General features: G+C 64.3%; 50 protein-coding genes (1 of these 50 running past the window's edge). 31 read left to right on the top strand and 19 right to left on the bottom strand.

All coding sequences use genetic code 11. The features are described 5' to 3' along the window. On the bottom strand, positions 1-21 hold the start of the coding sequence (locus XH80_RS09215) for an MBL fold metallo-hydrolase (protein ID WP_271598322.1). Its footprint begins 663 nt before the window's first position; only the first 21 of its 684 coding nucleotides appear in the window; it begins with the start codon at positions 19-21; the stop codon falls past the left edge of the window. Positions 22-183: 162 nt separating this feature from the next. On the opposite strand from XH80_RS09215, the gene XH80_RS09210 reads away from it, so the two are divergent. Next, a complete protein-coding gene (locus tag XH80_RS09210; RefSeq protein WP_271598321.1) occupies positions 184-1,785 on the top strand; it encodes an alpha-amylase family glycosyl hydrolase in 1,602 nt (533 codons plus the stop codon). Between the two features lie 189 nt (positions 1,786-1,974). Here XH80_RS09210 and XH80_RS09205 read toward each other — a convergent pair whose 3' ends face one another. Continuing rightward, complete coding sequence (locus tag XH80_RS09205; RefSeq protein WP_271598320.1) at positions 1,975-3,675, bottom strand: alpha-amylase family protein; 1,701 nt, start codon at positions 3,673-3,675, stop codon at positions 1,975-1,977. A gap of 161 nt (positions 3,676-3,836) precedes the next feature. Between XH80_RS09205 and XH80_RS09200 the strand changes: the two genes are divergently transcribed. Beyond that, entirely contained in the window at positions 3,837-4,328 is a 492-nt protein-coding gene (locus XH80_RS09200) for an MmcB family DNA repair protein (protein ID WP_271598319.1), read from the top strand. A gap of 289 nt (positions 4,329-4,617) precedes the next feature. On the opposite strand, the gene XH80_RS09195 is transcribed toward XH80_RS09200, so the two are convergent. Together XH80_RS09195 and XH80_RS09190 are read right to left on the bottom strand one after the other, a co-directional pair. Then, on the bottom strand, positions 4,618-5,172 hold the full coding sequence (locus XH80_RS09195; RefSeq protein ID WP_271598318.1) for an ActR/PrrA/RegA family redox response regulator transcription factor: 555 nt from the start codon (positions 5,170-5,172) through the stop codon (positions 4,618-4,620). Positions 5,173-5,275: 103 nt separating this feature from the next. Continuing rightward, positions 5,276-6,586 (bottom strand): ActS/PrrB/RegB family redox-sensitive histidine kinase, encoded by a 1,311-nt coding sequence (locus tag XH80_RS09190; RefSeq protein WP_271598317.1) that lies wholly within the window; start codon positions 6,584-6,586, stop codon positions 5,276-5,278. Positions 6,587-6,940: 354 nt separating this feature from the next. Between XH80_RS09190 and XH80_RS09185 the strand changes: the two genes are divergently transcribed. The 4 genes from XH80_RS09185 to XH80_RS09170 all read left to right on the top strand — a co-directional run bounded on the left by XH80_RS09185 (position 6,941) and on the right by XH80_RS09170 (position 11,336). Then, positions 6,941-7,744 carry an ABC transporter ATP-binding protein gene (locus tag XH80_RS09185; protein WP_271598316.1) on the top strand — a complete coding sequence of 268 codons (804 nt, stop codon included), beginning with the start codon at positions 6,941-6,943 and terminating at the stop codon, positions 7,742-7,744. A gap of 151 nt (positions 7,745-7,895) precedes the next feature. After that, a complete protein-coding gene (locus tag XH80_RS09180) occupies positions 7,896-8,714 on the top strand; it encodes an ABC transporter permease (protein WP_271598315.1) in 819 nt (272 codons plus the stop codon). Between the two features lie 120 nt (positions 8,715-8,834). Continuing rightward, positions 8,835-10,163: a polyhydroxyalkanoate depolymerase gene (locus XH80_RS09175; RefSeq protein ID WP_271598314.1), complete on the top strand. Its 1,329-nt coding sequence runs from the start codon at positions 8,835-8,837 to the stop codon at positions 10,161-10,163. Positions 10,164-10,496: 333 nt separating this feature from the next. Further along, positions 10,497-11,336 carry a M48 family metallopeptidase gene (locus tag XH80_RS09170; protein ID WP_271598313.1) on the top strand — a complete coding sequence of 280 codons (840 nt, stop codon included), beginning with the start codon at positions 10,497-10,499 and terminating at the stop codon, positions 11,334-11,336. Positions 11,337-11,607: 271 nt separating this feature from the next. On the opposite strand, the gene XH80_RS09165 is transcribed toward XH80_RS09170, so the two are convergent. The 3 genes from XH80_RS09165 to XH80_RS09155 form a co-directional block, all read right to left on the bottom strand. Further along, the gene (locus XH80_RS09165) at positions 11,608-12,291 is read right to left on the bottom strand and encodes a hypothetical protein (RefSeq protein WP_271598312.1); all 684 of its coding nucleotides are present in this window, start codon (positions 12,289-12,291) and stop codon (positions 11,608-11,610) included. 326 nt (positions 12,292-12,617) lie between these two features. Further along, complete coding sequence (locus XH80_RS09160) at positions 12,618-13,280, bottom strand: hypothetical protein (protein ID WP_271598311.1); 663 nt, start codon at positions 13,278-13,280, stop codon at positions 12,618-12,620. A gap of 356 nt (positions 13,281-13,636) precedes the next feature. Then, positions 13,637-15,844 (bottom strand): transglycosylase domain-containing protein, encoded by a 2,208-nt coding sequence (locus XH80_RS09155; RefSeq protein ID WP_271598310.1) that lies wholly within the window; start codon positions 15,842-15,844, stop codon positions 13,637-13,639. 166 nt (positions 15,845-16,010) lie between these two features. On the opposite strand from XH80_RS09155, the gene XH80_RS09150 reads away from it, so the two are divergent. After that, the gene (locus tag XH80_RS09150) at positions 16,011-16,436 is read left to right on the top strand and encodes a DUF1330 domain-containing protein (RefSeq protein ID WP_271598309.1); all 426 of its coding nucleotides are present in this window, start codon (positions 16,011-16,013) and stop codon (positions 16,434-16,436) included. A gap of 56 nt (positions 16,437-16,492) precedes the next feature. On the opposite strand, the gene XH80_RS09145 is transcribed toward XH80_RS09150, so the two are convergent. Beyond that, a complete protein-coding gene (locus XH80_RS09145; RefSeq protein ID WP_271598308.1) occupies positions 16,493-17,719 on the bottom strand; it encodes an ABC transporter substrate-binding protein in 1,227 nt (408 codons plus the stop codon). A gap of 169 nt (positions 17,720-17,888) precedes the next feature. Continuing rightward, entirely contained in the window at positions 17,889-18,245 is a 357-nt protein-coding gene (locus XH80_RS09140) for a DUF1304 domain-containing protein (protein ID WP_205668243.1), read from the bottom strand. 97 nt (positions 18,246-18,342) lie between these two features. Here XH80_RS09140 and XH80_RS09135 point away from each other — a divergent pair, with 97 nt between their 5' ends. After that, entirely contained in the window at positions 18,343-18,873 is a 531-nt protein-coding gene (locus XH80_RS09135; protein ID WP_271598307.1) for a methylated-DNA--[protein]-cysteine S-methyltransferase, read from the top strand. 92 nt (positions 18,874-18,965) lie between these two features. On the opposite strand, the gene XH80_RS09130 is transcribed toward XH80_RS09135, so the two are convergent. After that, positions 18,966-21,755: a [protein-PII] uridylyltransferase gene (locus XH80_RS09130; RefSeq protein WP_271598306.1), complete on the bottom strand. Its 2,790-nt coding sequence runs from the start codon at positions 21,753-21,755 to the stop codon at positions 18,966-18,968. 189 nt (positions 21,756-21,944) lie between these two features. On the opposite strand from XH80_RS09130, the gene XH80_RS09125 reads away from it, so the two are divergent. From XH80_RS09125 to XH80_RS09100, 6 genes are all read left to right on the top strand, one after another. Then, complete coding sequence (locus XH80_RS09125) at positions 21,945-22,916, top strand: aliphatic sulfonate ABC transporter substrate-binding protein (protein ID WP_271598305.1); 972 nt, start codon at positions 21,945-21,947, stop codon at positions 22,914-22,916. 176 nt (positions 22,917-23,092) lie between these two features. After that, positions 23,093-23,938, top strand: a complete 846-nt coding sequence (locus XH80_RS09120) for an ABC transporter permease (protein WP_271598304.1) — start codon at positions 23,093-23,095, stop codon at positions 23,936-23,938. 4 nt (positions 23,939-23,942) lie between these two features. After that, complete coding sequence (locus tag XH80_RS09115) at positions 23,943-24,692, top strand: ABC transporter ATP-binding protein (RefSeq protein WP_271598303.1); 750 nt, start codon at positions 23,943-23,945, stop codon at positions 24,690-24,692. 54 nt (positions 24,693-24,746) lie between these two features. Continuing rightward, positions 24,747-25,256, top strand: a complete 510-nt coding sequence (locus XH80_RS09110) for an OsmC family protein (protein WP_057750017.1) — start codon at positions 24,747-24,749, stop codon at positions 25,254-25,256. A gap of 207 nt (positions 25,257-25,463) precedes the next feature. Then, positions 25,464-26,264, top strand: a complete 801-nt coding sequence (locus tag XH80_RS09105; protein WP_271598302.1) for a hypothetical protein — start codon at positions 25,464-25,466, stop codon at positions 26,262-26,264. Between the two features lie 252 nt (positions 26,265-26,516). Beyond that, positions 26,517-28,193, top strand: coding sequence for a methyl-accepting chemotaxis protein (locus XH80_RS09100; RefSeq protein WP_271598301.1), 1,677 nt, complete (start codon positions 26,517-26,519; stop codon positions 28,191-28,193). A 102-nt stretch (positions 28,194-28,295) separates the two neighbouring features. On the opposite strand, the gene mutS is transcribed toward XH80_RS09100, so the two are convergent. Next, on the bottom strand, positions 28,296-31,034 hold the full coding sequence (gene mutS, locus XH80_RS09095; protein ID WP_271598300.1) for a DNA mismatch repair protein MutS: 2,739 nt from the start codon (positions 31,032-31,034) through the stop codon (positions 28,296-28,298). A 328-nt stretch (positions 31,035-31,362) separates the two neighbouring features. Between mutS and pcaF the strand changes: the two genes are divergently transcribed. The 6 genes from pcaF to XH80_RS09065 all read left to right on the top strand — a co-directional run bounded on the left by pcaF (position 31,363) and on the right by XH80_RS09065 (position 38,075). Beyond that, entirely contained in the window at positions 31,363-32,571 is a 1,209-nt protein-coding gene (gene pcaF, locus XH80_RS09090; protein WP_271598299.1) for a 3-oxoadipyl-CoA thiolase, read from the top strand. A gap of 117 nt (positions 32,572-32,688) precedes the next feature. After that, complete coding sequence (locus XH80_RS09085) at positions 32,689-33,582, top strand: dioxygenase family protein (RefSeq protein ID WP_271598298.1); 894 nt, start codon at positions 32,689-32,691, stop codon at positions 33,580-33,582. A 127-nt stretch (positions 33,583-33,709) separates the two neighbouring features. Continuing rightward, positions 33,710-34,411, top strand: coding sequence for a protocatechuate 3,4-dioxygenase subunit beta (gene pcaH / locus XH80_RS09080; protein ID WP_271598297.1), 702 nt, complete (start codon positions 33,710-33,712; stop codon positions 34,409-34,411). Between the two features lies 1 nt (position 34,412). Next, entirely contained in the window at positions 34,413-35,015 is a 603-nt protein-coding gene (pcaG, locus tag XH80_RS09075; protein ID WP_271598296.1) for a protocatechuate 3,4-dioxygenase subunit alpha, read from the top strand. 230 nt (positions 35,016-35,245) lie between these two features. Continuing rightward, positions 35,246-36,937, top strand: a complete 1,692-nt coding sequence (locus tag XH80_RS09070) for a methyl-accepting chemotaxis protein (protein WP_271598295.1) — start codon at positions 35,246-35,248, stop codon at positions 36,935-36,937. 49 nt (positions 36,938-36,986) lie between these two features. Next, positions 36,987-38,075: a phosphotransferase gene (locus tag XH80_RS09065; protein WP_271598294.1), complete on the top strand. Its 1,089-nt coding sequence runs from the start codon at positions 36,987-36,989 to the stop codon at positions 38,073-38,075. A 197-nt stretch (positions 38,076-38,272) separates the two neighbouring features. Here XH80_RS09065 and XH80_RS09060 read toward each other — a convergent pair whose 3' ends face one another. From XH80_RS09060 to XH80_RS09050, 3 genes are read right to left on the bottom strand one after another with little or no spacing between them, the layout of a single operon-like run. Further along, complete coding sequence (locus XH80_RS09060) at positions 38,273-39,829, bottom strand: MDR family MFS transporter (protein ID WP_271598293.1); 1,557 nt, start codon at positions 39,827-39,829, stop codon at positions 38,273-38,275. Between the two features lie 4 nt (positions 39,830-39,833). Next, positions 39,834-41,009, bottom strand: coding sequence for an HlyD family secretion protein (locus XH80_RS09055; RefSeq protein ID WP_271598292.1), 1,176 nt, complete (start codon positions 41,007-41,009; stop codon positions 39,834-39,836). After that, positions 41,002-41,487, bottom strand: a complete 486-nt coding sequence (locus tag XH80_RS09050) for a MarR family winged helix-turn-helix transcriptional regulator (protein WP_271598291.1) — start codon at positions 41,485-41,487, stop codon at positions 41,002-41,004. Before XH80_RS09050 ends, XH80_RS09055 begins: the two co-directional genes overlap by 8 nt. Before the next feature lie 158 nt (positions 41,488-41,645). Between XH80_RS09050 and XH80_RS09045 the strand changes: the two genes are divergently transcribed. From XH80_RS09045 to XH80_RS09025, 5 genes are all read left to right on the top strand, one after another. Further along, the gene (locus XH80_RS09045) at positions 41,646-42,140 is read left to right on the top strand and encodes a Fur family transcriptional regulator (protein WP_271598290.1); all 495 of its coding nucleotides are present in this window, start codon (positions 41,646-41,648) and stop codon (positions 42,138-42,140) included. A 119-nt stretch (positions 42,141-42,259) separates the two neighbouring features. Continuing rightward, complete coding sequence (locus XH80_RS09040; protein ID WP_271598289.1) at positions 42,260-43,213, top strand: DMT family transporter; 954 nt, start codon at positions 42,260-42,262, stop codon at positions 43,211-43,213. 12 nt (positions 43,214-43,225) lie between these two features. Next, entirely contained in the window at positions 43,226-44,509 is a 1,284-nt protein-coding gene (gene ispG / locus XH80_RS09035; RefSeq protein ID WP_271598288.1) for a flavodoxin-dependent (E)-4-hydroxy-3-methylbut-2-enyl-diphosphate synthase, read from the top strand. A gap of 147 nt (positions 44,510-44,656) precedes the next feature. Further along, complete coding sequence (locus XH80_RS09030) at positions 44,657-45,553, top strand: TauD/TfdA dioxygenase family protein (RefSeq protein WP_271598287.1); 897 nt, start codon at positions 44,657-44,659, stop codon at positions 45,551-45,553. Then, positions 45,550-46,365 (top strand): N-acetylmuramoyl-L-alanine amidase family protein, encoded by an 816-nt coding sequence (locus XH80_RS09025; protein WP_442868563.1) that lies wholly within the window; start codon positions 45,550-45,552, stop codon positions 46,363-46,365. The genes XH80_RS09030 and XH80_RS09025 overlap by 4 nt, the downstream gene beginning before the upstream one ends. A gap of 12 nt (positions 46,366-46,377) precedes the next feature. On the opposite strand, the gene XH80_RS09020 is transcribed toward XH80_RS09025, so the two are convergent. Further along, positions 46,378-47,988: a Na+/H+ antiporter gene (locus XH80_RS09020; RefSeq protein WP_271598286.1), complete on the bottom strand. Its 1,611-nt coding sequence runs from the start codon at positions 47,986-47,988 to the stop codon at positions 46,378-46,380. Between the two features lie 337 nt (positions 47,989-48,325). Then, positions 48,326-48,700: a nuclear transport factor 2 family protein gene (locus XH80_RS09015; RefSeq protein ID WP_057749970.1), complete on the bottom strand. Its 375-nt coding sequence runs from the start codon at positions 48,698-48,700 to the stop codon at positions 48,326-48,328. Between the two features lie 96 nt (positions 48,701-48,796). Between XH80_RS09015 and XH80_RS09010 the strand changes: the two genes are divergently transcribed. After that, positions 48,797-49,225, top strand: coding sequence for a GFA family protein (locus tag XH80_RS09010; protein WP_271598356.1), 429 nt, complete (start codon positions 48,797-48,799; stop codon positions 49,223-49,225). A gap of 274 nt (positions 49,226-49,499) precedes the next feature. Next, positions 49,500-51,347, top strand: a complete 1,848-nt coding sequence (locus XH80_RS09005) for a caspase family protein (protein WP_271598285.1) — start codon at positions 49,500-49,502, stop codon at positions 51,345-51,347. A gap of 51 nt (positions 51,348-51,398) precedes the next feature. Here the strand turns inward: XH80_RS09005 and XH80_RS09000 are convergent, their stop codons facing one another. Further along, positions 51,399-52,079 carry a DUF1345 domain-containing protein gene (locus XH80_RS09000; RefSeq protein WP_271598284.1) on the bottom strand — a complete coding sequence of 227 codons (681 nt, stop codon included), beginning with the start codon at positions 52,077-52,079 and terminating at the stop codon, positions 51,399-51,401. Between the two features lie 180 nt (positions 52,080-52,259). Next, positions 52,260-53,183 carry a polyprenyl synthetase family protein gene (locus XH80_RS08995; protein WP_271598283.1) on the bottom strand — a complete coding sequence of 308 codons (924 nt, stop codon included), beginning with the start codon at positions 53,181-53,183 and terminating at the stop codon, positions 52,260-52,262. 161 nt (positions 53,184-53,344) lie between these two features. Here XH80_RS08995 and mtgA point away from each other — a divergent pair, with 161 nt between their 5' ends. The 3 genes from mtgA (at position 53,345) to XH80_RS08980 (ending at position 55,149) form a co-directional block, all read left to right on the top strand. After that, a complete protein-coding gene (gene mtgA, locus XH80_RS08990) occupies positions 53,345-54,019 on the top strand; it encodes a monofunctional biosynthetic peptidoglycan transglycosylase (protein WP_271598282.1) in 675 nt (224 codons plus the stop codon). Between the two features lie 169 nt (positions 54,020-54,188). Next, positions 54,189-54,371: a 50S ribosomal protein L32 gene (gene rpmF / locus XH80_RS08985; RefSeq protein ID WP_007598106.1), complete on the top strand. Its 183-nt coding sequence runs from the start codon at positions 54,189-54,191 to the stop codon at positions 54,369-54,371. Between the two features lie 139 nt (positions 54,372-54,510). Next, entirely contained in the window at positions 54,511-55,149 is a 639-nt protein-coding gene (locus XH80_RS08980; protein ID WP_271598281.1) for a hypothetical protein, read from the top strand. Between the two features lie 259 nt (positions 55,150-55,408). Here the strand turns inward: XH80_RS08980 and XH80_RS08975 are convergent, their stop codons facing one another. Further along, the gene (locus tag XH80_RS08975) at positions 55,409-55,669 is read right to left on the bottom strand and encodes a hypothetical protein (protein ID WP_271598355.1); all 261 of its coding nucleotides are present in this window, start codon (positions 55,667-55,669) and stop codon (positions 55,409-55,411) included. 219 nt (positions 55,670-55,888) lie between these two features. On the opposite strand from XH80_RS08975, the gene XH80_RS08970 reads away from it, so the two are divergent. Continuing rightward, on the top strand, positions 55,889-57,583 hold the full coding sequence (locus XH80_RS08970; RefSeq protein ID WP_271598280.1) for a putative bifunctional diguanylate cyclase/phosphodiesterase: 1,695 nt from the start codon (positions 55,889-55,891) through the stop codon (positions 57,581-57,583). Positions 57,584-57,671 lie beyond the last annotated feature (88 nt).

Here is a 57,671-nt window from a genome sequence, read left to right as displayed (position 1 = left end):
GGTATCATTTTGCTCGGTCATGGCCGCCACAATGCCGATTTTTGCCATGCCGCCAAGCAAAAGATTCGTGCGAGGGACCGGGGAACAGGTCACACGGCCGTCCCAATTGGCCCGCCAATCTGAACCGGGGCGTTGCTTCCGCGTTCTCCCGCGCAAGGGGCAGTCTTTGGATGGTATTCTCACATGGTACAGGGCGGCGAGATTTGGTGGCGCGACGGCATCTTCTATCAGATCTATCCGCGCTCGTTTCAGGACTCTAACGGTGATGGCGTCGGCGATCTCGCCGGCATCCTGCGGCGCCTGCCCTATGTCAAATCGCTCGGCGTCGATGCGATCTGGCTGTCGCCGATCTTCCCCTCGCCGATGGCAGATTTCGGCTACGACATTTCCGATTATACCGGCATCGATCCCTTGTTCGGCACCATGGCGGATTTCGATGCGCTGCTCGCCGCCGCGCACGAGGCCGGATTGAAGCTGATCCTCGATCTCGTCCCGAACCACACCTCCGACCAGCATCCCTGGTTCATCGAGAGCCGCTCTTCGCGCGACAATCCCAAGCGCGACTGGTACATCTGGCGCGATCCGGCACCGGATGGCGGCGTCCCGAACAACTGGCTGTCCGAATTCGGCGGCAGCGCGTGGCGTCTCGACGAGGCCACCGGCCAATATTACTACCACGCCTTCCTCGCCCAGCAGCCGGACCTCAACTGGCGCAACCCTGACGTCCGCGCGGCAATCTACGACGTGATGCGGTTCTGGCTCGAGAAGGGCGTCGACGGCTTTCGCGTCGACGTGATCTGGCACCTGATCAAGGATGCCGAGTTTCGCGACAACCCGCCAAACCCGCACTATGTCGAGGGCCGGCCGCCGAACGAAAAAATCCTGACGCAATATTCTACCGACCAGCCGGAAGTGCATGACGTGATCGCGCAGATGCGGCGCGTCACCGATGCCTATTCGGCGCGCGTCTTGATCGGCGAAATCTATCTGCCGCTGCACCGCCTGATGGCCTATTACGGCAACGACCTCACCGGCGCGCAGATGCCGTTCAATTTCGCGCTGCTCTCGACCTTCTGGAGCGCGCGCTCGATCGAGAAGATCATCGAGGATTACGAGAAGGCGCTGCCCACAGGCGCCTGGCCGAACTGGGTGCTCGGCAATCACGATCGCCCGCGTGTCGCCAGCCGCGTCGGGCCGGAGCAGGCCCGCATCGCCGCCATGCTGCTGCTGACCCTGCGCGGCACGCCGACGCTGTATTACGGCGACGAGATCGGCATGCACCAGCTCGCGATCGCGCCGGAGGATGTGCGCGATCCCTTCGAGAAGAACGTGCCCGGCATCGGCGTCGGGCGCGACGGCTGCCGTACGCCGATGCAGTGGGATTCATCAAACTTCTCCGGCTTCTCGGACGTGAGGCCATGGCTGCCGCTGCCGGAGGATCACGTCCATGAGAACGTCGTCAATCTCGACGCAGATTCGCGCTCGATCCTGAGCCTGTACAAGCGCCTGATCGCATTGCGGAAGAATTCACCGGCCCTCGTCGCCGGCGACTACCACCCGATCGCCGCGCAAGGCGATCTCCTGGTCTATCGCCGCGAGGCCCAGGGCAGGGCCCTCATCATGGTGCTCAATCTCGGGCCTGAACCGATTGCGGTAACGACGAGCGCGATCAAGTTCGGCAGCGAGATATTGATCTCGACATTCCTGGATCGCGAGGGTGAGCGGCTCGAAGGTGTGCTGGATTTGCGCGGAAATGAGGGGGTCATCGTCGCGCCGCCGTCCTGAGTGCCTGGAGAAAACGCCAGCGTCATTCCCCACTGTCGTCCCGGCGAAGGCCGGGACCCATACGCCGCAGCAATAGTTTTGCGAAGACTCGGAGTTGCCGACCTCGCGTCGCAACTGTTTCCTGTGGTTATGGGTCCCGGCCTTCGCCGGGACGACAGCGGAGGCTGACGCGACGGTGGCGTCCCCACATCACGCCGGATGCTTCTTCCCCTTCGCGTTCCTCTCATCCACCTCACTCCGCTTCAGCAGATAATCCAGCCCGCCGACCCGGTACCAGCGATAGCCATAGGGCTCCAGCACGACGCGGTGCTGGCCGCGCTTGTCGGCGTGGCTGTGGTCCTCCGCGAGAAGGTTGATCAGGTGCGCGCCGGCATCGTCAGGCAGCCCGGCCGAAAACGCGATCTCGCGCGGCTTCTCGTCGAGATTGTGCACGAACAGCGCGGAATTGTTGCGCCAGTCGTAGCGGATGATGAACACGGCGGGATCGCGTGTCGGGATGATCGCGAAGTCGCCCCAGCCGATCTCGGGCACCTCCTTGCGCATGCGGACGATGCGTTCGGTCCAGTTCAGCATCGAATTCGGATCGCGCCGCTGCTTGGCGACGTTGACATGCGGATAGCCGTACGGACCCGTGTCGATCACAGGGGTCGCCGGCCTGTCGCTCTTGGTGAAGCCGCCCTGCGGCTCGGTCGACCATTGCATCGGTGTGCGCGCGCATTGGCGTTCGGGCAGTGAGAGATCGTCGCCCATCGCGATCTCGTCGCCGTAACGGATCACGGGCGTTCCTGGCAGCGTGCACATCAGGCTGTAGGCGAGTTCGAGCCGCCTGCGGTCGCCGCCGAGCATCGGTGCAAGCCGCCGTCTGATCCCACGGTCGTAGAGCTGCATGTCCTTGTCGGGGCCGAAGGCCTTGAACACCGCCTCGCGCTGCGCCTTGGTCAGCCGTCCGAGGTCCAGCTCGTCATGATTGCGCAGGAACAGGCCCCATTGCGCCGAGGCCGGTCGCGGCTTTGTGGCCTTCAGCGCCTTCGCCAGCGGACGCGAGTCGCCCGACGCCAGCGCGTAGAACAGGTGCTGGTTGACATGGAAGTTGAACATCATGTGCATGCGGTCGGCGGCCTTGCCGAAATAATCCATGTCGGTATCAGGCAGCACGTTGGCCTCGGCGAGGATGATGGCGTCGCCCTCGCGCCATTGCAGGAATTCGCGGAAGGTGCGCAGCATGTCGTATTGCTCGACCGGCTTGCTCACCTTCGCGCCCTTGGTCGCGATCACGAAGGGCACGGCGTCCATGCGAAAGCCGGAGACGCCGAGCTGGATCCAGAAGCCCATGATCTTGAGGATCTCCGCCTGCACGTGCGGATTCGACGTGTTGAGGTCCGGCTGGAAATCGTAGAAGCGATGGAAATAATACGCGCCGGCCTCCTTGTCGCGCGTCCAGGTCGATTTCTGCACGCCGGGAAACACCATGCCCTTGTTGGCGCCTGCCGGCTTCTTGTCCGACCAGACATACCAGTCGCGATAGGGTGAATTCCTGTCGCGCCGCGCCTCCTTGAACCAGTGATGCTGGTCCGAGGTGTGGTTGACGACGAGGTCGATGATGATGCGGATGCCGCGCTGCTTGCAGCCATGGGCGAACTCGACGAAATCGCCGAGCGTGCCGTAGCGGGGATCGACGCTGTAATAATCGGCGATGTCGTAGCCGTCGTCGCGGCCCGGCGAAGTCTGGAACGGCATCAGCCAGATCGTGGTGATGCCGAGGCCGTGCAGATAATCGAGCCGGCGTAACAGTCCCTTGAAATCGCCGATGCCGTCGCCGTCAGCATCCATATAGGTGCCGACGGAGAGGCAATAGATGATGGCGTTCTTGTACCAGAGATCGTCGATCATGCGCGCGCAGCCTCGGTGGTCCCGCCGAGGGGTGCGGCGGCTGCGTGATAAGCGATTTGAGCAAGCGTGGTTCCCGCACCCCAGGTGCCGTTCCGGCCCAGCGCGCAATTGCGCGCCAGGCCGGGACGACACTGAGGACGGAATCGGCTACTCTCCCTGCCATGGACCACCCCGCCCGCAACATCGCCCTCGTTCCGCCGCCCGACCGCCGGCAGTCCGAAACCGCGCTCGCGATCGCGCGCGGCACGGCGCGGCTGCTGCGCTCGCTCGGCTTTTCCTGCATCAGCGAATTGCCGTTGCCGTCGGGCCGGCGCGCCGATCTCGTGGCGCTGAACGAGCGCGGCGAGATCTGGATTGTCGAGATCAAGTCGTCGGTCGAGGATCTGCGCGCCGATCAGAAATGGCACGAATACCGCGCCCATTGCGACCGGCTGTTCTTCGCCTTCATGCAGGACCTGCCCTGCGAGATCTTTCCTGAAGATACCGGCCTGATCATCGCCGATGCCTATGGCGCGCACATGCATTGCGAAGCGCCCGAGCACAGAATCGCCGCCGCAACGCGCAAGCAGATGACGGTGCGCTTCGGCATGGCGGCAGCGTTGCGCATCAACCGCCTGGTCGATCCGCAAGGGCATGCGGATTTCTGGGAGTAGGCACAGCACCGTCGCCCGCCGTGGAAAGCGGGGCTTGCAGCGGCAAGACGGGTTACGGTGTGGCGTTGGTCTCTGCGAGGAGCCCTTGCGACGAAGCGATCCAGACTGTCTCCGCAGAGGATTCTGGATTGCTTCGCTACGCTCGCAATGACGATGTGGCGCGATCGAGCGAGAAAATACGGTGCCGTAGGGTGGGCAAAGCGATAGCGTGCCCACCAAACCTAACGATGAAACTCAGAGACAATTCGTGGGCACGGCGCTACGCGCCTTTGCCCACCCTACGGCACCGTTACCGCGGCGCGCGCTTGGCCAAAATGCGCTGCAACGTCCGCCGGTGCATGTTGAGCCGCCGCGCCGTTTCCGAGACGTTGCGGTTGCACATCTCGTAGATGCGCTGGATGTGTTCCCAGCGCACGCGGTCGGCCGACATCGGGTTCGCGGGCGGCTCGGACTTTTCAGCGCTGGTCGAGAGCAGCGCGGCGACGACGTCGTCGGCGTCCGCAGGCTTCGACAGATAATCGATCGCGCCCATCTTCACCGCGGTGACGGCGGTGGCGATGTTGCCGTAGCCGGTCAGCACGATGGCACGGGCTTCGGGACGCTTCTTCTTCAGCGCGGAGACGACGTCGAGACCGTTGCCGTCGCCGAGCCTGAGATCGACCACGGCGAAGGCCGGGGCGGACTTGCCGATTTGCGCAAGACCATCCGAGACTGTGTCACAAGACGTCACCGCAAAGCCGCGTGTCTCCATGGCGCGCGACAGGCGCTCCAGGAACGGCTTGTCGTCCTCCACGATGAGAAGCGAGCGGTCGGTCTGATCGTTCAGTTCGGCGATGGCGTTCAAGGTTTTGTCCTCTCTCCTGCACATCTACATATGGCGTCGCAATCAGGCGGTGTGAAGGCCGCCAATGGTCGATCGGGCCTCATGTGCGACGCAAGGTCGCGGCCTATCCTATTGTTTCCTCTAGGCTCTCGATAGCCTCAAAACGCTGGCGCGGCCACGCAATCTGGACCACCGCGCCGTGTTCCGGAAAGGTCCTGTTGGTAAACGAGACCTTGGCGCCGGTGCGTTCAAGCAACGTGCGGGCGATGAACACGCCAAGTCCGAGGCCGCCGCCGGAATCCTGGGCGCGCCGCCGCGACAGATAGGGTTCGCCGATGCGGTTCATGAGATCGGGCGGAATGCCCGGGCCGTCGTCGGAGATCACGATCTCGATCGTGTCGTTGTTCCACCACGCGTTCACTTCCACCGTCGAGTTGGCGAAGTCGACGGCGTTCTCGATGATGTTGCCGACGCCATAAAGCACCGCTGGATTGCGTGATCCGACCGGCTCGGCTGTTGCGGTTACGGCAATCCGCACCTTGATGGCGACGCCGAAATCGCGATGTGGCGCCACCACCTCCTCGATCAGCTCGGACAGCTTCATGCGGTCGAACGGCGCGCCGGTGGAGGAGAGCTGGGTGATCTTGCCCAGGATGTCGCGGCAACGCTGCGTCTGTTCGCGCAGGGTTTTCAGGTCGGCGGCGAATGCCGGGTCTTTCACCGTCTTCTCCAGCTCGCGCGAGATCAGGAAGATGGTCGCGAGCGGCGTGCCGAGCTCGTGCGCGGCGGCCGCGGCCAATCCGTCGAGCTGGGTTAGATGCTGCTCGCGCGTCAGCACCAGCTCGGTCGCGGCGAGCGCGTCCGCCAGCTTGCGCGCCTCCTCGGTCACCTGAAACGAGTAGAGGCTGGTGACGCCGATCGCGAGCACGATCGAAAGCCAGACGCCGACAAGATAGATCGGCGGCAGCACCACGGGATCTTCGGAGTCCCATGGCAGCGGGAAATGAAAGAAGAACAGGATCGAGGCGCAGGCGACGGCCAGGATGCCGAGGCCAAAGGTCAGCCGTGCCGGCAAGGCGGTGGCCGAAATCAGGACGGGCGCGAGGAACAGAAACGAGAACGGGTTCTGCAATCCGCCGGTGAAGAACAACAGCCCGGCCAGTTCCACGATGTTGAGGGCCAGCAGTCCGGCCGCCTGGATCGGCTCCAGCCGCCGCATCGGATTGACGGCGGTCTGGAGCGCCAGATTGAGCGTGGCCGACAGGCCGATGATGCCGACGCAGGGAACGATCGGGACATCGAACTCGAGCCCCTGCGCCACGATAAAGATTGCAGCTAACTGGCCCAGCACCGCAAGCCAGCGCAGCCGCAGGATGGTGTCCAGGCGGATGTGTCGTTGCGACGGGCGGAAGTCGGAAGCGGCGGTCTCGGTCATTGCAAGTCAATCTAGCGGTGCACGGGTCCGATCACAAACACGCTCCCCCACACATTCGGTCGCAGGCCGTCGCATCTGGCGTGCACGATGAGGCGGCGCTGCGCTCCCTCGCCCGCTTGCGGGAGAGGATTGGGGAGAGGGTGTCTCCGCAAAGGGACAATCCCCAAGAGGAAAGAACCCTCACCCGCCGCGCTCTGCGAGCGCGTCGGCCTCTCCCGCACGCGGGAGAGGCGAAGCAAGCCCGCAGACAATCTCCGTACAATCCATATGCGATCACCCTGCGGTTCATAGGGCGGAAGTCCCCGACATCAAGCCTTGCACTCCCCCGCGCAATGGCGGAAGAACGCCTGCAGCATGACCGAGAATGACAACGCTTCAAGCTGGCCGACTGTCGCGGAGGGCATTTCGTCCGCGGCCATTGAGGTCGATCGTCTCGTCAAGGTCTACAAGCAGACCCGCGCGGTCGATGGCATCTCCTTTTCGCTTCCCCGCGGCAGCATCACCGGGCTGCTCGGCGGCAACGGCGCCGGCAAGACCACCACCATCGCGATGATCATGGGGCTGGTGCTGCCGACCTCCGGCCGTGTCCGTGTGCTCGGCCATCGGATGCCGGAGGAGAGCGCCGAGGTGCTGGGGCGGATGAATTTCGAAAGCCCCTATGTCGACATGCCGATGCGGCTGACGGTGCGGCAGAACCTCACCATCTTCGGCAAGCTCTATGCCGTCAGGCACCTTGCCGACCGCATCGCAAAACTGGCCGACGACCTCGATCTCACCGATTTCATCGACCGCGCCAATGGCAAGCTCTCGGCCGGGCAGAAGACCCGTGTTGCGCTGGCGAAGGCGCTGATCAACCAGCCCGAGCTGCTCTTGCTGGACGAGCCGACCGCCTCGCTCGACCCTGATACGGCCGATTGGGTGCGCAGCCATCTGGAGCGCTACCGCAAGGACAACAACGCCACCATCTTGTTGGCGTCGCACAACATGCTCGAGGTCGAGCGTCTCTGCGACCGCGTCATCATCATGAAGCGGGGTCGCATCGAGGATGACGACACCCCCGACGCCATCATGGCCCGTTACAACCGCACCACGCTGGAAGAGGTGTTCCTGGACGTCGCGCGCGGGCGGGCGAATGGCGCGAAGGAGGAGGCGAGATGAGGGAGCTCCCGTGTCTCAGCCGTCATTCCGGGGCGCGCGAAGCGCGAACCCGGAATCCATTTCCCCGCATGTGCTGCGGGTCGATGGATTCCGGGCTCGATGCTGCGCATCGCCCCGGAATGACGGGTCCTTTCAAGACTGATGAACGTCCATGACCGAGCTCATCCTCCACCACGGCATCTCCCTCCAGCGCATCGGCGCGATGATCCTGCGCTATTGGTATCTGCTGCTGTCGTCCTGGCCGCGACTGCTCGAGCTGTTGTACTGGCCGGCGCTGCAGATCATCACCTGGGGCTTTCTTCAGCTCTACATCGCCCAGAATGCCAATTTCTTTGCGCGCGCCGGCGGCACGCTGATCGGCGCCGTCATCCTCTGGGACATCCTGTTCCGCGGCCAGCTCGGCTTCTCCATCTCCTTCCTGGAGGAGATGTGGGCCCGCAACCTCGGCAACCTCATGATGAGCCCGTTGCGGCCGATCGAGTTCCTGCTCTCGCTGATGGCGATGAGCCTGATCCGGCTCGCGATCGGCGTCATCCCGATGACGCTGCTCGCGATCGCGTTCTTTCATTTCAACGTCTACAGCCTCGGCCTGCCGCTGATCGCCTTCTTCTGCAATCTGATCTTCACCAGCTGGTCGGTTGGCATCTTCGTCTCCGGTCTGGTGCTGCGGAACGGCCTTGGCGCCGAGAGCATCGTCTGGACCTTGATGTTTGGAATCATGCCGCTCGCCTGCATCTATTATCCCGTCAGCGTGCTGCCGGGTTGGCTGCAAACCATCGCCTGGTCGCTGCCACCGACTTACGTCTTCGAGGGGATGCGCGCGCTGCTGATCGAGAACAGCTTCCGGACCGATTTGATGCTGGACGCGTTAGCCATCAATGCGGTGCTTCTGGTGGCTTCATTTGGGGCATTCCTTGCCCTTTTGCGCAGCGCCCGAAAGCATGGCTCGCTGCTCTCGGGCGGCGAATAACGTCACTTTCTCGTGGATTCAGGCTGATTTGGCTGTTCAGGCCACGTAGATGTACGGAACCATGGATTGACGCAATATTGCGCATTCGGCAGTATGCTGCGATGCGAAGAGGATTATAATATGCCTATTGGTGAGTTTGGCGGCGCGCCGCCCCTGGCGGCAGAAGGCAGCCCGGTCCTAACCACGCCGATGTACTGGATGTACGAGATGGCCCACGCCTCTCTCAATCCGGCGCGCGCGGTCACCGACGCAACCAAGCTGCTGTTTCAAAATCCGCTGAATCCCTGGGCGCGCACCGAAGTCGGCAAGTCGGTCGCCGCGGCCTGCGAATTGTTCGAGCGCACCACGCGCCGCTACGGCAAGCCGGAATGGGGCCTCAACGACACCGAGGTCAACGGCATCCGCGTCCCCGTCGAGGTCCGCTCGGTCTGGGAAAAGCCGTTCTGCAACCTGCTTTACTTCGATCGCAAATTCGCCCGCCCGTTGCGCAGCCCGCAGCCGCGCGTGCTGATCGTAGCGCCGATGTCCGGCCACTATGCAACGCTGCTGCGCGGCACGGTCGAGGCCTTCCTGCCGGGGCATGAGGTCTACATCACCGATTGGGCCGATGCGCGCATGGTGCCGCTCAGCGAAGGCCGCTTCGATCTCGACGATTACATCGACTACGTCATCGAGATGCTGCATGTGCTGGGTGGCAACACCCATGTCATGGCGGTGTGCCAGCCGTCCGTGCCCGTCGTGGCCGCGGTCTCGATCATGGAAGCGCGGCGCGATCCCTTCGTGCCGACCTCGATGACGCTGATGGGCGGGCCGATCGATACGCGCCGCAATCCGACCGCCGTGAACAATCTCGCGCAGGAGCGCGGCATCGGCTGGTTCCGCAACCACGTCATCACCAAGGTGCCGTTCCCGCATCCGGGCATGATGCGCGACGTCTATCCGGGCTTCCTCCAGCTCAACGGGTTCATCAGCATGAACCTCGACCGGCACATGGACGCCCATAAGCAGCTCTTCGCTCATCTGGTGAAGGGTGACGGCGACCTCGTCGACAAGCATCGTGAGTTCTATGACGAATATCTCGCGGTGATGGACCTCTCGGCCGAATATTACCTGCAAACGGTCGACACCGTCTTCGTGAAGCACTCGCTGCCGAAGGGCGAGATGACCCATCGTGGAACGCGCGTCGATCCCTCCAAGGTAACGCGCGTTGCGTTGATGACGGTCGAGGGCGAGAACGACGACATCTCGGGTCTCGGCCAGACCGAAGCGACACACGCCTTGTGCAGCTCGATCCCGGATCATCGCCGCGTTCATTACGTCCAGAAGGGCGTCGGACATTACGGCGTGTTCAACGGCTCGCGCTTCAAGTCGGAAATCATGCCGCGCATCCATGATTTCATGGTCTCGGCAGCAAATCCGAGCTCGTTGAAGGCGCTTGCGGCCGAATAATGCTCCTCATGGTGAGTGCGCGGAACGCGCGTCTCGAACGATGAAGGCCCGTATCTCGCCGGCGACTATCCTTCGAGACGCCCGCTGCGCGGGCTCCTCAGGATGAGGACGGAAACAGCTGTTTTTCGGCTTTCCCGCTGAATCTGCGGGCCTGCCGAGGGGCTCCAGGAGGCCCTAGTTCCCGCCAGAATCGAGGTATTTAGGTAGCGATCTAGGAGTGAGTCGGCCCTCACCCCTTGGGGGTGTCGCATGCGTCCAGCGGGGGCGAAAAAAGCGGGTTCCAACCCCAGTCTGTAGGGTCTCCCGGACGCCAGACCCCTGTATATTGGGCAAATGATTTGTTTTTGCGCCGAGCGCTTTCCCTGGCGGCGGTTATGGCAGAATCCGGGCGACCTCCTGCTCCCCGGACTGACAGACATGGCCACACGCGCACTCCTCTATCGGCGGCCCCACGAACCGAAGACCCTCGTCATCACCCATGGATCGCAATTCTTTGCGATTCGGCTGCGCAGGCACCGCCGCGCGCGTCGTTACACGCTTCGAATCCATCCGAGTGATCGTGAAGCCATCCTCACGATGCCGCCGCGCGGCACGCTCGTCGAAGCCAAGGACTTCGCGCAACGTCATGGTGCGTGGATCGCGGCCCGTCTCGGTCGTCTGCCGAAGGCTGCACCGTTCCAGCCTGGCACAGTGATACCGCTCCGCGGCGTTCCTCATCGCATCGTGCATCGCGCAGGCAGCCGCGGCACGGTTTGGCCGGAAATTCGCGACAGCGGAGAACGCATTCTCTGTGTCGCCGGCGGCCTCGACTATGTCGATCGCCGCGTCAGCGACTTCCTCAAGCGCGAGGCGCGCAAGGATCTGCAGCGTTCGGCGGAGATCCATGCCGCCGAGCTCGGCGTCAAGGTGAAGCGGCTCTCGATCCGCGATCAGTCCAGCCGCTGGGGCTCCTGCACCTCGGCCGGCTCGCTGTCATTCTCCTGGCGCCTGATCCTCGCTCCGTCCTATGTGCTGGACTATCTTGCAGCGCACGAAGTGGCCCATCTCGTCGAGATGAACCACTCGGCGAAGTTCTGGCGCGTCTGCGGCAAGATCTGCCCGTCCATGGAGCGCGCCAAGAAGTGGCTCGACACCTGCGGCAACGATCTGCACCGGTACGGGGTCGAGGATTAGGGCGCGCTCGTACCTCATCTGACGCTGTCATCGCCCGCCCTGTGCGCGCTTGCGCACTGGAGCGGGCGATCCAGTATTCCAGAGACGCTTCTTGTTTAGCCGGGAAGCCGAGGCGTACTGGATTGCCCTTTCGCGGGAAATGACAGCGGAGAACGAGGCGAAATCCATGCGACGTGCGCATCCGGTCCCAACGATCCGAAACGCGAACAGCCGGCCAATCGGTGGGATTTGCCGGCCGCCGGGATTTTGCGGATCGTCGTCCGGCCGCTGGCTAGACTAGAAGATCGTGCTGCAGCGGAAGCGCATGCACCTGCTGGAGTTCATGACCGTCGAACGAGACGGGGGCGTGCTCAGTCGTGAGTGCCGGCCTTGCCGAAGGCGACGGCGACAGCAGCGTCGTCAGGTTGTAGCCGTTGCCATCGCTACCGATGGCGTATTCGATGACGTTGTTGCCGCCCAGGAAGAAATGGTAGATCGACGCACCGCTGTTGATGGCGCCATCCGCGGCGTCGGCCGCGTTGGTGACCAGCAGGTCGTTGCCGTTCCGGTATAGCATCAGGGTCGATCCCGCACTGTCCAGCACGTGGATATAATCCGACGTACCGCCGCCAAGGCCGGGCGAATCGGAGGCGCTGAGGTCATCGGCAACGGTGTCGATGCCTGCATCGCTGATCCGGATCTGGTATTCGTCGTTGCCGTCGCCGCCGAGCAGGATATCGGAAACGTTACCGCCGATGACGCGATCATTGCCGGTCCCGCCGTCGATGATGTTCGTAAGCGTGTCGCTTCCCTTGATCTGATCGTCGCCGCCAAAACCGTACATCGCATGCCCGGTATCGCCGGTTCCGTCGAGTGGATGTGTGCTCCAGTCGACGAGATCGTTGCCGCTACTGCCATTCCAGAGTGCCATGTGATCCTCATTTGCGAGTGACCGTGCAGCGGCTGGCACCTGCAAGCGCCCGATCCAAAGTCATATTCGTCCCCAACCACCACAGCGTGTAATATAATTATTAACGCGTTATGAGGGAGTCAACTTAACGCAGCTTATTTAACTGTGCGCTCTTTGATCGCGCAGCCGAGCCAAGGTCATCGCCGTCAATATCGTTCGACGCGTTGAGCAAGGTTAGGGCGAGTTCATGTCGCGCGTCATCGCGAATCCGCTGAACGCGACGAAAGCGCGATGAGATTCGGAACGAATCGTCACGCGCTTCAGGCCTTTGCTTGAACACGATCTTTTCGGAAGCCGATGCGTCAGATCATGCGGTGGAGCTGCTGCCCGGGTCAGGCGCTGATATCTGCGCTTGTCCCGGACTGCGCGCGCGAGGCGAGATAGGATGACTGCAATTGTGCCGCGGCCTTTTGGCCCTCGGCCAGCATCGCCTGAAAGGCGGCGTCGAGTTGCTCGCGGCTATAGGTCGCAGAGCTGCTTTCACGCGGGGCCCATTGTGATTGCGTGATCGCGGTGGACGCTTTTTCAACGGTACCACCGAGCAGCTTGGCGTAGGTGTCGGCTCGCCATTGCGCCAAATCGGGTCCACTCAGACCGGGAGGATCCTCCAGCTTGCCGATCTTTGCGGCCGCCGCGTTGGTCATCGTCGACGAACCGCCATTGTACAGGGTGGCCAGCACCTTGCCGTCGACCTTCACCTGAGCATAGGTATTCTCGGGTGCATCGTCCGAGAGGGCCGTTTGACTGGCGCTCGCGCCGTGGGTCCTCAGCCAGTTCGTCGCCATCAGGTCGCGCAAATCCGGATGATCCGCCACCGATATCTGCTTGGCACCTTGCAGCGGCTTCAATTGAGAGACGCTGATGCCGGGGCTACTGGTCGCAGCATCGGTTGCAGCCGACATCTCCGGATGCAGCTTCGGCGTCGATGTCGCATTGGAACCGGACGTCGATGCAGGACGCAGATAGGGCAACGCACTGGACAGGCCTGAAATCACGGAATTCTCCTTCCCACCAAACCCGAATCTTCGGGGCTCAACCTATAAGAGCAAATCTCGGGCCGCTCTCGGGGTCTGATGGGACTGGTGTTTTGGCGCTAGGGAGGTTCCGGCCTCGGTAAATCTTGCCGTGTTGGGAAGGACTTGCCGAAGACGTGGCGCCACACGGACGGCTCGCGGTGCGCTTTGTCGACCCTCGCCAAACGCCGCGACGATTGCGCTGCGCGCCAGCTTAGCCTCGCCAGCTCAAGCGTTTCGCAGCATCCAGCGCACATCGTGCCGAGAGCCGCCGGCTACTGTGCATGGGGTTGTTTTCGCAGTTTTTGTTTTGAGGACTCGATGACCTCAAGCAGAATCTACCGATTGCCGCCGAACAGCCGGTCCATCAGCCAGCCATCAAGCCCTGCAGCGGGCTCCGGCCGCACATTGGCGCGCGTCGGCGGCGGGGCGCGGTAGCCGCCATTGCTGGCCGGCGCCGATGAAGCTCCGGGTGCGACCTGCGTCGGCGGCGATATCTGCGACGAGATCTGCACCAGGTTCGACGGCCCCCAATTGCTTTGCGGCAGGGCTGCGACCTGCAGGCCTTCGTGCGCCGCGCGCATGAAGCGGGTCCAGACTTCCACCGGCAGGCCGCCGCCGGTTGCCTTCTTGGTCGGCGAGTTGTCGTCATTGCCGAGCCAGACGCCGGTGACGAGGTTCGACGTGTAGCCGATGAACCAGGCGTCGCGATAATCCTGGCTGGTGCCGGTCTTGCCGGCCGCCTGCCAGCCGGGGATCTCAGCCTTCTTGGCAGTGCCCGAGATCAGCGTCTCCCGCATCATCGTGTTCATCATGCCGACGTAGCGCGGCTCGATCACCTGATTATGTTCGTCGGGCTGGCGCATGTAGAGGAGCTTGCCGTCGAGCGTCCTGATCCGCGTCACCACATGCGGCGTCGTCGCGAAGCCGCCATTGGCGAACGGCGCATAGGCGCCGACCAGCTCGACGACTGAAACTTCAGAGGTGCCGAGCGCGATCGAGGCGTTGGGCTCGAGTTTGGAGGCGATGCCGAGCCGGTGCGCGGTGCGCACCACGTTCTTCGGCCCGACCTCGAGGCCGAGGCGGATGGCGACGGTGTTGAGCGACATCGCCAGCGCCTGCGTCAGCGTCACCGGGCCGAAATATTCATGGGTGTAGTTCTCAGGTCTCCAGCCCTTGACCTCGATCGGCGCGTCCTGGCGGATGGTGTCGGGCGTCAGCCCCTGCTCCATCGCCGTCAGATAGACGAACGGCTTGAAGGATGAGCCCGGCTGGCGTTTTGCGGTCACCGCGCGGTTGTACTGGCTCTCGGAATAGTTCCGCCCGCCGACCATGGCGCGCACCGCACCGTCAGGTGTCATCGCCACCAGCGCGCCCTGGCTGACATTGAACTTCACGCTCTTGGCCGCGAGCTCGTCAATGATGGCGGTTTCCGCCAAGGCCTGCAATTTCGGATCGATCGTGGTCTCGACCTTGATGCTGTCGTCGATCTGGCCGACGAGATCGTCCAGCACCTCGCCGATCCAGTCGGCGACGTAGTTCACGGTTCCGGCGCCGACGGGCTTCACGACGTAGGAGGGGTGGCCGATCGAGGCCTGCGCCTGTGCGTCGGTGATGAACTTGGCATCCGCCATCGCCGCCAGCACGACCTGAGCGCGCGCCTCCGCGCCTTCCGGATTGCGGTTCGGCGCCAGGCGCGAGGGCGATTTGACCAGCCCGGCCAGCATCGCGGCTTCCGCGATCGTGACGTTCTTCGCCGGCTTGCCGAAATATTTCTGCGCGGCGGCTTCGACGCCGTAGGCACCGGAGCCGAAATAGACCCGGTTGAGATAGAGCTCCAGGATCTCGTTCTTGGAATGCTTGCGTTCCAGCCAGATCGCGAGCTCCGCCTCCTGCAGCTTGCGCGCCATGGTGCGCTCCTGGGTCAGGAACAGATTCTTCGCCAGCTGCTGGGTCAGCGTCGAGCCGCCCTGCGACACGCCACGATGGAGCACATTGGTGACGAGGGCGCGCAGGATGCCGACCGGGTCGATGCCGAAATGCGAATAGAAGCGGCGGTCCTCGATGGCGATGAAGGCCTTCGGCAGATAGGGCGGCAGATCCTTCAGCGAGACGTTGGCGCCGGCCATCTCGCCGCGCTGCGCCAGCAGGCTGCCGTCGATGCCGACGATCTGGATGGTCGGCGGGCGTTTTGGAATTTCCAGCGACTGAATCGGCGGCAGATGGGCGCCGACCCAGATCACGACGCCGATGACGGCGATCACACCCCAGAGGCTCAGCACGGCACCCCAATAGACGAGGCGGCCGAGGCCGGCGCTGATCGATGATCGCGACCGGCGCTTGGCACCACTGCTCTTGGCGGGTGCCTTGCGCTCGCGCGGCGGCTCGTCGCCGTCAGGTTCGGCCTTGCGCTTGCCGGCCGATTTCTTCGGCTTGTCGTCGCCGCCGGGAATGCGATCGGCCGCCGTCAGGCGCAGATCGGCAAGCGCCGCGGGCAAGCCGAACAACGGCTCCTTCCGCCCACCCTTTTTCTTTGCCGACCCCATACGCAAAACGCCCGGTCACCCCGCCCCGCCGCACGCTAGCGGTCGCTGTTTAAGGCCCGGTTACCCCGAGGTTAACGCGTGATTAGGAGGTGCGGCATTCGCCTGCCGCAGTTCCGCTTCGAGGGCGCGGGCGTTAGGATCGAAGGCACAAGAAGAGGAAACACCTATGGGCCACATCGATCCGACCAAGGAGATTTTTGCGCAATTCCGGGAGAACGACCGCCCCGGCCCGATCCACATGCTCAATCTGGTGCGCTTACGCAAAGAGGCGGCCTATCCCGACGGCCGCAAGGCGAGCGGCGCGGAAGCCTATGCGGCCTATGGCCGCGAGAGCGGTCCGGTGTTCACGCGCCTCGGCGGCCGCATCGTCTGGCAGGGCCGGTTCGAGCTGATGCTGATCGGCCCGCAAGAGGAGCGTTGGGACCACTGCTTCATCGCCGAATACCCCAGCGTCGCCGCCTTCGTCGAGATGATCCGCGATCCCGCCTATCGCGAGGCGGTGAAGCACAGGCAGGCTGCCGTGGAGGATTCGCGTTTGATCCGGCACGCGGTGCTGCCGGTGGGGAAGAATTTTGGCGAGATACCGGAATAGACGCTCCAAAAAATCGGCGGCCCGCAGGCCGCCGATTGCAGTTCAGAGCGGTTCGCCTAGCCCGACGGCCCGCTGTCCTCGATGATCGGTCCGAACAGCTCCCAACGCTCGCCGTTGAACTTCATCATCTGCATCTGCTTGTTGACGCGATAGTCGTTCGCACCAGTGGTAATCTTGATGCCGGGCAGCGCCAGGCTCGGCGTGTAGCCCCTGATGTTGGCGGCCTGTTTCATGACGTTCTCGCGCGTCAGGTCGTCGCCGCATTGCTTCAGCACCTGCACCAGCAACTCGGCGACCGAATAGGCATAGGTGTTGACGGTGTTGAGCTTGTCACCTTCCGGGAAATACTTGTCCATAAAGGCGAAGAAGGCCTTCACGCCCGGATCGTCTTTCCACTGGGGATCGCCCGGATCCTTGCCGTAGTTGGTCGAGATGATACCTTTGGAGATGTCGAGGCCGGCTGGCTTCAGCGTCGCCGACACCGGACTCGCGTTGATGTCGAGGATGTGCACGGGCGTCCAGCCGAGGTCGGCGAGCTTCTTGATCGCCTGCGCCGCGAACTTGGGCGTCGAGGCGTCATAGAACAGGTCGATGCCCATCGACTTCAGCTTGACTACCTGCGAGTCGACGGTCGGGTCGGTCACCTCGTACGAGACCTCGCCGACGATCATGCTGGCGGCCTTGTCGCCGAGGCCGCTCTTGAGGCCGGCGAGATAGTCGCGGCCCATATCGTCGTTCTGGTAGAGCACGCCGATCTTGGCATTGGGATGATTGGCGAGAATGTATTTTGCGTAGATCCGTCCCTCGGATACGTAGTTCGGATTGTAGGCAATGGTCCAGGGATAGTTCTGCGGATCGTTGAAGCGGGCGGCGCCGGTCGAGGCGAGCAGCTGAGGGATCTTCTTGCCGTTGAGATATTTCTGCACGGCGGCGTTCGCGGCTGTACCGATCAGCTGGAAGGTGAACAGCACCTCGTCGCCCTCGACGAGCTTGCGCACCTGCTCCACGGTCTTCGGCGGCGAATAGGCGTCGTCATACTGGATCAGGTTGATCTTGCGGCCGTTGATGCCGCCCTGATCGTTGATCATCTTGAAGTAGGCGGCCTGGGTCTTGCCGATATTGGCGTAGACGGAATAGGCGCCGGAGAATGGCACGGTCTGGCCGATCTTGATCTCGGTGTCGCTTGCGCCGGTGTCGTATTTCTTCTGGGCGAAGGCCTGGCTGGTCGAGACTGCGACGGCAAACGCCGCCGTGGCCGTTATAAAGGCTCTGCGATTGTTCATGTTGGTTCGTTCCTCCTGACGGAATTTTCGGCCGATGGTCTTTCTCCGTCGATTGCAACGGTCGCCATCGCTGCCGAAGATAGTGGAGGAAGGTTCACCTCAGCGCAAGGATCGCTTCGCTGCGCCGTAGCGTCTCAGGCGAGGCCAGGAGCCTTACGTCTGGCGCGTCTTACGCCAGGAACAACGCCGCCAGCGCGATCGCGGCCGGCACCGCCTGCACGATCAGGATGCGCGTGCTGACGGTCGCCGCGCCATAAGCGCCGGCCACCATCACGCAGAGCAGGAAGAACACTTTGATCTGGAACGCGAAGGCCGGGTTGCCATGCAGCAGCCCCCAGACCAGGCCAGCGACCAGGAAGCCGTTGTAGAGTCCCTGATTGGCCGCCAGCACTTTCGTGATCTCGGCTTTGTCAGGCGTATTGCGAAATGTCTTCAAGCCGAGCGGCTTGTCCCAGAGAAACATCTCCAGGATCAGGAAATAGGCGTGCAGTGCGGCGACGAGCGCCACCAGGACATTGGCGATCAGAATCAAGTTGAGCCCCCCAAAAGCGTCAGCTTTCGGGTGGACGTTAGCACGGCCGGCATGGCAAGTGCGAAGTGTGTTTCGAAGTGATGGTGCCGCAATGCCCGCGCGATCAACCAGGACTCCCGAACGCTTCGGCCTCGATCGGCTGGCGACGCCGATCGGGATCGCACTGCTCGTCACGGACAGCGAGGGCGCGTTGCGCGCGCTCGATTGGGACGATTACGAGCATCGCATGCGCGAGCTGCTGCGCTTGCATCACGGCGCGGTGGAGCTGCTCGACCGGCCTGCGCCAGCGGCAATGAAGACGGCGCTGTCAGCATATTTCGAAGGTGACCTCGGTCAGCTCATGCGGATCGATTGGCGCATCGCCGGCACGCAGTTCCAACAAAAGGTCTGGACGGCGCTCGCGACGATTCCAGCGGGCACCACGATGAGCTACGGCGCCTTGGCGGCGAAGATCGAGATGCCCCGGGCCATCAGAGCCGTCGGCCACGCCAATGGCTCCAACCCGATCAGCGTGGTGCTGCCATGCCATCGCCTGATCGGCGCGGACGGTTCGCTGGTGAAATATGGCGGCGGGCTGGAGCGGAAGAGATGGCTGCTGCGGCATGAAGGGGTGGAGGTTTAGGCCCCAGTCGTTCCGGGGCGCCATAGGGCGAACCCGGAACCTCGAGATTCCGGGTTCGATGCTGCGCATCGCCCCGGAATGACGCGTGAAAATTACGCCGCCGGCTGAACCGCCTTGTCGCCGGCCATCACGTGGGTCAATGCGCTCTTGATCGCAGCCTGGCGAGTCGGGGCGTTGATTTGCGCGCCCAGCAAATCGGTGACGTAGAACACGTCGCGGGCGCGCTCGCCGAAGGTCGCGACATGGGCCGAGGCGATGTTGAGGTTGAGCTTCGAGATCGCCGTGGTCAGCTCGTAGAGCAGGCCGGGGCGGTCGAGGCCGGAGACCTCGATCACCGTGTAGCGATCTGACCATTGGTTGTTGATGGTCACTTCAGGCTCGATCACGAAGGGCCGCGCCTTGCTGCGCACGGTGCGCCGCGCCACCACTTCCGGCAGGCGCAGCTTGCCTTCGAGTACGTCCTCGATCATCTCGCCGATGCGCGTGGCGCGCCGGCCCTCGTCCTCGTCGCGGTCGTATTCCCTGGAGATCGAGATCGTATCCAGCGCACGGCCGTCGGTCGTGGTGTAGATCTGCGCGTCAACGATGTTGGCGCCGGCGGAGGCACAGGCGCCGGCGATGATCGAGAGCAGCCAGGGATGGTCGGCGGCGAAGATCGTCAGCTCGGTGACGCCGCGCACCTCGTCGAAGCCGACATTGATCGCGAGCTTGTGGCCGGCCTGCTCGCTCGATCGCACGAAGCGCGCGTGGCGAATTTTGCGCGGCAGCTCGACCTTGAGCCAATAGGCCGGATAGTGCCGGTCGATATAGGCGTCGAGCTCGTCGGCCGGCCATTCGGCGAAGGCGTGGCGGAATTCGGCATAGGCGGCCGTGAGGCGCTTGCCGCGGTCGACCTCCGAGAAACCGCCGGTCAGCACCGGCTCGGTCTCGTAATACAGCGAGCGCAAGAGCTGCGCCTTCCAGCCGTTCCACACGCCGGGGCCGACGCCGCGGATGTCGGCGGTGGTCAGGATGGTAAGCAGCTTCATCTGCTCGACCGACTGCACCACGGCGGCAAAATTCTCGATGGTCTTGCGGTCGGAGAGGTCGCGCGACTGCGCCACCGTGGACATCGTCAGATGTTCCTCGATCAGCCAGGCCACGAGCTCGGTGTCAGCAGCGCTGAAACCGAGCCGCGGGCACAGCCGCCGCGCCACTTTGGCGCCTGCGATCGAATGATCTTCCAGCCGCCCCTTGGCGATGTCGTGCAGCAGGGTCGCGACGTAGATCACCGGCCGGTGCTCGGCCCGGATCTTGCGAAACAGGTCGCTGGCCAGCGTGAACTCTTCGCTGACGCCGCGTTCGATCTCCTGGAGGAAGCCGATGCAACGGATCAGGTGCTCGTCCACCGTGTAGTGATGATACATGTTGAACTGCATCATCGAGACGATCTTGCCGAAGGCGCGGATGAAATGACCGAGCACGCCGGTTTCGTTCATCCGTCGCAGCACGATCTCGGCATTGTCGGAGGTCAGGATCTCCATGAACAACCGGTTGGCTTCGGGATTCTCGCGCATCTGCGCGTTGATCAGGCCGAGCGAGCGCGTCACGTCGCGCATCGCGTCCGGATGGAAGGCGAGGTTGTTCTTCTGCGCCAGGCGGAAGATGCGGATCAGATTGACCGGATCGTGCTTGAAGACGTCGGGCGCGGCGACGTTGATCCGGTTGTTGTCGACGATGAAGTCGTCGCTGTCGGGCACGCGCCGCTTCACTTGCGTGGGGCGCAAGCGTGCCATCATTCGGCTCAGCACCGGGGCGGGCTTGGCCTGCTGGTCCTCGAGCTTGGCGCAGAGGATAGCGGTGAGGTTGCCGACTTCCTTGGCGACCAGGAAGTAGTGCTTCATGAAGCGCTCGACATCCTGCATGCCGGGATGCGAGGTGTAGCCGAGCCTGATCGCGATCTCGCGCTGCAGATCGAACGACAGCCGCTCCTCGGGCCGCCCGCAGTAGAAATGCAGATTGCAGCGCACCGACCAGAGGAAGTCGGCGCAGCGGCGGAAGCTGCGATACTCCTGCGCGTCGAACACGCCGCGTTCGACCAGCTCGTCGGTGTCGCGGACGCGATAGACGTATTTGGCGATCCAGAACAGCGTGTGCAGGTCGCGTAGTGCCCCCTTGCCGTCCTTGACGTTGGGCTCGACCAGATAGCGCGACTGGCCGCCGCGGCGGTGGCGTTCCTCGCGCTCGGCGAGCTTGGCGGTGACGAACTCGGACGCGGTGCCCTGCACCACTTCCTTGTCGAAGCGCTCGACCAGCTCGTTATAGAGCGGCTGGTCGCCGGTGAGAAAGCGCGTCTCCAGGATCGCGGTGCGGATGGTCATGTCGCCGCGCGCCTGGCGGATCGATTCATCGACCGAGCGCGTGGCGTGGCCGACCTTCAGACCCATGTCCCAGAGGCAATAGAGAATGGCCTCAGCCACCTGCTCGCCCCAGGCGGTCTGCTTGTAGGGCAGGATGAAGAGCAGATCGATGTCCGATTCCGGAGCCATCAGGCCGCGGCCGTAGCCGCCGGTCGCCACCACTGCCATGCGTTCGGCGCCGCTCGGGATCGGCGAGCGGTAGAGGTGACGCGTCGCGGCCGAGTAGAGGATGCGGATGATCTCGTCCTGCACGTGGCACAGCCGCTCGGCGCAGCGGCGGCCGTGCCGGTCCTTGAGCAGGATCGCTTGTGCTGCAGCGCGCGCGGCGATCAGTTCCGCCTTGAGCAATTGCGCGACCGCGGTGCGGAACGCGTCCTCGCGCCCCTGATGCTTTTCGGCAAGCGCATCCACTGCAGCGGTGATCCGCGCAGTGTCGAAACGGTCATCCAGCTCTGGCTTATGCTCGGTCGCAACGCTATCCATGTCTCCACCGGATATAAGAGGCGGCAGGCGCTGTCATCAGCCATTCGCCAGCAATAGTCATTCCATGCTGGAAATCGCCGACGTCGCGCAAAATTGTTCTCAAGTCCCGCGCCTTCGAGGGTGGGATTTTCTCGTTGACCTTCAGACATAACTCATTGAAAAACAATGAAGTTTTTGAGGATCCTGGGCATGGCTGACATCACACGACGTATCTTGCTGGCGGGAGCCGTTGCGCTCGCCGTGGCCCCCGCGGCGCGGGCGGCCGACCCGCTCAAGGAAATCCGCATCGACTGGGCGACCTACAATCCGGTGTCGCTGGTGCTGAAGCAGAAGGGACTGCTGGAGAAGGAGTTCGCCAAGGACGGCATCACCATCACCTGGGTGCAGTCGGCCGGCTCCAACAAGGCGCTTGAGTTCCTCAACGCCGGCTCGATCGATTTCGGCTCGACCGCGGGCTCGGCTGCGCTGGTCGCGCGCATCAACGGCAACCCGATCAAGTCGATCTACGTCTACTCGCGTCCTGAGTGGACGGCGCTGGTCGCATCAAAGGATTCCAAGATTGCAAGCGTTGCCGATCTCAAGGGCAAGCGCGTCGCGGTGACGCGCGGCACCGATCCGCACATCTTCCTGGTGCGCGCGCTGCTGGGCGCGGGGCTGACTGAGAAGGACATCACGCCGGTGCTGCTCCAGCACGCCGACGGCAAGACCGCGCTGATCCGCGGCGACGTCGATGCCTGGGCCGGTCTCGATCCGATGATGGCACAGGCCGAGATCGAGGAAGGCGCAAAGCTGTTCTATCGCAAGGCCGACGCCAACACCTGGGGCATCCTCAATGTGCGCGAGCAGTTCTTGAAGGACTATCCGGACATCGCCCGCCGCGTGCTCGCAACCTACGAAGAGGCGCGCAAATATTCGCTGGCGAATTACGACGAACTGAAGAAGACCTTCATCGCCGTGACGAAGCTTCCCGAGGCCGTCGTCGACAAGCAGCTCAAGGAGCGTACCGAGCTGACCCACAGCCGCATCGGCGCGCCCCAGCGCGAGTCTATCCTCGCTGCCGGCCTCGCGCTGCAACAGGCCGGCGTTGTCGATGCCAAGGTCGACGTTAACGCGACGCTGGATGCGCTCATTGACGACCAGGTCCCGCTGCCGACGAATTGATCGCGATCTCGTAGCCCTAATGGAGCGCAGCGAAATCCGGGACCACTCTATCCGCGGCTCGATTCCCGGATTGCGCTTCGCTCCATCCGGGCTACGGAGGTAGCGAGAGGAGCGGCAGGCGAGGCCGCCGCAAGAGTGGTGTTGCATTCCCCGACCAGACGCGCTTGCTACCGGCCATGATCTCCGACGCGCCAGTGCTGCAGCAATCATCGGAACCGGCCGAAAACGCCGTCGCGCCGTCGCGGTTGTCGCGCTATGCGCGGCCGGTGCTGGGCCTGCTGCTGCCGGTGACGCTCGCCCTCGGCTGGGAGCTTGTCGTCTGGCTCGGCTGGTCCAATGGCCGGCTGGTGCCGCCGCCCTCGCGGGTGTTCGCCGCCATTGCGGATCTTGCCCGCTCCGGCGAGCTGCTCCGCCACATCGCCGCGACGCTGTGGCGGGTCGGGCTCGGCTTCGCCTTCGGCGTGGTCGCGGGCACGTTGCTGGGTGCGATTTCCGGCTATTGGTCGCTGGCGCGGCGGCTGCTCGATCCGACCGTGCAGGCGCTGCGCGCGATTCCCTCGCTCGCCTGGGTGCCGCTGTTCATCCTGTGGCTCGGCATCTTCGAGACCTCGAAGATCGCCCTGATCGCGGCCGGCGTGTTCTTCCCGGTCTATCTCGGCGTGATGGGCGCGATCCTCTCGGTCGATCGCAAGATCGTCGAGGTCGGCCGCACCTTCCGTCTCTCCGGCTTTGCGATGATCCGCCGCATCCTGCTGCCTGCCGTGCTGCCGGCCTATGTCGTATCCTTGCGTGTTGGCCTTGGTCTCGGCTGGATGTTCGTGGTCGCCGCCGAATTGATCGGCGCCTCCGAAGGCCTCGGCTATCTCTTGCTCGACGGCCAGCAGCTCGGCAAGCCGGCGCAGATCCTCGCCGCCATCGTGATATTCGCTATTCTCGGCAAGCTGACGGACTGGCTGATCGAGCTCGCCGCGGCGCCGTTCCTGCGCTGGCAGGACGCCTTCTCCCGCACGAAGGGGGCGTAACGCAATGCTCGCGCTCGACCGGGTCAGCAAGACCTATCCCAATGGTGTCGAGGCGCTGGCCCGCTTCTCCGCCGAGATCGGGCAGGGCGAGATCGTCGCCATCATCGGCGGCTCCGGTTGCGGCAAATCCACATTGCTCCGCGCCATCGCCGGCCTCGACCGCGCCAGTTCCGGCACGGTGACGCTCGACAGCGAGGCGATCGCTTCGCCGCACGCCAAGATCGGCATCATCTTCCAGGAGCCGCGGCTGCTGCCCTGGCTCAGCGTTGCCGACAATATCGGCTTTGGCATCGCCGATCTCGCGGCGTCCGAGCGGCGCGAGAAGGTGGCGCGCGCGCTGGAGCGCGTTGGCCTCGCCGACAAGGCGCAGCGAGTCGCGATTGCGCGGGCGCTGGTGCCGCAGCCCGAAGTGCTCCTGCTCGACGAGCCGTTCTCCGCGCTTGATGCCTTCACCCGCCGGGATTTGCAGGATCATCTGCTCGACCTCTGGGCCGACACGCGTCCGACCTTGATCCTCGTCACGCATGACGTCGACGAGGCCGTCGTGCTGGCCGATCGCGTTCTGGTGATGCGGCCGCGGCCGGGACGGCTGTTCGACCAGATCGAAATCAATCTGACCCGTCCGCGCGACCGCAACTCGCCGCTGTTCGAGACTTTCAAGCGAAGCGTGCTGACGTCACTCGACCGTTCGCTCGACCGCAACGTGCCCGACCGTGACGCAACCCAGGGTCCCGGTCAGGCCATGTGGTGGTGACATCTTCGCCTCGAGCCGGTACATCAAGGAGCAATTGTCCCGGGAGAGAACAAAATGGACGCCGCCGAACTGCGCCAGATGCAGGCCCCGATCAAGGAGCGCTACAAGACCGATCCCAAGGCCGCGCTGATCACGCTCAAGGCCAAGGGCTCCACCGACAGCGAAGGCATCGCCTGCAAGGTCGAGACCGGCCGCGCGCTCGCAGTCGCAGGCCTGCATCCCGCCACTGGCGGCTCCGGCCTCGAGCTCTGCTCCGGCGACATGCTGCTGGAAGCCCTGGTTGCCTGTGCCGGCGTCACGTTGAAATCGGTCGCGACCGCGCTCGAGGTGCCCTTGAAGACCGGCAACGTCTATGCCGAAGGCGATCTGGATTTCCGCGGCACGCTCGGCGTCGACAAGGAGACCCCGGTCGGCTTCGCCGAGATCCGCCTCCGTTTCGAGGTCGACACGCCGGCACCGCAAGACAAGCTCGATCTCCTGCTCAAGCTCACCGAGCGCTATTGCGTGGTCTATCAGACCATCAAGAACGGCCCGAAAGTTTCGGTGTCGATGCAGCGGATGTGATTGCCCACCTCTCCCATGGGCAGAGGTCGCGCCCACCGGGTCGCGCCGAAGGCGCGCCCGATGACAGGCTCCGGCGCGGGTGAGGGGCTCTGCTCTATCGTGGGACCTGACGCCCTCACCCGACTTGCTGCGCAAATCGACCTCTCCCTCCGGGAGAGGTGAACGAACCCGCGGATAAGGTTTTCAACAATAAATATCCCGCGTTAAATGCCCCTCGACCTCCACTTTGTCCTCTTCCTCTTCCTGCGCATGGCAATCGCGGCCGCCTTCGTCGTGTCGGCGTCTGTCATCACCGAGCGCTCGGGGCCCGCGATTGGAGCGCTGGTGGCGACGCTGCCGGTTTCCGCCGGGCCCTCCTACGTCTTCCTCGCCATCGATCATGACGCCGCCTTCATCGCGCAGGGTGCGCTGTCGAGCCTGCCGGTCAACGCCGCGACGATCTTCATGGGGCTTACCTATGTCGTGCTGGCGCAGCGGCACAGCATGGCGGTCAGTTGCTGCAGCGCGTTCGCGGTCTGGATCGCGATCGCCTCCGTTATCCGCCTGTTCGACTGGACGCTCACCGCCGGCCTTGCCGCGAACTTCGTTGCCTTCGGCATCTGCATTCCACTGCTCTCAGGCTATCGCCACGTGAAGATGCCGCTGGTGACGCGTCGGTGGTACGACATCCCGATGCGGGCCGCGCTGGTCGCGACCCTCGTTGCCATCGTCGTCTCGACGTCGAATTGGGTCGGCCCTCGCATCAGCGGCATCATTGCGCTGTTCCCCGTGGTGTTCTCCAGCATGATGGTGATCCTGCATCCCCGCATCGGCGGCCCGGCGACCGCCGCCGTGCTTGCGAGTTCCGCCTGGGGTCTGCTCGGATTTGGAACCGCGATTGCAGTGATGCACGTTGCGGTCGTGCAAGTTGGATCGCTGGTTGGTCTTTGTCTGGCGCTTGCAACCTGCGTGACGTGGAACCTGACACTGTGGTGGAATGGGCGGCGAAGACGGCGCATTGAAGCGTAAGCATTCCGCACGGATTTTTTGCCGGGATCGGCCGGTAGTTCTGCGGTGCTAGGCCGCGCGTTTTCGATAGCGTCGTTAATTTAATCTTTGCGCTTTGCCGGCAAATATACTCATCGGCTGTTGAGGCGCCCACGTTCAATACGGGCCCGTTGTTCCAATACACCCGAGTGACGTGCGAGCCGAAAATTTTCGGGCGTGAAGGCAATGCTGCCTACGTCATGCAAAACAATTTCTCATCGAGGAGACGTTCGGATGTTCGGTCGCAAGTCCCAAAGTGATGCACAGGCGCGGCTTGATGCCATCGGCCGCTCGCAGGCGATGATCGAATTCAACCTTGATGGAACGATCATCACGGCCAACAAGAATTTCCTTGATGCCCTCGGCTATCGGCTCGACGAAATCAAGGGCAAGCATCACTCGATGTTCGTGCCGGCCGACCAGCGCGACACCGCCGAGTACAAGGCGTTCTGGGCCGCACTGAACCGTGGCGAATATCAGGCGCGCGAGTTCAGGCGAATCGCGAAGGACGGCCACGAGGTCTGGATCGAAGCGTCCTATAATCCGGTGCTCGACGGCAACGGCAAGGCGGTGATGGTCGCCAAGATCGCGACCGACATCACCGAGAAGAAGGTCCGGAGTATGACGGACGCCTCGAAGATCGCTGCCAGCAGCCGTGCCCAGGCCGTGATCGAGTTCAAGCTCGACGGCACCGTCGTCACCGCCAACGAGAATTTCTGCAAGGCGCTCGGCTATTCGCTCGCCGAGATCCAGGGCAAGCATCATAGCATGTTCATGCCTGAGGCTGACCGCAATGGCGCCGCCTATCGCGAATTCTGGGCCAAGCTCAACCGCGGCGAATACCAGGCGGGGGAATACAAGCGGATCGGCAAGGGCGGCCGCGAGGTCTGGATTCTCGCTTCCTACAATCCGATGTTCGACGAGAATGGCAAGCCCTTCGGCGTCGTCAAATACGCAACCGACATCACGGCCGAGAAGCTGAAGAGCGCCGATCTCGCCGGGCAGATCGCGGCGATCGACAAGGCGCAGGCCGTGATCGAGTTCAACATGGACGGCGCGATCATCACGGCCAACGCCAACTTCCTCGCTGCGCTGGGCTATTCGCTGGCCGATATCAAGGGCAAGCATCACAGCATGTTCGTCGAGCCCAGCGAGCGCGACGGCGCCGGCTACCGCGAATTCTGGGCCAAGCTCAACCGCGGCGAATACCAGGCGGGGGAGTACAAACGTATCGGCAAGGGCGGCAAGGAAGTCTACATCCAGGCCTCCTACAATCCGATCTTCGATCTCAACGGCAAGCCGTTCAAGGTCGTGAAATATGCCACCGACACCACCAAGCAGGTGCTGGTCCGCATGGGCAACGAGCGTGTCCGCGGCATGATGGAATCGGTCGCCGCCGGCTCGGAGGAACTCAACGCCTCGGTGCGGGAGATCTCAGAGGCGATGACCAAGTCGCGTGAGACTGCGATGAGCGCGGTGGATCAGGTCTCCGCGGCCGACTCGCAGGCCCAGCGCCTCACCGAAGCCGCGCAGGCGATGAGCGGCATCGTCGAGATGATCAACAACATCACCGGCCAGATCAATCTGCTCGCGCTCAACGCCACGATCGAATCCGCCCGCGCCGGTGAAGCCGGCCGCGGCTTTGCGGTGGTCGCATCCGAGGTGAAGAGCCTCGCCAACCAGGCCAAGCAGGCGACCGACAAGATCGGCCAGGAGATCGGCAGCCTCAACGGCATCTCCGGCGACGTCGTCAGCGCCTTGGGCTCGATCAAGCAGGCGATCAACAACGTCAGCGAATACGTCACCTCGACCGCTGCCGCCATCGAGGAGCAGAGCACGGTCACCAACGAGATGTCGACCAGCATGCAGCGCGCGGCCGCGGAAGCGGCCGCGATCGCGGCGAGGGCGTAGGCCGGAACCACGCTGTCATTCCGGGGCGCCTCGAAGAGGCGAACCCGGAATCTCGAGATTCCGGGTTCGATGCTTTGCATCGCCCCGGAATGACGGCCGATTTCACTGCTTCGGCAGCTTGGCCTTGAGCGCGTAGAGCGCGTCCAGCGCCTCGCGCGGCGACATCTCGTCCGGATGGAGTGCCTTCACGGCGTCCATCAGCAGCTCGGCCTCGGTCGGCGGGGCGGCTTCCGCGGCGGCGCGCGAGGGGACGGCGAACAGCGGGAGATCGTCGGCGAGCGCCCGCGCCGTCTGGCCGCGGTCCTGCGCTTCCAGCTTCGCCAGCACCGATTTGGCGCGCGTGATCACGGCCGGCGGCAGGCCTGCGAGCTTGGCGACCTGGATGCCGTAGGAGCGGTCGGCCGAGCCCGGCAGCACCTCGTGCAGGAACACCACATTGCCCTGCCATTCCTTCACCCGCACCGTCGCGTTGAACATGCGCGGCAGCTTGGCCGAGAGCGCGGTCAGCTCGTGGTAGTGCGTCGCGAACAGCGTGCGGCAGCGGTTGCTCTCGTGCAGATGCTCGATCGCGGCCCAGGCGATCGAGAGGCCGTCGAAGGTCGCGGTGCCGCGGCCGATCTCGTCGAGGATCACGAGCGCGCGCTCGCCGGCCTGATTGAGGATCGCCGCCGCCTCGACCATCTCCACCATGAAGGTCGAGCGGCCGCGGGCGAGGTCGTCGGCGGCGCCGACGCGCGAGAACAGGCGATCGATGATGCCGATCCGCGCGCGCGTCGCCGGCACGAAGCTGCCGATCTGGGCCATCAGCGCAATCAGCGCGTTCTGGCGCAGGAAGGTCGATTTACCGGCCATGTTCGGGCCGGTCAGCAGCCAGAGCTGGCCGGATCTTTGCGCCGGGCTCGGCGAGAGATCGCAGGCGTTGGCGATGAACGGCTCGCCGTTGCGCTTCAGGGCCTGCTCGACCACGGGATGACGGCCGGCCTCGATCGCAAAGGCGAGCGAGCCATCGACCTCCGGCCGCACATAGTTCTCGTCGACCGCGAGCTTGGCCAGCGACGTTGCGACATCGAGCAGCGCAAAGCCTTGCGCGGCGGCGCGCAGATCGTCGCTGATCTCCAGCGCCTTGGCGCAGAGCCGCTCGAAGATTTCGAGCTCCAGGCCGAGCGCGCGGTCGCCGGCATTGGCGATCTTGGCTTCGATCTCGCCAAGCTCCGACGTCGTGAACCGCACCTGGCCCGCCAGGGTCTGGCGATGGATGAAGGTCGCATTCAGCGGCGCCGACATCAGCTTGTCGCCGTGCTGGGCGGTGACCTCGACGAAATAGCCGAGCACGTTGTTGTGGCGGATCTTGAGGCCCTTCACGCCGGTATCATCGGCGTAGCGCGCCTGCATCGAGGCGACGACCAGGCGCGAGGCGTCGCGCAGGTTTCGCGCCTCGTCGAGCGCCGGCTCATAGCCGGCACGCACGAAGCCGCCGTCGCGCTTGATCAGCGGCAATTGCTCGTCGAGCGCGCGGGCAAATTCGGCGGCGAGCTGGCGCGAAGGGCGTTGCAGCGCCGCCATCACCGCGGCGATCTCCTGCGGCGGCTGGTCGAGCTCGGACAGCCGCGCCAGCACCTGGTCGGCAGCGATGATGCCATCGCGCAAGCCTGCAAGATCGCGCGGGCCGCCGCGGCCGACTGAGAGACGGGCGAGGGCCCGCGACATGTCGGGCGCGCCGCGCAAAATGCTGCGGATGTCCTCGCGCGTCGCCGAATCCGCGACAAAGGCGCTGACGGCATCGAGCCGCCGCGCGATCGCCGACGCATCGGTCAGGGGCGCCGCGAGCCGCTGCGCCAGCAGGCGCGAGCCGGCCGAGGTCACGGTGCAGTCGATGGCATCGAGCAGCGAGCCGCGGCGTTCGCCCGCGAGCGTCCGCGTCAGCTCGAGATTGGCGCGGGTGGCGGGATCGATCGCCATGGTCGCGCCGGAGGCTTCGCGCGCAGGCGGCGACAGCGGCGGATGTTTGCCGACTTGGGTGCGGTCGACATAGGTGACGGCGGCGGCGGCAGCGGTGGCTTCCAGCCGAGAGAGTTGCGCCAGCCCGTCCATGGTCGCGACGGCGAAATAGTCGCAAAGGCGCTTCTCGGCGGTGGCACCATCGAAGACATCGCGGGTCACCGGCGTCACCGCCGGCAGCTCCCGCAGCGTCTGGGCGAGCTCGTTGTCGCCATAAAGCGCGTCAGTGACGATCGCCTCGTTCGGATTGATGCGCGCCAGCGTTGCGGCGAGCTCGCCGCTGGAGCATTCGGTGACCGTGAATTCGGCGGTCGAGATATCGATCCAGGCAAGCCCGAAGCGGTCGCCGCCGGTGGATGAGCGCGCCCGCGCGATCGCCAGCAGGTAATTGTTGGCACGCGCATCGAGCAGCGTGTCCTCGGTCAGCGTGCCTGGCGTCACCAGGCGCACCACGCCGCGGCGCACGACGCTCTTGTTGCCGCGCGCTTTCGCCGCCGCAGGATCCTCGGTCTGCTCGCACACCGCGACCCGGTGGCCGGCGCTGATCAGGCGGTGCAGATAATCCTCGGAGCGCTCGACCGGCACGCCGCACATCGGGATGTCGTTGCCCTGGTGCTTGCCGCGCTTGGTCAGGACGATACCGAGCGTCCTGGAGGCGATCTCGGCGTCCTCGAAGAACAGCTCGTAGAAATCGCCCATCCGGTAGAACAGCAAGAGGCCCTGATGCGCCGCCTTGATCTCCAGATACTGTTCCATCATCGGCGTGACGCGCGCGGCGGCTTCAGGCGTCGCTGCGGGAGCTTCGTCAGGGGTCGGGACGGGAATGGGCTGTTGCATCGTCATGGGCGGCGCAACCTACAAAATTTCGCCGCGTGGTCCTATCGGTTTGGCCTGACAGAGGAGGTTTTCCACGTTGTCCGCAATGAGGCGCTGCCACATTCTCAGTCGTCATTCCGGGATGCGCCGCCAGGCGCAGGCCCGGAATCCATCGGGCCGCACGTCACGCCGGCAAATGGATTCCGGGCTCGCGACTTCGTCGCGCCCCGGAATGACGGAGGGTTTCGAATATGCGGCCCGCGAAACCGTCAATTGACCTGCCGCGGCCGCCCTCCTAAAACTCCGCCGACATTGAAGAATTTTCGCCGGACCGCGGCATTCAGGGAGAACGATGATGCGTGACGTCTTTATCTGCGATGCCGTGCGGACCCCGATCGGCCGTTTCGGCGGCTCGCTCGCCAAGGTGCGCGCCGACGATCTCGCCGCCGCTCCGATCAAGGCGCTGATGGCCAAGCACCCCAATCTCGACTGGGCGCAGGTGGACGAAGTCTTCTTCGGCTGCGCCAACCAGGCCGGCGAGGACAATCGCAACGTCGCGCGCATGGCGCTGCTGCTTGCAGGGCTCCCCGATTCGGTTCCGGGCCAGACCCTGAACCGGCTCTGCGCCTCCGGCCTCGACGCGGTCGGCGCCGCCGGCCGCGCCATCCGCTCCGGCGAGATCGAGCTTGCGATTGCCGGCGGCGTCGAATCCATGACCCGCGCACCCTTCGTGATGGGCAAGGCGCAGGAAGCCTTTTCGCGCTCGGCTGAAATCTTCGATACCACCATCGGCTGGCGCTTCATCAATCCGCTGTTGAAGGCGCAGTATGGCGTCGATGCGATGCCGGAGACCGGCGAGAACGTCGCCGAGGAATTCCAGGTCTCGCGTGCCGACCAGGACGCCTTCGCGATCCGCTCGCAGCAGCGCGCCGGCCAAGCGATCGCATCAGGCTATTTCGCCGAGGAGATCACGCCGATCACCATTCCCGGCGGCAAGGCCGGCCCTGTTACGGTCGACAAGGACGAGCATCCGCGGCCCGAGACCACGCTGGAAGGTCTGGCAAAACTGAAGCCGATCGTGCGCAATCCCGGCACCGTGACCGCCGGCAATGCCTCGGGCGTCAATGACGGCGCGGCCGCGATGATCCTCGCCTCCGAAGCTGCCGTGAAGAAGCATGGCCTCACGCCGCGCGCGCGCATCCTTGGCCTCGCCTCGGCCGGCGTGCCGCCGCGCATCATGGGCATCGGCCCGGTGCCGGCGACCCGCAAGCTGATGGAGCGTCTGGGCAAGAAGATCGGCGATTTCGACCTGATCGAGCTCAACGAGGCTTTCGCGTCGCAGGGCATCGCCTGCATGCGCCAGCTCGGCGTCGCCGATGATGCCGACTACGTCAATCCGCATGGCGGCGCCATCGCGCTCGGCCATCCGCTCGGCATGAGCGGCGCCCGCCTCGCGCTCACCGCTATCCATGGCATGGAAAAGCGCGGCGGCAAGCTCGCGCTCGCCACCATGTGCGTCGGCGTCGGCCAGGGCGTGGCCGTTGCGATCGAGAAGGTGAATTGACGGGACGCTACGCATCCCGTCATCCCGGGGCGGTGCACTTGCACCGAACCCGGGATCTCGAGATTCCGGGTTCGATGCTGCGCATCGCCCCGGAATGACAGACGATAGGATCGTTATATGATCATCGAACGCGAGCAGGACGTCACGGCCGCCGCCCTGGCGGTGATGGAGCGGACATCCGATCCGCGGATGCGGCAGATCATGGTCTCGCTGGTCAAGCATCTGCACGGCTTCGTCCGTGACGTGCGCCTGACCGAGAAGGAATTCCGCGACGCCACCGCCATCATTGCCGAACTCGGCAAGCTGACCACCGACACGCATAACGAAGTCGTGCTGATGGCGGGCTCGCTCGGCGTCTCGTCGCTGGTGTGCCTGCTCAACAATGGCGATCAGGGCAATACCGAAACCGATCAGTCGCTGCTCGGGCCGTTCTGGCGGCTGAACTCGCCACGGATGCAGAATGGCGGATCGATCGTCCGCTCCGAGACGCCGGGTGCGCCGCTGTTCGTCAATGGCCGTGTCGTCGACAAGGACGGCCGCCCCGTCGCGGGCGCCGAGGTCGATGTCTGGCACGCTTCGCCGGTTGGTCTCTACGAGAACCAGGACCCCGAACAGGCCGACATGAACCTGCGCGGCAAGTTCACGACCGATGCCGACGGGCGCTTCGCTTTCCGCTCGGTGATGATGGTCGGCTATCCCATTCCGACCGATGGCGCCGTCGGCCGCCTCCTGGCGGCGCAGAGCCGGCACCCGTATCGTCCTGCGCATCTGCACGCCCTGATCTTCAAGCCCGGCTTCAAGGTGCTGATCTCGCAGGTCTACGATCCCAACGATCCCCATATCGACAGCGACGTGCAGTTCGGGGTGACACGGGCGCTGATCGGCAAGTTCGTGCGCCACGAGACGCCGCATCCGAGCGCAGCTGACGTTTCGACGCCCTGGTATTCGCTCGACCACACCTACCGGCTCGAGGCCGGGGAGGCCGTGCTGCCGCGTGCGCCGATCAAATAGGGCCGTCGGCCCCAATGCCGGGGCGCGGACAGGGTGCCAAAGCCGCTTCCCAAAATTAGTTATATTCTATAATGATTGTCGCAAAGTTGGTCCGGCCGGACCGAAATGGCCGGGGAGGAGTTCGCCAATGACATCAATCTATCCCACTGACAGCAACAAGGCACATCCGCTGCCGCTGTCGCCCGAGTACAAAAGCTCGATCAAGCGCGCGCCGAACAAGCCCTTGATCCCGATGCGCCACACTTTGTCGGAACTGACCGGACCCGTGTACGGCCACGAGACCGTGCGCGAGGGCGACAACGACCTCACCACCCAGCACAAGGGCGAGCCGCTCGGCGAGCGCATCATCGTGCACGGTCATGTCCGCGACGAGGACGGCCGCGGTGTGTCCAACACGCTGGTCGAGATCTGGCAGGCAAATGCCTGCGGCCGCTACGTCCATGTCCGCGACCAGCATCCGGCGCCGCTCGATCCCAACTTCACCGGCGCGGGCCGCACGTTAAGCGATGCATCGGGCTATTACCGCTTCGTCAGCATCAAGCCCGGCGCGTACCCCTGGGGCAACCATCACAATGCCTGGCGCCCCGCCCATATCCATCTGTCGGTGTTTGGCCATTCCTTTGTCAGCCGCCTGGTCACGCAGATGTATTTCCCTGGAGATCCGCTGTTCCCGTTCGATCCGATCTTCAACTCGGTGCCCGACGAGAAGGCGCGGATGCGCATGGTCTCGTCGTTCGATTTGGAGAACACCAAGCCCGAATGGGCGCTGTGCTATCGCTTCGACATCGTGCTGCGCGGCAAGAACGCCACCCCCATGGAGAACCACTAACGTGCAGGATTCTGTGAAGCCCGATGGGATCACGCCGTCGCAGACCGTCGGCCCGTTCTTCAAATACGGCCTGACGCCGACCGGCGATTACGCCTGGAACGACGCCTTCACCAACTCGACGCTGACGCCCGACGTCTCCGGCGATCGCGTCCGCATCGAGGGCCGCGTGCTCGATGGCGACGGTACCACCGTGCCCGACGCCATGCTGGAGATCTGGCAGGCGGATGCGCAGGGGCGCTACGCCGATCCGCAGGACAAGCGCGCGCTGCCGAACGCCAGCTTCCGGGGCTTTGCCCGCTGCGGTACCGACAAGGACGGCAATTATTCATTCGATACCATCAAGCCGGGCGCGGTGCCCGACCCCGACGGCAAGCCGCAGGCGCCGCATATCGTGCTGGCGGTGTTCGCGCGCGGCATGCTGCGGCATCTCTATACCCGCATCTATTTCAGCGACGAGGCCGGCAACGCCGCCGATCCCGTGCTGGCGCTGGTGCCCGCCGACCGTCGCACCACGCTGATTGCGGTGCGCGAGGCCGGCAAGGCCGTCTACAAGCTCGACCTGCGTTTGCAGGGCGAGAACGAGACGGTGTTCTTCGACGTGTGAAGCAGCGCGTAGCGGCGCCGCCTGGTCGCCGCTACGCTTCTCGTTCAGCGCAGTTGCAGCCGGTGCTGCGTTTAAATGTCAGTCTCGCTGACTCAAATTCGTTTGACCACTCTCCCATTCCCGTAGTGCTGCGGAGCTTTTTCGCGCTGCAACCAGTCCGAGAGGAAAGCCCGTATTTACCGTAGTGATCTAGGGTCAGTGCGGATTTGAATTCGCGCTCGGATTGCCCCATGAAAATTCGCCTGTCGTTGTCTTCCGCGATCATTGCATTCGGAATCGTTCTTGCGATCGGCTTTACGGCGGTCGTGTCCACCAGCCTCTATGCACTGCGCGAGCTCAAGGTCGGTGGTCCGCTCTACTCCGATATCAAGCTCGGCAACGATTTGATCGCCGACATCCTGCCGCCGCCGGAATATGTCATCGAGGCCTATCTCGAAGCCACTCTGGCCATGCATGAGCCGGACCAACTGGCGGCTCATGGCGAACGCCTGGTCCAGCTCCGCAAGGATTACGACGAGCGCAAGGCCTATTGGACCGCCTCCGGCCTCTCGGCCGACCTGAAGACAGCCCTGGTGTCCAAGTCCGACGCCGAGGTGCAGAAGTTCTGGAAGCTGTTGTCCGATCAGCTCCTGCCGGCCCTCAAGGCCAGGGACGCGGCGGCGTCCGAACGCGCCTATGCGCAGCTGAAGGACGCCTACACCGCGCATCGTGCCGTCATCGACAGCATCGTCGACAGCGCCAACAAGCAGAACGCCGACATGGAGAAGCTGGCCGCCGACCGCGACAGCGCGATGCTCACCATCTTGCTCGGCGTCTCCGCGGCCGTGCTTGCCTTCGTTGCGGCAGGCCTGCTCGGCGTCGCGCTGGGCGTGGTGCGTCCGATCGTGCGCATGACGGACACGATGCAGAAGCTCGCGGCCGGCGATCTCGCCGCCGACATTCCTTTCGCGCAACGTCGGGACGAGGTCGGCTCGATGGCCGGCGCACTCGCGGTGTTCAAGCAGGGAGCGATCGAGAATTCGCGCCTCCGCGAGGAGCAATTGCAGAAGCAACAGGAAGCGGCGCTTGCCAAGCGCGGTGCCCTGCAGCAGATGGCCGAGACCGTCGAGCGCGAGACCGGTCGTTCCGTCGCTACCGCGAGCTCTGCGACGCAAGGCGTGGAGCGGGCTGCCTTGGGCCTGTCCGAGATTGCGCGATCCCTGTCTTCGGAATCGCAGGCGGTCGCCGCCGCCTCCACCCAGGCGCTCGGCAGTTCGCAGACCGTTTCGGCCGCCGCCGAAGAGCTGAGTGCCTCGATCCGGGAGATCGCAACGCAGGTCGGACGCACCTCGACTGTTACCAAGTCGGCGGTCGCAGGCCGCGAGCAGGCGCGCTCGACCATCCAGGCGCTGGCCGGCGCGGTGAAAAAGATCGCCGAGGTCTCCGACCTGATCGGCGGCATCGCCGGCCAGACCAATCTGCTCGCGCTCAACGCCACGATCGAGGCGGCGCGCGCCGGTGAGGCCGGCCGCGGTTTTGCGGTCGTCGCGGCCGAAGTGAAATCCCTGTCCGACCAGACCGCGAAATCCACCGAGGAGATCGGGCGCCTGATCGCGGAGATCCAGACGTCGACGCAGGCCGCGGTCGATGCCGTCGAGACCATGGGTGGCCACATCGCCGAGATCGACGGCGTGGCGTCCTCGGTTGCCGCCGCGATGGAAGAGCAGGATGCCGCGACGCGGGAGATCGCCCGGTCGATCTCCGAATCGGCGTCCGCCGCGAAGGAGGTCTCAGCCAAGATCGCCAATGTCAGCCGCGACGCCGCTTCGGTGAACGATCGCGCAGCGGAGGTCAGGCAGGCCATCGCGGGCATGGCGGCCAATCTGGAATCGCTCCGATCTGTCGTGGTCCGCACCGTGCGCGAATCAACCGCCGCGGCGTAAAGTCCGGCATCAGCTCGGCCGCTGGCGCGTCGGGGTGTGATCGTGCAGTATGGCGCGGGGCAGGGGCATCATGGCTATGACACCTCCACAACTGCCGGCGGTCGCTGACCCCGGTTACCTCACGGCTGCATTGCGCAAGGCCCGCGCGCTGGACGCCGGCGCCGTGCGCGAGGTGACTGTGCTGCATGAGCGCGACACCGTGGTGTCGCATATCACCCGGCTCGGCCTGCGCTATGTCGGGGAGTCCACAGGCTCCCCGCAGACGCTGATCCTCAAGACGCCGCACGCCGATTTTGCCAAGACGCTCGCGCAGGGCGGTCGGCACGAGCTGGCCTTTTACCTGAAGCTCGCGCCGAAGATGCCGCCCGGGTTGGTGCCGCGCTGTTTCGATGGCCGTTCTGACGACGAGAGCGGGGCCTGGCATCTCCTGCTCGAAGACCTCACCGACAGTCATGAACTCGCGACCGTACCGACGCTGCCGCCGTCGCGCGACCAGTCGATGGCCATCGTCACGACGCTGGCGGGCATGCATGCGGTGTGGTGGAATCATCCCGATCTCGGCGAGACCGTCGGCACCTGGGCAAGTCCCGAGGACAGCGCGGCGCGCATCGAGACCTTCGCCGGTCATTACGACCGCTTTGCCGACGAGCTCGGCGATCGCCTCAGTGAGGAGCGGCGTATCCTTTACCGCCGTCTCATCGAGCAGTCGGAGCGACTCTCCGAGCGTTACCATTCGCGCCGCCACGTCACCATCGTTCACGGCGATGCGCATACGTGGAATTTCCTGTTGCCGCGGGCCGGCGTCGCGGACACCGTGCGCATTTTCGATTTCGATCTGTGGGGCATCAATGTTCCCACCAACGACCTCGCCTATATGATGGCGATCCAATGGTACCCGGAGCGCCGCCAGGCGCTCGAGCGGGTGCTGCTCAACCGTTACTACGAGACGCTGCTCGCACGCGGTGTGACCGGCTATACCCGCGGCGCGCTTGACCAGGATTACCGCTGGTCGGTGCTCTGGCACATCACCAAGCCGGTCTGGCAATGGGCCATCAACCTCCCGCCGGGGATCTGGTGGAACAATCTGGAGCGGGTGATGATGGCGGTCGAGGATCTGGGATGCGAGGAGTTGTTGTAGCGCTCGCAGTGGAAATGAAGTGCGACGGCGTCTCCACATTCTCGGTGTCGTCCCGGCGAAGGCCGGGACCCATAACCACAGGGAGTGGTTGTGGGAGCAAGCTGATGACTCCGAGTCTTCGCAAAACTATTGCTGCGGCCGTATGGGTCCCGGCCTTCGCCGGGACGACGGCGGAGTTTGTGGCATGACGGCAGTGCCTACTCCATCACCGCATGTTCCGGCCCCGCCGCCTGCTTGCGCAGCGTGGCCTTGGTCGAGCCGATCATCAGGGCGAGCGGGATGGTGCAGAGGATGAAGAACATCACCAGCTGGTAGTCGTGCGCGAAGGCAATGATCTGCGCCTGCACGCTGACCATGCGGTCGGCCATGGCGCGGCCGGCGTCGGTGGAGAGGTTGATCAGGCCGCGCACGTCAGGCATCTGCAGCGCGTGGTTGAACGGATTGATGTGCTCCGAGAGGATCGCATAGCTCTTGCGCGTGCCCTGCGTCAGCTGGGCGATCACGATGGAGATGCCGACCGAGCTTGCGACGTTGCGCAAGAGCGTCAGCATCGAGGTGCCGTCGGTACGCAGATGATTGGGCAGCGTCAGGAACGACACGGTCGAGAGCGGCACGAACACGAGGCCGAAGCCAAAACCCTGGATCACGCTGACGATGACGATCTCCGGCACCTGGGTCTGGTCGGTCCAGCCGGTCATCTGGAACAGCGAGGCCGCCGTCAGCGTCAGGCCGCAGATGATCAGGGTGCGGGCCTCGATGTACTTCATGATGCGGCCGACCATCATCATGGCGAAGAAAGTGCCGAAGCCGCGGCTCGCAAGCAGGCCGCCGGCCGTCATGATGGGATAGCCGATGACGTTCTGTAAGTAAGGGGAGGCCAGCGCCATGGTCGAGTACAGCACGAGGCCCATCACCGTCATGAAGATGCAGCCGGTGACGAAGTTGCGGTCCTTAAACAGCGCAAACTGGATGAACGGGCGCGAGGTCGTGAAGGAGTGCGCGAAGAAGTAATAGAAGGCGATGCCGGAGATGACGAACTCGGTCACGATCTCGACCGACTCGAACCAGTCGAGCTGCTCGCCGCGGTCGAGCGCGAGCTGAAGCGCGCCGATCGCGATCGCCAGCGCGCCGAAGCCGAACCAGTCGAACTTGAGGCTAAGGTCCTTCTTGGTCTCATCCATGAAGACCATCAGCCCGAACACGGTGATCGCACCGAACGGCAGATTGACGAAGAACACCCAGTGCCAGGAATAGGTCTCGGTGAGCCAGGCGCCGAGCGACGGGCCCATGATCGGGCCCATCATCACGCCCATGCCCCAGATCGACATCGCCTTGGCGCGCTCCTGGAGCGTGTAATAGTCGAGCATCACCGACTGGGACAGCGGCACCAGCGCGGCGCCGAACACGCCCTGCAGCAGGCGGAACAGCACCATCTGGTTGATGTCCTGCGCCAGCCCGCATAGGACGGAGGCGAAGGTGAAGCCGCCGGCGCAGATGATGAAGATGCGCTTGCGGCCGAAGCGGTTGGAGATCCATCCCACCGGCGCCGTCATGATCGCGGCGGCGACGATGTAGGAGGTCAGCACCCAGTTGATCTGGTCCTGCGAGGCCGACAGCGTGCCCTGCATATAGGGCAGCGCGACGTTGGCGATGGTGGTGTCCAGCGCCTGCATGATGGTCGCGGTCATGGCGCAGATCGTCACCATGTTCCGGCGCAGGCCGGGGACCATCAGATGGGCATTGGGGCCGGACATCAGCTTAGTCCTTGTCCTGGTCTCTATCCTGGCTTGCTGTCGCCGACAGGCCGAGCAGGCCGGCGAGCGAGCGCTGATGGCCGGTGTCGATGCTGGCATAGACGCTCATGCCGGCCTTCAGCTTCTTCACGTATGTGTCGCTCTCGTCGAAATAGATCCTGATCGGCACGCGCTGCACCACCTTGACGAAATTGCCGGTGGCGTTTTGCGGCGGCAGGATCGCGAATTGTGCGCCGGTGCCGGGCGACAGCGAGCCGATCTTGCCCTTGAAGAGGTGGTTCGGGAACGCGTCGACCTCGAGAGTGACCGCCTGGCCTTCGGTGACATAGGTGAGGTCGCTCTCCTTCGGATTGGCATCGACCCAGGGATGGGCGATGTCGACGATGGAGAACACCGCGGTGCCGGCGGCGACATAGCGGCCGAGCTGGATCTGCTCGACCTGGGTCGCGATGCCGCCCATCGAGGCGCGCACCACGGTATGGTCGAGATTGCGTTCGGCGTTCTCGAGCTTGGACTTGGCTTGCGCGTAAGGCGGGAACTTCTCCAGCGGCAGGTCGGTGTCGCCGAGCAGCTGGGTCTTGGCGGTCGAGATCTGCTGCTTGACGTATTGTGCGATCGAGCCCGAGGTCACCAGCGCGTTCGAGGCGTTGTCGAGATCGAGCTGCGAGCCGAAACTGTTCTTCACCAGCGCCTGCTTGCGCTCTACGTCACGCTGCTTCAGGTCGACGCCCTTCTGGGCGAGATCGAGCATGTCGCCGTAGATCTTGATGTTGGCGCGCAAATTGTCATAGGTCGTCTGGGCCTGCATCAGCTGCGCCTTGGCCTCATCCACCGCGAGGCGGAACGGCACCGGGTCGATCTCGAACAGCTCGTCGCCCTGCTTGACAAGCTGGCCTTCCTTCACGACGACCTTCTGGATCTTGCCGGAGATATCAGGCGTCACCAGCACCTTCTGCGCGCCGACATAGGCATCGTCGGTGCCGACATAGCGGCCGCCATTGAGATAGAAGGCGAGGCCGGCGATCACGGCCACGATCGGCAGCACCACCATCAGCAGGAAGCGGCGATAGCGGCGCAGGCCGGCGACGAAGCGGCGGCGCGGATCGGTGCCGGCCTTCTTGGTCGGCTTGCCGCTGTCGATCTTCTGCTCGGGCTGGAATTTGAGAACCTGATCAGCCATAGCGTTGCTCCTTACGTGCTTGTTCCGCGCCAGACGTCTGGATCGCGGTTCGCACGTTTTCCTTGATGGTTTCGAGTTGGGTGAGGAGACGGTGGGCGTCGGACGGGCTGATGCCGTCAAGCGCGTTCGCGGTCAGCTCGGATTTGAGCCCGCTCATCTTGCCCAGCAGCGCACGGCCCGCCTTCTTCAGATAGAGGCGCTTGACGCGGCGGTCGGTGGCGTCGCTGCGGCGCTCGATCCAGTCGTTGTCGCAGAGCTTGTCGATCAGCCGCGTCAGCGTGATCGGCTGCATCTCCAGCAGCTCGGCGAGCTCCGATTGCTTCATGCCCTCGCTGCGCTCGACCTTGGCCAGCACGGCCCATTGTGCGCGGGTGATGCCGAAGCGCGAGGCCTCCTTGTCGGCATAGACGCGCAAGAGCCGGTACAGCTCGCCGAGCGTGAAGAGGAAATTCTGGTCGACAGACGACCCGCGGATCATAAGCTTGGTCTCCAATAAGCTTGCAATATAATAAGCAAGCTTATGATTATTTCATGCCGGGTTCAACGGGAAGCTGTCCTGCCGCAAAAGCATGGCTGACCGCCGCGGCGCCGGTCATGCTTTGGGTTCCCCGGCCGAAATGCTAGAAGGCGGGCCGAATGACCCTCGCAAAGCCGGCCTTTCCGACGCCCGACCATGATCACGGACGCTGCACCGCGGACGCGCTGGCGCATGCGGAAGCGGTTTGCGAGCAGCGCGCGCAGAAATTCACGCCGATTCGCCGCCAGGTGCTGGGGGCCTTGCTCTCCAGCCATCGCCCACTCGGTGCTTATGAAGTGATCGACGAGCTCGCCAAATCGATGCCGCGGCCGGCGCCGATCACGGTCTACCGTGCTCTCGATTTCCTGATGGCGAACCGCCTCGTACACCGCATCGAAAGCCGCAACGCCTATCTCGCCTGCGCCGCCCACGACCATGACGCGACCTCGGCGGTGGCGTTCCTGATCTGCGAGCGCTGTGGCCTCGTCGGCGAGATCCCGTCAGGATCTTTCGCCGGGGAACTCAACGCCGCGGCGCGCAGCTCAGGCTTCGCACCAAAACTGTCCGTGGTGGAGATCACAGGCGTCTGCACCCATTGTCAGAAGAATTCTTAGGGAGATGGAAGCAACTCGAGCAAAAGCGGTGGTGCCCACCTCTCCCCGCTGGGGAGAGGTAAAGAACCCGCCATCTGATTAATCAAGCAACACGGCGCAAAGCCGGACCTCAGGAAGAAATGTCCGCAACCGAAGCCATCCCGTCCGCCGGCCGCCCGCTCAGTGCCGGAGCCATCGCCCTGATGCTGATGCTGTGCCTGACCTGGGGCTTCAACCAGATCGCGGTGAAGCTCGTCATCCCCGACATCCCGCCGATGTTGCAGGCGACCATCCGCTCGATGGGCGCGCTGCCGGTGCTTTTCATCATCGGCAGCTTGCGCGGGGCAAAGTTCTTCGAGCGCGACGGTACGCTCGCCGCAGGCCTGTTTGCCGGCTTGATGTTCGGCGTCGAATTCGTGCTGATCTATGAAGGTCTGCGCTTCACGCCGGCCTCGCGCGCGGTCGTGTTCCTCTACACCGCGCCGTTCTTCGTCGCGCTCGGTTCCTATCAGGTGCTGGGGGAGCGGCTGATGGGCTCGCAATGGCTGGGGCTGGCCTTGAGCTTTGCCGGCGTCGCGCTTGCGATCGGCGTGCCGCAGCCGGATGTCGATGCCAAAGTGCTGCTCGGCGATCTCATGATCGTCGGCGGCGGCGCGCTCTGGGCCGCGACCACGCTGGTCGCCAAGGCGACACGGCTGCGCTTTGCTCCGCCGGAGAAGGCGCTGGGCTACCAGGTCGCGATGTCGATCCCGATCCTGGGGCTCGCCGCCTATCTGTTCGGGGAGACCATCCCTCATACCCCGCGCCCGCTCTCGATCGGGCTGATGGTGTTCCAGACGGTCTGGGTGGTGGGAACGACGTTCACGCTTTGGTTCGCGCTGGTGAAGACCTATTCGGCCAGCAAATTGTCGGCTTTTACCTTCATCACCCCTTTGTTTGGCGTGGTGGCTAGCTATTTCATCATGCACGACACCCTAAGTCTGGCCTTTGGGGCGGCAGCCGTCCTTGTAATTGCTGGACTTTTTCTGGTTAACCGTCCGAGCCGAGAGGCCGCGGCGCCAGCTGATGCATTGCTGAACGTCACCAAAACCTGATATTTGGACCCCATGAACAAGCTCGAAAACACCATCGATTCCGACATCGCCGGCCCCGCGCCCCGGCACAAGACCACCCAGGTGAAGGTGGGCAACGTCGCTGTGGGCGGCGGCGCGCCGATCGTCGTGCAGTCGATGACCAACACCGACACCGCCGATATCGACGGCACCATCGCCCAGGTCGCAGCGCTCGCGCGCGCCGGCTCCGAAATGGTCCGCATCACCGTGGATCGCGAGGAGGCCGCTGCGGCTGTCCCGCACATCCGCGACGGCCTCGCCAAGCGCGGCATCACCACGCCCTTGATCGGCGACTTCCATTATATCGGCCACAAGCTGCTGGCGGCCTATCCGGCCTGCGCCGAGGCGCTGGCGAAATACCGCATCAATCCCGGCAATGTCGGCTTCAAGGATAAGCGCGACACCCAGTTCGCCGACATCATCGAGATCGCGAACAAGAACAACAAGCCGGTGCGCATCGGCGCCAATTGGGGCTCGCTCGACCAGGAGCTCTTGACCAAGCTGATGGACGAGAACGCCGCCTCCGCCAATCCGCGCGACGTGCGCGCGGTGACGCGCGAGGCGATGGTGCAGTCGGCGCTGCTCTCGGCCGCGCGCGCCGAAGAGCTCGGCATGCCCAAGGACCGCATCATCCTCTCAGCCAAGGTCTCGGCGGTGCAGGACCTCATCGCGGTCTATCAAGATCTCGCCGCGCGTTCCGACTACGCGATCCATCTCGGCCTGACCGAGGCAGGCATGGGCTCGAAGGGCATCGTGGCCTCGTCCGCCGCGCTCGGCATCCTGTTGCAGCAGGGCATCGGCGACACCATCCGCATCTCGCTTACGCCGGAGCCCGGCGGCGACCGCACCCGCGAGGTGCAGGTCGGCCAGGAGCTGCTGCAGACCATGGGCTTCCGTACCTTCGTGCCGCTGGTGGCCGCGTGCCCCGGCTGCGGCCGCACCACCTCGACCACGTTCCAGGAGCTGGCACGCTCGATCCAGGATTTCATCCGCGACGAGATGCCGACCTGGAAGACCAAATATCCCGGCGTCGAGGAGCTCAACGTCGCGGTGATGGGCTGCATCGTCAACGGCCCCGGCGAATCCAAGCACGCCAATATCGGCATCTCCCTGCCCGGCACCGGCGAAGCGCCGGCCGCGCCCGTCTTCGTCGACGGCAAGAAGTTCCGCACGCTGCGTGGCCCCACCATCTCCGCCGATTTCAAGGCGCTGGTGATCGACTACATCGACCAGCGCTACGGCCAGGGCGCCAAGGTGCCGGAGACGGCGGCGGAGTAGGCGTCTTTCAATTATCGAAGCGTAGGGCGGGTTAGCGTAGCGTAACCCGCCTTATTTTTTGCGCGCGCGAAGTGGCGGGTTACGCTTCGCTAACCCGCCCTACATTGCTACGATGCTTCCCAATCAAGATGATCGGGAGCAACACCCATGAGCTCACTCGCCGGCAAGCAAGGCCCGCGCTATCGCCACGCGGCTGACGATGGCGCGCCCTACGAAACCATCGCGGTCGAAAAGCTCACCCCCATCATCGGTGCGGAAATCTCCGGCGTCGACATCGGCAAGCTGGTCGAGGGCGATGCGCGCTCTATCAGGCAGATGGACGAGATCCACCGCGCGCTGGCCGAAAACCTCGTGATCTTCTTCCGCGACCAGCACATCACGCCGAAGCAGCACCTCGCCTTCGGCCGCAAGTTCGGCGAGCTGCATTTTCATCCCGCAGCTCCTCACGAGGATGAAGACCCGGCCTTGATGAAGATCTACGCCGACAAGAACTCGCCCCGCGCCAATGGCGAGGGCTGGCATTCCGACGTCTCCTGCGATCTCGAGCCGCCGATGGGCTCGATCCTCTACATCAAGCAGTGCCCGCCGCGCGGCGGCGATACGCTGTTCGCCAACATGTACGCCGCCTATGAGGCGCTGTCGGATCGGATGAAAGCCTATCTCGACGGCCTCACCGCGCTGCACGACGGCGAGCCGATCTATCGCGGCCTTTATGCGAACTATGGCGTCGCCGACCGCCCGTCCTATCCGCACGCCGAGCATCCGGTGGTGCGCACCCATCCGGTCACGGGCAGGAAGGCGCTCTATGTCAACAGAGGCTTCACCCGCCACATCAACGGCATCCCGCGCGACGAGAGCGACGCGATACTCGCCTATCTCTACCAGCACGCCGAGAACCCGCTGTTCCAGTGCCGCTTCCGCTGGACCGAGAACGCCATCGCGTTCTGGGACAACCGCTGCACCCAGCATCGCGCGATGTGGGACTACTGGCCGCACACGCGCTCGGGCACGCGCGTCACGGTGAAGGGAGAACGGCCGGTGTGACGATATCGTGGCGCATCACCGCCGCTCTTGCTGTTGCGCTGATCCCGCTCTTGGCTTTGCCGGCTGAGCATGGCGAGGCGGCACCGGGGCGCAAGGTCGCGCGCGCGAAGCCCAAGCCTCTGCCCGCTCCGGAAACATGCGATCCGCACAAATTCCGGATCATTCTCGATGTCGGACACACCTCCGAATCGCAAGGCGCTACCAGCGCGCGCAACGATGTCGAATTCGGCTTCAACCTGCAGCTGGCGAAGCTGATCGGCGAGAGATTGAAGTCGGCAAGCTTCGCCGCAACCCGCGTGCTGGTGACCGACGGCAAGGCGAAAGCGAGCCTGCTCAAGCGCGTCGGAACCGCCAATGCTGCGCATGCGGATTTCCTCCTGTCGATTCATCATGATTCCGTGCCCGACAAGATGCTCGAAGAGTGGGAATTCGACGGCGCCAAGAGCTATTTCAGCGATCGCTTCAGCGGTCATTCGCTGTTCGTGTCGGAGCGCAACCCGCATTTCTCCGCCAGCCTCGCCTTCGCCAAGCTGCTGGGCCGGGAGCTGAAGGACAAAGGCCTGCAATACGCCACCCAATACTCCCTGCCGCTGATGGGGCGCTACCGGCATCCGTTGCTGGACAAGGATGTCGGCGTCTACCGCTATGACGGCCTCGTCGTGCTCTCGCAGACCCGAAGCGCCGCGGTGCTGCTGGAAGCCGGCTCCATCATCAACCGCGACGAGGAGATGGCGATGAACTCGCCGGAGCGACGGGAGCTGATTGCGGCGGCTGTGACGCGGGCGATGCGGTCGTATTGCGAGAAGCGGTAGCTGGCCAATATCCTACAGCGGCGCCCCGCGATATTCCCGGTTCGCCAGGCTCGCCTCCTCCAGATCCAGATCGCGTTCGATCCTGCGCCGCGTCTCGTCGGTGATCTGCCCGTCGCGCAGGAGATCATGGATGAACTTGCGCTCGGCCTCGATCAGCTCGCGGGTCAGCGCGGTGCCGGCGGCCGAGACGTCATGATGGGCGGGATCGAGCGAGTCAGGCAGCTGGTTGACGCGGATCTCGTGGCGGGCGCGCAAGAGCCGCATCACCTCGTCCGACACCTCTTTCTGCTCGGTCAGCGCATCCAGCGATTTCAGCGCCGCGTCGAGCGCCTGGCGCCGCGCCGAGATCTCGGCCTCGTGCTCGGCGGCATGCTCGATGCGGCCGGCTTGCGCGATGCCGAGCCAGCGCACCACCGGCGGCAGTGTCAGGCCGACGCCGATCAGCGTGATGAAGATGACGCCGAAGGCGACGAACAGGATCAGGTCGCGATAGGGGAAGGCGTTGCCGTCAGGCAGCGTGAACGGCAGCGCCAGCGCGGCGGCCAGCGACACGGCGCCGCGCACGCCGGTGAAGGCGAGCGCGAACGGCCATTGCCAGGGCGGCGACGGATCGCGTTTGCGCAGCGACTTGCTCAATATTCGCGGCAGATAGGTCGCGGGATAGAGCCAGGCAAAGCGCGCCAGAACGATCACGAGCATGACCACCGCCGTCGCGATCATGATGTCGTCGAGCGGGAATGCCTTCGACTTCTCATAGAGCGCGCGCATCTGGAAGCCGGTGAGCAGGAACAGCAGGCCCTCGATCAGGTAGATGATGAGATCCCAGAAGAAGATGCCCTGCAGGCGCGTCGATGCCGAAATCAGCAGCGGTCCGTTCCAGCTGACATAAAGGCCGCAGGCGACGGTGGCGATCACGCCGGAGCCGCCGACATGCTCCGGCAGCCAATAGGAGACATAGGGCGTGATCAGCGACAGCGTCAGCTCGACCTGCGGATCGCAAGACCATTTGCGAAAGCGCAGCGACAGCCAGCCGACACCGATGCCGAACGCGATCTCGCCGGCGACGATCAGGACAAATTCGCCCGCCGCCATCGGCAGCGAGAAATGCCCGACCATGATCGCGGCGAGCGCGAAGCGGTAGAGGATCAGCGCAGTGGCGTCGTTGGCGAGCCCTTCGCCCTCGAGGATGACAAGCAGCCGGCGCGGCATGTTGAGCCGGCGGGCGATCGCGAGCGGCGCCACCACATCGGGCGGCGCAACGATGGCCCCGAGCAGGAAGCCGATGCTCCAGGGCAGGCCGATCACGTAATGGGTGGCGGCCGCAACAAGCGCCGCCGTGAAGATCACGGCGCCGACCGCAAGCAGCACGATGGGGCGCAGATTGTTCCTGAACTCGCGCCAGCTCATGGCGACGCTCGCCGAATAGATCAGCGGCGGCAGCACCATCAGCAGCACCAGCTCCGGCGGCAGCTCGACCGGCGGCATGCCCGGCACGAAAGCCAGGCCGACGCCCGAGAGCATCAAGAGGATGGCCGGCGCCAGGTTGAAGCGCCGGGCCACCAGCGCGGTGCCGGCCAGCACCGCGAGCAGGATCAGGAAGGTCTGGAATTTCGCCGCGATCATGACCTGTCTTGGCCCGGAAGCGGCCAAGAGGTCAATGTGGAGAGGTCAAGGTGTGGTGGCTTACGCCAATCGTTCAGGCACCATAAGCCCGATGCTGGACGAGCAGGGAGCAACGATCGAGCAGCATGGGGATCTTTGGGGGGAAGTGGGAGAGAGTGAACGAACGCGCCACACGCGCCGTCATTGCGAGCGAAGCGAAGCAATCCAGAATCGATCCGCGGAAGAGATTCTGGATTGCTTCGTCGCAAGGGCTCCTCGCAATGAGGTGTGGCGAGAGTTCGGCTCGCAATGACGGAGAAATGCAGGACGAGCGTGCCCGATTTCAGGCCGCGGACCCTCACTCCCTCAGATCGTACCGATACGATTTCGACACGATCTGCCAGCCGTCGGCCAGCTTCATCGCCACCAGATAGTCCGTGAAGAAGCGTGGCGGCAGCTGGCATTTGACCTTGATGAAGGCGGTCTTGTCGTCCGAGCGGTCGATGGTGATGATGAAGTCCTCGCGCGGCTTGCCTTCCGCCTTGGCGGAGGGGCGCTTGCGCACCCAGGCGAGCCAGTCAGGCACGGTCAGGATCTTCAGCTCGCCCTTGTCCACCCAGCGCAGATCGGCTGAGGGGTGGAAGACCTCGCCGAGCTTGTCGGCATCTCCCTCGTAAAGCCCGTCAAAATAGGTTTGCACGACGGCTTCGACGCTCGACCGATTTTGGCTCATGGGTCGTCCCCTTTGAATGATGGCTTGACGGGAACTTAGTCGTACGGATCAAATTGCGCTATGGCTGTCTTCCGCCATTTGCGCGAGGGCATCATCATGACGGGCTCGCGACATCAGAACGCTCCGATCCTTGCCGGCGAATGCTATTGCCGCGCGGTCCGCTACGAAGTGGCGGACGCGTTCTCCTATGCGCTGAATTGTCACTGCTCGAACTGCCGCCGCACCACCGGTTCCGCCTTCAAGCCGTTTGCCGGCATCGAATATGGCCAGCTTCGTCTGGTCAGGGGCGAGGACAGCAAGGTGATCTACGGCGACGACATCACCCATGACGCACACTGTGCCCGCTGCGGCTCGCTGCTTTATTCCCGCGTCCGCGAAGGCAAATGGGCCCATGTCGCTATGGGAACCCTGGTCGATACCCCCACGATCCGTCCCACTGCGCATATTTTCGTGGGTTCCAAGGCGCCGTGGCACGAGATCACGGACAATCTGCCGCAATATCGGGGGCACGTCGGGGATGGCTAGAGCGTTTTCGAGCGAAATGGATACCGGTTCGCGTCAAGAAAACGCGTCAAAACTACATCCTAGAGCCCCGTTCCGATTCATCGGAACGGGGCTCTGGCGAAAACCGGCCGAGGCGGCAGGCGGCGAACCGCCAACGCACTGGCGCGACTAACAAAAGGGGCTCCTTAGCCGGTTGCTCGCGCCGTCTTGGTGACCTCCATCACAAGCGCAGGCGGCGGATCTTGCTAAGGCTGTCCCCGAGGGTGTGAACTGCCCCCAAATTTTGGAAGTGGTCATGCGCAATTTGTTCAGGCTTAGCCCATTGCTCCTCACCGTCGCGCTGCTGTTTGGCGCCGATCCCGCCTTTGCCGGAAAGCGCGTCGCGCTGGTGCTGGCCAACTCGGCCTATCAGAACGCGCCCTCGCTCGCCAATCCCGTCAATGACGGTGCGGTGATGGCGAAGACGCTGAAGGAGGCCGGCTTCGATGTCGTCGATTCCCGCCACGACCTGACCGCGCTCGATACCAGGCGTGTGCTGCGCGACTTCGCCGATGCGACCCGCGATGCCGACATCGCCCTGGTCTACTATGCCGGCCACGGCATCGAGGTCGACGGCTCCAACTATCTGATCCCTGTCGATGCCAAGCTCGAGCGCGACACCGACGTCTATGACGAGGCGCTCTCGCTGGATCGCGTGCTGGTCGCGGTCGAGCCGGCCAAGCAGCTTCGTCTGGTGATCCTCGATGCCTGCCGCGACAATCCGTTCGGCAGGACCATGAAGCGCACATTGGCCTCGCGCGGCATCGGCCGCGGTCTGGCCCAGGTCGAGCCGGCCAGCACCAACACGCTGATCGCCTATTCGGCCAAGGCCGGCTTCACCGCGCAGGATGGCGACGGCGCCAACAGCCCCTTCACCATCGCTTTGTCGAAGCATCTGACCACGCCCGGCCTCGACGTCCGCCGCGCCTTCGGCTTCGTGCGCGACGACGTGCTCAAGGCGACCGGCAACAAGCAGGAGCCGTTCGTCTACGGCTCGCTCGGCGGCGAGGATGTGCCGCTGGTGCCGGTCAAGGCCGCGCCGGCAGCAGCACCCGCGCCCGCGCTCAATCCGCAGGCCGATATGCGCCGCGACTATGAGCTTGCGCTCCAGGTCGGCAACAGGGCGGCATGGGAAGCCTTCCTGGCCCAGCACCCGGACGGCTTCTACGCCAACCTTGCCAAGCTTCAGATCGACAAGATCCAGGCCGAGCAGGTTCATGCCGCCGCCATCGAGAAGGCCAGGCAGGCCGAGGCCGAGCGCGACCGTCTCGCTGCGATTGGCGCGCAGACGGATGCGCAAGCCAGGGCGGCGGCCGAGGCGAAGGCGGCCGAGCAGGCCCAGCTTGCCGCGCAGAAAGCGAAGGAGCAGGCGCAGCAGCAGGCCGCCGCTGCCGAGCAGCAGCGGGTCAATCTCGCGGCGGCGCCGAGCACTGCGCCGGCCGGCACCGCAAGCCCTGCCGGGACCAACGTCGCCGCGCTGACGCCGACTGCAACGCCTGTTGATCTCAATCGCTCGGTTCAGACCGAGCTCGGTCGCGTCGGCTGTTTCTCGGGACAGGCTGACGGCGTCTGGAACACGTCCTCGCAGCGGTCGCTGTCGCAGTTCAATCGCTATGCCGGCACCAAGCTCGACGTGAAGGTGGCGAGCACGGATGCGCTCGACACGGTCAAGTCAAGGCAGTCACGCGTCTGCCCGCTGGTCTGCGATCACGGCTTCAAGGCCGATGGCGACGTCTGCACCAAGATCGTCTGCGACGAGGGCTATGTGCTGAATGACGACAATCGATGCGAGAAGCAGCGCGCCGCCAAGCCGGCCAAACCCGGAACTGACAAGCCAGCAACCGCCAAGCCCGCAACCTCCAAGCCCGCAACCGCCACGCGCGACGACAGCGATGACCGTGCCGCACGGCAGCGTCGTCAATCCGGCGGTGCGGCCGCTGGAGCTGCAGGCGTTGCTGCTGCTGGCGCCGGTCGCGCCTCGGGCGGTGGCGGCCAGATTTTCTGCAACGATCTGCTATGCCGTCCTGTCAAGCGCGGTTGTCATCTTGAGTATCGCGGCGGTGGCGGCCCTCACAACGATGCCAATTACGAAGTCTGCAACTGAGAGCGTCGCTTGCAATATCGTCCTGGCGAAGCCGGGACAATATTGCGGGGATCATGTCGCGATCGCGCTCGCCGCGATGTTCACCGTCAGCGCCAATAGCGCCGTGTTGTAGATGAACGATACGATGCCGTGTGCGGTGGCGGTGCGGCGGATGGTCCTGTCGGTGATGCCGACGTCGGAGACCTGCGCCGTCATGCCGATCACGAACGAGAAATAGACGAAGTCCCAATAGTCGGCGTGGTCTTCGGTGTCGCCGCTCGGAAACTGCAAGCCGCCCGGCGGGTGACGATAATAGTCATGGGCGTAATGCAGCGCGAAGGTCGTGTGCACGGCGGCCCAGGATAGCGCGATGGTGCTGATCGCAACGGTCAGTTCCATGGCGCCGCGGTGCGGCGTCCCGAGCTCATAGACGATCGCGGCAATGCTGGCGAACGCGCCGGTCGCCGTCACCAGCAGGATCACGAAACGGCCGTCGTCCTGCATCGCAGCCGCACGGCGGATGTGCTGGTGGTCGTTGCACAGCATCATCGTATAGACCAGCACGAGATAGACCGCGATCAGCGCATCCCAGCCGAACAGCAGCCGCGTCGCCAGCCGAAACGAACCGGGAATGAGCAGGCAGACGAGGATGCCGGCGGCAAGCGAGATGAAAGTCCGCGGCCGCGCATAGATCAGCCGCATCGGCCGCGACATCTGGCGGAAGCGGGCGAGTGCGGGATCTTCTTTTTCCATGCAGATCGTCCGGTAAATCGAGCGGCATCGCGGGTGCGCCCCCTCCCCCGCTTGCGGGGGAGGGCTGGGGAGAGGGTGTCTCCGCGATGGGACACTCCCCAAGAGGAGAGAACCCTCACCCGGATCGCTGTCGCGATCCGACCTCTCCCGCAAGCGGGAGAGGTGAGGAGCCCGGAGTTATCAGTTCTTCCGCTCGGCCACGAAGTGCGCGGCGGCTTGCAGGACGGCGGCGCGCTCGCCGAAGATCGAGATGGCGCTGTCGGCGCGGGCCAGCAGGTCGCGCACACGCTGCTTGGCACCGTCGATGCCGAGTTGGGTCACGAAGGTGGTCTTGCCGAGGGCGGCATCGGCGCCGGCGGGTTTGCCGAGGGCGGCCGCATCGCCTTCGACGTCGAGCAGGTCGTCGGCGATCTGGAAGGCTTCACCGAGCGCGCGGCCGTAATCGTCGAGCGCCTGATATTCCGCATTTGAGGCCTGACCGAGGATCGCGCCGGCGATGCAGCCATAGCGCAGCAGCGCACCGGTCTTCATCTGCTGAATGCGGGCAACATCAACAGGCTCATTGCCGCCGAAGCGGCCTTCGCCGGCCAGATCGAGAATCTGGCCGCCGACCATGCCGCCGATGCCGGCGCAGCGCGCCAGCGCGCGCGTCAGCAGCAGCCGTACATTGGCGTCGCGATGCACCTCATCGCGGGTGATGATGTCGAAAGCGATGGTCAAAAGGCCGTCGCCGGCAAGGATCGCGGTCGCATCGTCGGTCTGCTTGTGCAGGGTGGGGCGGCCGCGGCGCAGGTCCGAATTGTCCATCGCCGGCAGATCGTCATGGATCAGCGAATAGCAGTGGATGCATTCGAGCGCGGCGCCGACGAGCAGCGCGGCCTCGCGGGGAACACCGAACACGGCCGCACTCTCGACCACCAGGAACGGCCGCAGCCGCTTGCCGCCATTGAGGCTCGAATAGCGCATCGCGTCCATCAGCCGCTTGGGGCGGGCGATCTCATCGGGCAGGATGTCGTCCGACAGCAGACGCCCGAGCAAGGCCTCGGTGTCATCAGCGGTCTTGTCCAGACGTTTGGCGAAATCGGACGGGGACGTGCCGGTCATCAAGAAAGGCTCCAGAACTAAAATTCGGCGGGACAATCCTTTATGCGCCCGCCCCAGTCAATCGTTTGGAAGGCCTAAAAAGTGCTGGAAAAGGCCCGAATTATCACAGACTTAATGCCGCCATCCGTGGCCGCGTTTGATTTCGCGCCGGAAAGGTCGATTTGCGCATCGTCAAAATCCTGCTGGTAGCGCTCGCGATCGTGGCTCTCGTGCCCTATGTGGTCGCGCCGTTCTACCGCACCGGTCACCCGGTTTCGACCCTGATGGCCTGGCGCTCGCTGACGGGCGCGCCGATGCATCGGGAATGGATCGATCTCGCCGAGATGTCGCCTTACCTGCCGCGCTCGGTGGTGGCGGCCGAGGACGCCCATTTCTGCCGGCATCACGGCATCGACTGGGGCGCGCTGCGCGAGGCGATCAACGACGCGCAGGAGGACGGCACCGCGTTCCGCGGCGCCTCCACCATCACCCAGCAGGTGGCGAAAAACCTGTTCCTCTGGCAGGGGCGGGATTTCGTCCGCAAGGCGCTGGAATTTCCGCTGGCGCTCTGGATCGATCTCGTCCTGCCCAAGCAGCGGATCCTGGAAATCTACCTCAACATCGCCGAGCTTGGGCCCCGGGGCCAGTTCGGGGCGGAGGCCGGGAGCACCTATGCCTTCGGCAAGTCGGCCGCCAACCTGTCCCCCCGGGAGGCGGCCCTTCTGGCCGCGATCCTGCCGAATCCGGTCAAACGCAGCGCCAGGGTCCCGGGACCGGGGGTAAGGCGGCTGGCCGGGACCTATGTGGCAAGGGCGCAGGCCACCTCGCTTTTGACCTGCTGGCGGGAAAATCGCTGATTTCGGGGCCTTTTCGTACCGTTTTTCCGCTCCAGAACCCTAGCTTTACGGCCAGCCTTCCTCTATAAGCCCGGCCTTGATCGGCATTCAGCTCGCCTCGTATTGCGGGTGCTGAGCCGTCCCTGGCGGACGATGCCCGGATGAACACCAATCCCTAGAGGATATCGAAATGGCCGTTCCGAGACGTAAAACTTCGCCGTCGCGCCGTGGCATGCGCCGCTCGGCAGACGCCATCAAGAAGCCGACCTATGTGGAAGACAAGGACTCAGGCGAGCTCCGTCGTCCGCACCATCTCGACCTCAAGACCGGCATGTACAAGGGCCGTCAGGTCCTGAAGAAGAAAGAGTCCTGAGCTTAAGGACTCTTCTCCAGGCGGGCATTGCGCCCGCCTGATTGCCAACCCATGAGATATGACGGTGACGGCGGCGGAGCGAATGCTTCGCCGCTGCATTGTTCTGTCTGGACATCTTGATCGAGAAGGCGCTTTGCCGATGGTCGGTTTCCCGCTGCTTCTGATTCCGCTCGCGGTCTACAACATCATCGCCTTCCTGATGCCCAGCGTGTCCTTCTCGGACGTGCTGTTCAAGGTGCCGATGATCACGGGCGAGACCTGGCCGGTCACGCTGTCTGATCTGCTGCTGGCGCTCGGCGTGCTGCTGCTGCTGCTCGAAGTGGTCAAGGGCGCGCGGCCCGGCGCGAAATTCCTGATGGATCATCTGCTGTCGCTGATCATCTTCGGCGCGGCCGCGGCCGAATTCGTGATGTGGCCCAAATTCGGCAACTCGACCTATTTTCTTCTGGTGCTGCTTTCGATGGCCGATTTCCTCGGCGGCATCGCGCAACGCACCCGCCGCCGCATTGCCTATGTCGCCACGGAGACGGTGACAGTGCCGCGCAAGGCCAAGCGCCAGGCCGAGGCGCCGTCGCCGGCGTCAACCTTCGAGCCGAAGGTCGATCCCGTGCCTGCACCGCCAACTGAGCGGCCCGCGCCCTCGGCGCAATCGGTGGCCGAATCCGTCTTGATGGACCACCCCGCGCCGAAGCCGGGCATCGCACCGTCGCCGGAAATTCCCTCACCGCATTTGCAGCCAGGCAACGGCACGCCGTCCTCGCCTGACGAGCCGCGGTGAGCGAGAGAGCGCTACAGCTGTCACCGCCGTGAAGGTGTGCTCCCTCTCCCGCTTGCGGGAGAGGGTTGGGGAGAGGGTGTCTCCGCATTGGGACAATCCCCAAGAGGAAAGAACCCTCACCCGCCACGCTCTGCGAGCGTGCAAAAGACGAGGGTAAGCCTCGGCGTCCTTGAAGAACGGCCGCCAAAGGCGGCCTATGCTCTCCCGCAAGCGGGAGAGGCGGAGCGAGCGCGAGGCGACAGTTGTCCTGAAAGCAGCGCTACGCCACCTGCCGCGTCCGCGCCGCCACGCTTCCCAGCAGGCGCTTGCCGCCATAGGCCATGCGGGCGTCCTCGGACGAGCCGCGGCGCAGCCGGCTCGCCTGGGGCAGGTGCTCGGCATTGGCGATCAGCTGGGTGACGAAGCTCGGATCGGGGCGCGTCAGCGGCACCTTGCGGACCAGCTGTAAAACCGGTGCAAGCGGGACCAGCGCGGTACTCGCTTCCCGCGTCGTTTGTTCGATCTGATCCGCATTCACCATCGCAACACCGCTGATCCTGATGAACTGGCGCGTTTTGGGACGCTTGCGCCGGTGCATGTGATGGTCTCGCAAGGCCTATGCCGGCCGAGCCTATTCCGTTCCGCGCGGTTCGGGAACGTGGTTTCCAAATTGTTTATGAACTTTGCCTAGGGTCGGAGACGATTCTGGCCCTATTCTGTGCCGGCTCAGGACTCCCCGCTGTCCCGAAACGAGGCGCTTTTGACCCCAGCATTGCCGCAAGCCTCCGAAATCCTCGCCGCCCTCGGCGAGGCCCTGTTCGTCTGGGATCTCGCCAGCGACGCGATCGTCTGGGGCGAGCAGGCCGGCGCCATCTTCCCCGGCATTCCGGCCGAGCGGCTTGCCACCGGCGCCGAGTTCGCCAAGCTGATCGAGCCTGCGCAAGGCTTGCGGAGCGCCGCGCTGGCCCAGACCTCCGCCGTGCACGGCAACGACGGCACGCCCTACCGGGTCGAATATGGCGTGCGCATGAGCGCCTCCGATCCCGTGGTCTGGATCGAGGAGACCGGCCGCTGGTTTGCCGGCGCTGACGGTCGCCCCACGCGCGTGATCGGCTCTATCAGGATCAATAATGAACGGCATGCCCGCGACGAGGAATTGACCAGGCTTGCGCGGCTCGACCCGCTGACGGGCGAGCTCAACCGCTCGCACCTGATCGCGGCGCTGGCCGAAGCAATCGAGGAGACGAGCCGCTTCCGCTCCACCGCGGCCTTCATGCTGGTCGGCATCGACCATCTGGCCCGCGTCAACGACGCCTTCGGCTTCGACGTGGCCGATGCCGTGATCCTCGACGTCGCCAGGCGCATTCGCGCGCGCTTGCGCGGCGGCGACGTGCTCGGCCGCTTCTCGGGCAACAAGTTCGGCCTGATCCTGAAGAACTGCACCGTCGACGACATGAACGTCGCCGCCGAGCGCTTCCTCGCCGGTGTCCGCGACGAGGTGGTGCCGACCAAGTCGGGGCCGGTGTCTGTCACCGTCTCGATCGGCGCCGTCAGCCTGCCACGCTATGCCCGCAACACCGACGAGGCGATCAATCGCGCCCATGAGACGCTCGACGCCGCCAAGCGTCGCCGTGCCGGTGCGTTCGCGGCCTGGCGCCCGGATGCGACCCGTGATGCGCAGCGCCGCGTCAACATCCGCGTCACCGACGAGATCGTCACCGCGCTGAACGAGCGTCGCATCAGGCTCGCTTACGAGCCGGTGGTATCGGCCGCCACGCGCGAGGGCGCGTTCCACGAATGCCTGGTGCGGATGGACCAGGGCGACGGCCAGGTGCTGCTCGCACCCGACATCGTGCCGGTCGCCGAACGGCTCGGCCTGATCCGCCTGGTCGATCACCGCGTGCTCGAGCTCGTGGTCGCAGAGCTCGCGGCCGCACCCGATGTCAGGCTCAGCCTCAACATCTCGCCCGATACCACGATGGATCCCGACTGGTGGGCCGGAATCGAATCGCTGATGCGCGCCCATCCCGGCGTTGCCGAGCGGCTGATCGTGGAGATCACCGAGACGGTCGCGATCCAGGACATCGACGACGTCCGCGCCTTCGTCAGCCGGCTCAAGAATTTCGGCAGCCGCATCGCCATCGACGATTTCGGCGCCGGCTACACCTCGTTCCGAAACCTGCGCAAGCTCGGCGTGGACATCGTCAAGATCGACGGCGCCTTCGTGCAGAACATCATCCGTTCCGCCGACGACCGCGCCTTCGTCCAGACCCTGATCGACCTCGCCCGCCGCCTCGACATCAAGACCGTCGCCGAATGGGTGCAGGACGAGGAGGCCGCCACCATGCTGCGCGACTGGGGCTGCGACTACATCCAGGGCCGCCTGATCGGCCTCGCCTCAGCCGAGCGGCCGTGGTGTCAGCCGCCGAACGACGCGCTGCCGGCGGCCGGGTAGGTCTCGTAGGGTGGGTTAGTTGTGGAATTTCAACAGGTCGTCCATCGGCAGGCCGAGGCGGCTGATGGGCGGCTTGGCTTGCAGACTA

This window comes from Bradyrhizobium sp. CCBAU 45384, from assembly GCF_028128665.1.
Classification (GTDB): domain Bacteria; phylum Pseudomonadota; class Alphaproteobacteria; order Rhizobiales; family Xanthobacteraceae; genus Bradyrhizobium; species Bradyrhizobium manausense.
This window is presented reverse-complemented; position numbering and strand designations above follow the sequence as displayed.

Coding starts and splice junctions, on each gene's coding strand:
- XH80_RS09210 (WP_271598321.1), top strand. CDS start 184: ATGGTACAGGGCGGCGAGATTTGGTGGCGCGACGGCATCTTCTATCAG.
- XH80_RS09205 (WP_271598320.1), bottom strand. CDS start 3,675: ATGATCGACGATCTCTGGTACAAGAACGCCATCATCTATTGCCTCTCC.
- XH80_RS09200 (WP_271598319.1), top strand. CDS start 3,837: ATGGACCACCCCGCCCGCAACATCGCCCTCGTTCCGCCGCCCGACCGC.
- XH80_RS09190 (WP_271598317.1), bottom strand. CDS start 6,586: ATGACCGAGACCGCCGCTTCCGACTTCCGCCCGTCGCAACGACACATC.
- XH80_RS09185 (WP_271598316.1), top strand. CDS start 6,941: ATGACCGAGAATGACAACGCTTCAAGCTGGCCGACTGTCGCGGAGGGC.
- XH80_RS09180 (WP_271598315.1), top strand. CDS start 7,896: ATGACCGAGCTCATCCTCCACCACGGCATCTCCCTCCAGCGCATCGGC.
- XH80_RS09175 (WP_271598314.1), top strand. CDS start 8,835: ATGCCTATTGGTGAGTTTGGCGGCGCGCCGCCCCTGGCGGCAGAAGGC.
- XH80_RS09170 (WP_271598313.1), top strand. CDS start 10,497: ATGATTTGTTTTTGCGCCGAGCGCTTTCCCTGGCGGCGGTTATGGCAG.
- XH80_RS09155 (WP_271598310.1), bottom strand. CDS start 15,844: ATGGGGTCGGCAAAGAAAAAGGGTGGGCGGAAGGAGCCGTTGTTCGGC.
- XH80_RS09150 (WP_271598309.1), top strand. CDS start 16,011: ATGGGCCACATCGATCCGACCAAGGAGATTTTTGCGCAATTCCGGGAG.
- XH80_RS09145 (WP_271598308.1), bottom strand. CDS start 17,719: ATGAACAATCGCAGAGCCTTTATAACGGCCACGGCGGCGTTTGCCGTC.
- XH80_RS09135 (WP_271598307.1), top strand. CDS start 18,343: ATGCCCGCGCGATCAACCAGGACTCCCGAACGCTTCGGCCTCGATCGG.
- XH80_RS09130 (WP_271598306.1), bottom strand. CDS start 21,755: ATGGATAGCGTTGCGACCGAGCATAAGCCAGAGCTGGATGACCGTTTC.
- XH80_RS09125 (WP_271598305.1), top strand. CDS start 21,945: ATGGCTGACATCACACGACGTATCTTGCTGGCGGGAGCCGTTGCGCTC.
- XH80_RS09120 (WP_271598304.1), top strand. CDS start 23,093: ATGATCTCCGACGCGCCAGTGCTGCAGCAATCATCGGAACCGGCCGAA.
- XH80_RS09115 (WP_271598303.1), top strand. CDS start 23,943: ATGCTCGCGCTCGACCGGGTCAGCAAGACCTATCCCAATGGTGTCGAG.
- XH80_RS09110 (WP_057750017.1), top strand. CDS start 24,747: ATGGACGCCGCCGAACTGCGCCAGATGCAGGCCCCGATCAAGGAGCGC.
- XH80_RS09105 (WP_271598302.1), top strand. CDS start 25,464: ATGCCCCTCGACCTCCACTTTGTCCTCTTCCTCTTCCTGCGCATGGCA.
- XH80_RS09100 (WP_271598301.1), top strand. CDS start 26,517: ATGTTCGGTCGCAAGTCCCAAAGTGATGCACAGGCGCGGCTTGATGCC.
- mutS (WP_271598300.1), bottom strand. CDS start 31,034: ATGACGATGCAACAGCCCATTCCCGTCCCGACCCCTGACGAAGCTCCC.
- pcaF (WP_271598299.1), top strand. CDS start 31,363: ATGCGTGACGTCTTTATCTGCGATGCCGTGCGGACCCCGATCGGCCGT.
- XH80_RS09085 (WP_271598298.1), top strand. CDS start 32,689: ATGATCATCGAACGCGAGCAGGACGTCACGGCCGCCGCCCTGGCGGTG.
- pcaH (WP_271598297.1), top strand. CDS start 33,710: ATGACATCAATCTATCCCACTGACAGCAACAAGGCACATCCGCTGCCG.
- XH80_RS09070 (WP_271598295.1), top strand. CDS start 35,246: ATGAAAATTCGCCTGTCGTTGTCTTCCGCGATCATTGCATTCGGAATC.
- XH80_RS09065 (WP_271598294.1), top strand. CDS start 36,987: ATGGCGCGGGGCAGGGGCATCATGGCTATGACACCTCCACAACTGCCG.
- XH80_RS09060 (WP_271598293.1), bottom strand. CDS start 39,829: ATGTCCGGCCCCAATGCCCATCTGATGGTCCCCGGCCTGCGCCGGAAC.
- XH80_RS09055 (WP_271598292.1), bottom strand. CDS start 41,009: ATGGCTGATCAGGTTCTCAAATTCCAGCCCGAGCAGAAGATCGACAGC.
- XH80_RS09050 (WP_271598291.1), bottom strand. CDS start 41,487: ATGATCCGCGGGTCGTCTGTCGACCAGAATTTCCTCTTCACGCTCGGC.
- XH80_RS09045 (WP_271598290.1), top strand. CDS start 41,646: ATGACCCTCGCAAAGCCGGCCTTTCCGACGCCCGACCATGATCACGGA.
- XH80_RS09040 (WP_271598289.1), top strand. CDS start 42,260: ATGTCCGCAACCGAAGCCATCCCGTCCGCCGGCCGCCCGCTCAGTGCC.
- ispG (WP_271598288.1), top strand. CDS start 43,226: ATGAACAAGCTCGAAAACACCATCGATTCCGACATCGCCGGCCCCGCG.
- XH80_RS09030 (WP_271598287.1), top strand. CDS start 44,657: ATGAGCTCACTCGCCGGCAAGCAAGGCCCGCGCTATCGCCACGCGGCT.
- XH80_RS09020 (WP_271598286.1), bottom strand. CDS start 47,988: ATGATCGCGGCGAAATTCCAGACCTTCCTGATCCTGCTCGCGGTGCTG.
- XH80_RS09015 (WP_057749970.1), bottom strand. CDS start 48,700: ATGAGCCAAAATCGGTCGAGCGTCGAAGCCGTCGTGCAAACCTATTTT.
- XH80_RS09010 (WP_271598356.1), top strand. CDS start 48,797: ATGACGGGCTCGCGACATCAGAACGCTCCGATCCTTGCCGGCGAATGC.
- XH80_RS09005 (WP_271598285.1), top strand. CDS start 49,500: ATGCGCAATTTGTTCAGGCTTAGCCCATTGCTCCTCACCGTCGCGCTG.
- XH80_RS09000 (WP_271598284.1), bottom strand. CDS start 52,079: ATGGAAAAAGAAGATCCCGCACTCGCCCGCTTCCGCCAGATGTCGCGG.
- XH80_RS08995 (WP_271598283.1), bottom strand. CDS start 53,183: ATGACCGGCACGTCCCCGTCCGATTTCGCCAAACGTCTGGACAAGACC.
- rpmF (WP_007598106.1), top strand. CDS start 54,189: ATGGCCGTTCCGAGACGTAAAACTTCGCCGTCGCGCCGTGGCATGCGC.
- XH80_RS08980 (WP_271598281.1), top strand. CDS start 54,511: ATGGTCGGTTTCCCGCTGCTTCTGATTCCGCTCGCGGTCTACAACATC.
- XH80_RS08975 (WP_271598355.1), bottom strand. CDS start 55,669: ATGGTGAATGCGGATCAGATCGAACAAACGACGCGGGAAGCGAGTACC.